This is a genomic window from Paenibacillus sp. NPDC056579, assembly GCF_042793215.1.
GTDB lineage: Bacteria > Bacillota > Bacilli > Paenibacillales > NBRC-103111 > Paenibacillus_S.
This window is the reverse complement of record NZ_JBHTVD010000001.1, coordinates 345025-402695: the sequence shown is the minus strand read 5'-3', so window position 1 is coordinate 402695 and position 57671 is coordinate 345025. Positions and strand designations below refer to the sequence as shown.

Annotated in this window: 47 protein-coding genes and 1 other annotated feature (2 of these 48 only partly in view); of the genes, 10 read left to right on the top strand and 37 right to left on the bottom strand. The window is 52.0% G+C overall.

Annotated elements, in window-relative coordinates; all coding sequences use genetic code 11:
- Nucleotides 1-764, bottom strand: partial view of a 2-isopropylmalate synthase gene (leuA, locus tag ACFQ88_RS02000; protein WP_379451461.1) — the beginning only. 916 nt of this gene lie to the left of the window's left edge; 764 of the gene's 1680 nt are visible here — the first part of the coding sequence; its start codon is at nt 762-764; its stop codon lies beyond the left edge, outside the window.
- A 79-nt stretch (nt 765-843) separates the two neighbouring features.
- Nucleotides 844-1105: a binding site (T-box leader), on the bottom strand.
- Between the two features lie 231 nt (nt 1106-1336).
- Between leuA and trhA the strand changes: the two genes are divergently transcribed.
- The gene (trhA, locus tag ACFQ88_RS01995) at nt 1337-1981 is read left to right on the top strand and encodes a PAQR family membrane homeostasis protein TrhA (protein WP_379451460.1); all 645 of its coding nucleotides are present in this window, start codon (nt 1337-1339) and stop codon (nt 1979-1981) included.
- Between the two features lie 119 nt (nt 1982-2100).
- Here the strand turns inward: trhA and ACFQ88_RS01990 are convergent, their stop codons facing one another.
- The 7 genes from ACFQ88_RS01990 to ACFQ88_RS01960 form a co-directional block, all read right to left on the bottom strand.
- Nucleotides 2101-2517: a DUF4395 domain-containing protein gene (locus tag ACFQ88_RS01990; RefSeq protein WP_379451459.1), complete on the bottom strand. Its 417-nt coding sequence runs from the start codon at nt 2515-2517 to the stop codon at nt 2101-2103.
- A 66-nt stretch (nt 2518-2583) separates the two neighbouring features.
- A complete protein-coding gene (locus tag ACFQ88_RS01985) occupies nt 2584-4998 on the bottom strand; it encodes a DNA topoisomerase 3 (protein WP_379451458.1) in 2415 nt (804 codons plus the stop codon).
- A 172-nt stretch (nt 4999-5170) separates the two neighbouring features.
- Nucleotides 5171-6988, bottom strand: coding sequence for a cache domain-containing sensor histidine kinase (locus ACFQ88_RS01980; RefSeq protein WP_239634754.1), 1818 nt, complete (start codon nt 6986-6988; stop codon nt 5171-5173).
- A complete protein-coding gene (locus tag ACFQ88_RS01975) occupies nt 6988-8007 on the bottom strand; it encodes a response regulator transcription factor (protein ID WP_239634752.1) in 1020 nt (339 codons plus the stop codon). The genes ACFQ88_RS01980 and ACFQ88_RS01975 overlap by 1 nt, the downstream gene beginning before the upstream one ends.
- 73 nt (nt 8008-8080) lie before the next feature.
- A complete protein-coding gene (locus ACFQ88_RS01970; RefSeq protein ID WP_379451457.1) occupies nt 8081-9655 on the bottom strand; it encodes a type 2 periplasmic-binding domain-containing protein in 1575 nt (524 codons plus the stop codon).
- 114 nt (nt 9656-9769) lie between these two features.
- Nucleotides 9770-10639 (bottom strand): carbohydrate ABC transporter permease, encoded by an 870-nt coding sequence (locus tag ACFQ88_RS01965; protein WP_239634749.1) that lies wholly within the window; start codon nt 10637-10639, stop codon nt 9770-9772.
- 30 nt (nt 10640-10669) lie between these two features.
- Nucleotides 10670-11626: an ABC transporter permease gene (locus tag ACFQ88_RS01960; RefSeq protein WP_379451456.1), complete on the bottom strand. Its 957-nt coding sequence runs from the start codon at nt 11624-11626 to the stop codon at nt 10670-10672.
- 194 nt (nt 11627-11820) lie between these two features.
- Between ACFQ88_RS01960 and ACFQ88_RS01955 the strand changes: the two genes are divergently transcribed.
- Nucleotides 11821-13977, top strand: coding sequence for a HelD family protein (locus tag ACFQ88_RS01955; RefSeq protein WP_379451455.1), 2157 nt, complete (start codon nt 11821-11823; stop codon nt 13975-13977).
- Nucleotides 13978-14086: 109 nt separating this feature from the next.
- Nucleotides 14087-14245, top strand: a complete 159-nt coding sequence (locus ACFQ88_RS01950) for a hypothetical protein (protein WP_239634742.1) — start codon at nt 14087-14089, stop codon at nt 14243-14245.
- A gap of 49 nt (nt 14246-14294) precedes the next feature.
- Here the strand turns inward: ACFQ88_RS01950 and ACFQ88_RS01945 are convergent, their stop codons facing one another.
- The 6 genes from ACFQ88_RS01945 to ACFQ88_RS01920 all read right to left on the bottom strand — a co-directional run bounded on the left by ACFQ88_RS01945 (nt 14295) and on the right by ACFQ88_RS01920 (nt 20179).
- On the bottom strand, nt 14295-14936 hold the full coding sequence (locus ACFQ88_RS01945; protein WP_379451454.1) for a DedA family protein: 642 nt from the start codon (nt 14934-14936) through the stop codon (nt 14295-14297).
- Between the two features lie 94 nt (nt 14937-15030).
- Nucleotides 15031-15672 (bottom strand): Type 1 glutamine amidotransferase-like domain-containing protein, encoded by a 642-nt coding sequence (locus ACFQ88_RS01940; protein WP_379451453.1) that lies wholly within the window; start codon nt 15670-15672, stop codon nt 15031-15033.
- 115 nt (nt 15673-15787) lie between these two features.
- The gene (locus tag ACFQ88_RS01935) at nt 15788-16762 is read right to left on the bottom strand and encodes a 2-hydroxyacid dehydrogenase (RefSeq protein WP_379453535.1); all 975 of its coding nucleotides are present in this window, start codon (nt 16760-16762) and stop codon (nt 15788-15790) included.
- 54 nt (nt 16763-16816) lie between these two features.
- Nucleotides 16817-17656, bottom strand: a complete 840-nt coding sequence (larE, locus tag ACFQ88_RS01930; protein ID WP_239634736.1) for an ATP-dependent sacrificial sulfur transferase LarE — start codon at nt 17654-17656, stop codon at nt 16817-16819.
- Nucleotides 17657-17830: 174 nt separating this feature from the next.
- Nucleotides 17831-19525 (bottom strand): putative bifunctional diguanylate cyclase/phosphodiesterase, encoded by a 1695-nt coding sequence (locus ACFQ88_RS01925; protein ID WP_379451452.1) that lies wholly within the window; start codon nt 19523-19525, stop codon nt 17831-17833.
- Nucleotides 19526-19702: 177 nt separating this feature from the next.
- A complete protein-coding gene (locus ACFQ88_RS01920) occupies nt 19703-20179 on the bottom strand; it encodes a glutathione peroxidase (RefSeq protein WP_379451451.1) in 477 nt (158 codons plus the stop codon).
- A 200-nt stretch (nt 20180-20379) separates the two neighbouring features.
- Here ACFQ88_RS01920 and ACFQ88_RS01915 point away from each other — a divergent pair, with 200 nt between their 5' ends.
- Together ACFQ88_RS01915 and ACFQ88_RS01910 are read left to right on the top strand one after the other, a co-directional pair.
- Complete coding sequence (locus ACFQ88_RS01915; RefSeq protein WP_379451450.1) at nt 20380-21681, top strand: AAA family ATPase; 1302 nt, start codon at nt 20380-20382, stop codon at nt 21679-21681.
- 25 nt (nt 21682-21706) lie between these two features.
- Complete coding sequence (locus tag ACFQ88_RS01910; protein ID WP_379451449.1) at nt 21707-23419, top strand: vWA domain-containing protein; 1713 nt, start codon at nt 21707-21709, stop codon at nt 23417-23419.
- Nucleotides 23420-23471: 52 nt separating this feature from the next.
- Here ACFQ88_RS01910 and ACFQ88_RS01905 read toward each other — a convergent pair whose 3' ends face one another.
- The 13 genes from ACFQ88_RS01905 to ACFQ88_RS01845 all read right to left on the bottom strand — a co-directional run bounded on the left by ACFQ88_RS01905 (nt 23472) and on the right by ACFQ88_RS01845 (nt 36957).
- A complete protein-coding gene (locus tag ACFQ88_RS01905) occupies nt 23472-24089 on the bottom strand; it encodes a pyridoxamine 5'-phosphate oxidase family protein (protein WP_379451448.1) in 618 nt (205 codons plus the stop codon).
- A gap of 20 nt (nt 24090-24109) precedes the next feature.
- On the bottom strand, nt 24110-24760 hold the full coding sequence (locus tag ACFQ88_RS01900; RefSeq protein ID WP_379451447.1) for an HAD family hydrolase: 651 nt from the start codon (nt 24758-24760) through the stop codon (nt 24110-24112).
- A gap of 44 nt (nt 24761-24804) precedes the next feature.
- Nucleotides 24805-25893, bottom strand: a complete 1089-nt coding sequence (locus tag ACFQ88_RS01895; protein WP_379451446.1) for a DUF3900 domain-containing protein — start codon at nt 25891-25893, stop codon at nt 24805-24807.
- 124 nt (nt 25894-26017) lie between these two features.
- A complete protein-coding gene (locus ACFQ88_RS01890) occupies nt 26018-26653 on the bottom strand; it encodes a superoxide dismutase family protein (protein WP_379451445.1) in 636 nt (211 codons plus the stop codon).
- 75 nt (nt 26654-26728) lie between these two features.
- Nucleotides 26729-27397: a GNAT family N-acetyltransferase gene (locus tag ACFQ88_RS01885; RefSeq protein WP_379451444.1), complete on the bottom strand. Its 669-nt coding sequence runs from the start codon at nt 27395-27397 to the stop codon at nt 26729-26731.
- A gap of 16 nt (nt 27398-27413) precedes the next feature.
- The gene (locus tag ACFQ88_RS01880; protein WP_239634717.1) at nt 27414-28277 is read right to left on the bottom strand and encodes a carbon-nitrogen hydrolase family protein; all 864 of its coding nucleotides are present in this window, start codon (nt 28275-28277) and stop codon (nt 27414-27416) included.
- 26 nt (nt 28278-28303) lie between these two features.
- Entirely contained in the window at nt 28304-28954 is a 651-nt protein-coding gene (locus tag ACFQ88_RS01875; RefSeq protein WP_379451443.1) for a class I SAM-dependent methyltransferase, read from the bottom strand.
- 215 nt (nt 28955-29169) lie between these two features.
- Entirely contained in the window at nt 29170-30000 is an 831-nt protein-coding gene (locus ACFQ88_RS01870) for a phytanoyl-CoA dioxygenase family protein (protein WP_379451442.1), read from the bottom strand.
- Nucleotides 30001-30048: 48 nt separating this feature from the next.
- Complete coding sequence (locus ACFQ88_RS01865; protein ID WP_379453533.1) at nt 30049-31539, bottom strand: extracellular solute-binding protein; 1491 nt, start codon at nt 31537-31539, stop codon at nt 30049-30051.
- 118 nt (nt 31540-31657) lie between these two features.
- Entirely contained in the window at nt 31658-32518 is an 861-nt protein-coding gene (locus ACFQ88_RS01860; RefSeq protein WP_379451441.1) for a carbohydrate ABC transporter permease, read from the bottom strand.
- Nucleotides 32512-33477: an ABC transporter permease gene (locus ACFQ88_RS01855; protein ID WP_379451440.1), complete on the bottom strand. Its 966-nt coding sequence runs from the start codon at nt 33475-33477 to the stop codon at nt 32512-32514. The genes ACFQ88_RS01860 and ACFQ88_RS01855 overlap by 7 nt, the downstream gene beginning before the upstream one ends.
- Before the next feature lie 100 nt (nt 33478-33577).
- On the bottom strand, nt 33578-35377 hold the full coding sequence (locus ACFQ88_RS01850) for a cache domain-containing sensor histidine kinase (protein WP_379451439.1): 1800 nt from the start codon (nt 35375-35377) through the stop codon (nt 33578-33580).
- Between the two features lie 5 nt (nt 35378-35382).
- A complete protein-coding gene (locus tag ACFQ88_RS01845) occupies nt 35383-36957 on the bottom strand; it encodes a response regulator transcription factor (RefSeq protein WP_379451438.1) in 1575 nt (524 codons plus the stop codon).
- Between the two features lie 239 nt (nt 36958-37196).
- On the opposite strand from ACFQ88_RS01845, the gene ACFQ88_RS01840 reads away from it, so the two are divergent.
- The gene (locus ACFQ88_RS01840; protein WP_239634705.1) at nt 37197-37343 is read left to right on the top strand and encodes a DUF4023 domain-containing protein; all 147 of its coding nucleotides are present in this window, start codon (nt 37197-37199) and stop codon (nt 37341-37343) included.
- A 127-nt stretch (nt 37344-37470) separates the two neighbouring features.
- Here the strand turns inward: ACFQ88_RS01840 and ACFQ88_RS01835 are convergent, their stop codons facing one another.
- Together ACFQ88_RS01835 and ACFQ88_RS01830 are read right to left on the bottom strand one after the other, a co-directional pair.
- Complete coding sequence (locus tag ACFQ88_RS01835; protein ID WP_239634704.1) at nt 37471-38397, bottom strand: aldo/keto reductase; 927 nt, start codon at nt 38395-38397, stop codon at nt 37471-37473.
- A 15-nt stretch (nt 38398-38412) separates the two neighbouring features.
- Nucleotides 38413-39417 carry a Gfo/Idh/MocA family protein gene (locus ACFQ88_RS01830; protein ID WP_379451437.1) on the bottom strand — a complete coding sequence of 335 codons (1005 nt, stop codon included), beginning with the start codon at nt 39415-39417 and terminating at the stop codon, nt 38413-38415.
- A gap of 134 nt (nt 39418-39551) precedes the next feature.
- Between ACFQ88_RS01830 and ACFQ88_RS01825 the strand changes: the two genes are divergently transcribed.
- Nucleotides 39552-40388, top strand: a complete 837-nt coding sequence (locus ACFQ88_RS01825) for an AraC family transcriptional regulator (RefSeq protein ID WP_379451436.1) — start codon at nt 39552-39554, stop codon at nt 40386-40388.
- A gap of 94 nt (nt 40389-40482) precedes the next feature.
- Here ACFQ88_RS01825 and ACFQ88_RS01820 read toward each other — a convergent pair whose 3' ends face one another.
- Nucleotides 40483-42054, bottom strand: coding sequence for a diguanylate cyclase (locus ACFQ88_RS01820; RefSeq protein ID WP_379451435.1), 1572 nt, complete (start codon nt 42052-42054; stop codon nt 40483-40485).
- Between the two features lie 104 nt (nt 42055-42158).
- Here ACFQ88_RS01820 and ACFQ88_RS01815 point away from each other — a divergent pair, with 104 nt between their 5' ends.
- Nucleotides 42159-44312: a DNA topoisomerase III gene (locus ACFQ88_RS01815; RefSeq protein ID WP_239634699.1), complete on the top strand. Its 2154-nt coding sequence runs from the start codon at nt 42159-42161 to the stop codon at nt 44310-44312.
- A 103-nt stretch (nt 44313-44415) separates the two neighbouring features.
- Here the strand turns inward: ACFQ88_RS01815 and ACFQ88_RS01810 are convergent, their stop codons facing one another.
- From ACFQ88_RS01810 to ACFQ88_RS01800, 3 genes are all read right to left on the bottom strand, one after another.
- Nucleotides 44416-44730 (bottom strand): hypothetical protein, encoded by a 315-nt coding sequence (locus tag ACFQ88_RS01810; RefSeq protein WP_379451434.1) that lies wholly within the window; start codon nt 44728-44730, stop codon nt 44416-44418.
- A 34-nt stretch (nt 44731-44764) separates the two neighbouring features.
- Nucleotides 44765-45673, bottom strand: a complete 909-nt coding sequence (locus ACFQ88_RS01805) for a TIGR01777 family oxidoreductase (protein WP_239634694.1) — start codon at nt 45671-45673, stop codon at nt 44765-44767.
- 164 nt (nt 45674-45837) lie between these two features.
- Nucleotides 45838-47973, bottom strand: a complete 2136-nt coding sequence (locus ACFQ88_RS01800) for an S-layer homology domain-containing protein (RefSeq protein ID WP_379451433.1) — start codon at nt 47971-47973, stop codon at nt 45838-45840.
- Nucleotides 47974-48170: 197 nt separating this feature from the next.
- Here ACFQ88_RS01800 and ACFQ88_RS01795 point away from each other — a divergent pair, with 197 nt between their 5' ends.
- Together ACFQ88_RS01795 and ACFQ88_RS01790 are read left to right on the top strand one after the other, a co-directional pair.
- Nucleotides 48171-48614, top strand: coding sequence for a MarR family winged helix-turn-helix transcriptional regulator (locus ACFQ88_RS01795; protein WP_239634689.1), 444 nt, complete (start codon nt 48171-48173; stop codon nt 48612-48614).
- Nucleotides 48615-48750: 136 nt separating this feature from the next.
- Nucleotides 48751-53901: an AAA family ATPase gene (locus ACFQ88_RS01790; protein ID WP_379451432.1), complete on the top strand. Its 5151-nt coding sequence runs from the start codon at nt 48751-48753 to the stop codon at nt 53899-53901.
- Here ACFQ88_RS01790 and ACFQ88_RS01785 read toward each other — a convergent pair.
- The 4 genes from ACFQ88_RS01785 to ACFQ88_RS01770 all read right to left on the bottom strand — a co-directional run.
- A complete protein-coding gene (locus ACFQ88_RS01785; protein WP_379451431.1) occupies nt 53898-54701 on the bottom strand; it encodes an alpha/beta hydrolase in 804 nt (267 codons plus the stop codon). The genes ACFQ88_RS01790 and ACFQ88_RS01785 overlap by 4 nt on opposite strands.
- Before the next feature lie 23 nt (nt 54702-54724).
- On the bottom strand, nt 54725-55066 hold the full coding sequence (gene ytxJ, locus ACFQ88_RS01780; protein ID WP_239634683.1) for a bacillithiol system redox-active protein YtxJ: 342 nt from the start codon (nt 55064-55066) through the stop codon (nt 54725-54727).
- 31 nt (nt 55067-55097) lie between these two features.
- The gene (locus tag ACFQ88_RS01775; protein WP_239635385.1) at nt 55098-55586 is read right to left on the bottom strand and encodes a metallophosphoesterase family protein; all 489 of its coding nucleotides are present in this window, start codon (nt 55584-55586) and stop codon (nt 55098-55100) included.
- Between the two features lie 98 nt (nt 55587-55684).
- On the bottom strand, nt 55685-57671 hold the 3' portion of the coding sequence (locus ACFQ88_RS01770) for a hypothetical protein (RefSeq protein WP_379451430.1). The gene runs 140 nt beyond the window's last position; 1987 of the gene's 2127 nt are visible here — the last part of the coding sequence; its start codon lies beyond the right edge, outside the window — the gene reads right to left on this strand; its stop codon occupies nt 55685-55687.

Genomic DNA, 57671 nt, shown 5'->3' with positions numbered 1-57671 from the left:
GCATCCGCCACGCCTGTTCCCCTGTCGTTATGCGGATGGAGTGACAATATAACATGTTCACGGAAATTCATGTGCTCGCTCATAAACTCGATCTGGCTGGCGTAGACGTGAGGCATCGACATGGATACCGTCGCAGGAAGATTAATGATGACTGGGTTTTCCGCCGTCGGTTGCCATACATCGAGTACGCTATTACAGATGTCTAGCGCAAAATCAATCTCCGTACCTGTGAAGCTTTCCGGCGAATACTGGAACTGAAAATTACCCTCGGTTTCCTCCGCACACTGCTTTAACAGCATCGCGCCGCTCACAGCGATTTCAATAATTTCTTCTTTGGATTTGCGGAATACCTGTTCCCGCTGTGCTACGGAAGTCGAGTTGTACAAATGGACTACGGCTTTTTTCGCGCCTTTCAGCGATTCAAAGGTTTTACGGATAATATGTTCTCTCGATTGGGTAAGCACTTGGATTGTTACATCATCAGGAATCAATTCCTGCTCAATCAATGTGCGTAAAAAGGTAAATTCCGTCTCCGACGCCGCTGGAAATCCGACTTCAATCTCCTTGAACCCGATATCTACAAGCAATTTGAAATATTCCAGCTTTTCCTCCAAATTCATCGGAACGATTAATGCCTGATTTCCGTCACGAAGGTCGACGCTGCACCAAATAGGCGCCTCCGTAATATATTCCTTCCGGGTCCACTTCAAGCTTGTTTCCGGCGGCGTAAAATATCCTCTTGCGTACTTTTCAACATTTTTCATGGTCATCTTTCCTCTCATCAATTTCTGCGCTGCTTTGCCGAAAATCGGACGGAACTAAAAAAAGCCCTTCATCTCCATAAACAGAGACGAAAGACTTTGATATCTTACGCGGTACCACTCCGAATTCACGCCCTATAGGCATGCACTCTACGGACACGGGTTATCAAACCGAGTAACCTCGTATCCTCCTGATGATAACGGTCAGGCTCCGGCTCCACCTACTTTACTGGTTCAGCGAGCAACTCCAAGGTGAGTTCCGATTTTCTCCGCGGCTGTTTCACACCGACCAACAGCTCTCTGTTCGCTTAAAAAACCGTACTATTCCTTCTCAATGTATTTATAAATATTAGATTTAATGTTAAATCACTTATTCTCCGGTGTCAAGTATTGTTTGAATATTCTACGTATCTAGCGAAGATGAGCGACCGCGTTCAGCGGTAGTTTTTATCGCCAAATAGAATTTAGATTCCGATGACATCGGAATCTAAAAGTTCTATTGTGGTAAAAAATCCGCTCCTTGGACACAATGGTAGAAGAGCCTGGATAAATGGACCAACAGGAGTGAAACTACCATGAACGCAGCATCCACATGGAACGAAGAACGAGCCAACGCCTTGAGCCATGGACTTGGAGCCATTCTCAGCGCCGCCGGGCTCATCCTATTGCTCATGCAGTCCGTGAAGACCGGAAGCTTGCTGCACGCATGCGGAAGCATAGCTTTCGGCGGCTCCCTCGTCGTACTGTACGTCTGCTCGACGCTGCTGCACAGCAGCTCGGACGAGAAGTCCATGATCCGCTACGAGATGCTGGACCATGCCGCCATTTATATCCTTATCGCAGGGACGTATACACCTTTCCTGCTTCTTCTGCGCAACCAGACATTAGGGCTAACAATGCTTGGCATCGTATGGCTGCTGGCTGTGGTCGGAGTGTCCATGAAGCTTGCTTTTCCAGGACGGTTCATGACCTTCTCCATCGGTCAATATTTGGCGATGGCCTGGCTGGTCGTCCTAATAATCCGGCCGCTGCAGCTGGTGCTGCCCCATAAAGGGATGTTCTGGCTTCTACTGGGAGTATTGCTGTACAGTATCGGGAGCATCTTTTACTTCTGGAGAACGGTCCGATATCACCATACGGTATGGCATCTGTTCGTCGTAGCAGGCAGCGTATGCCACTTTATTTGTGTCTATGGGTACGTACTCCCGCTTCTCGCTTAGCAGCGTATTCCGCTATTTAACCGACAAGAAAAAGACCGGCTGCACTTCGGGTAGAACCCGTGAAAGCCGGTCTTTTGAATATCAAGAAACGCTGCTGCCTCGAATGCAGCGTGTTTGGATTATTTTCTTCTTCTCGTATTTTTCTTGAATTGGTAATAAAGGAAGCAGCCGACGCAGTATCCGCAAAGCGCTGCCAGTGCGGCGACAGCTACCATCCCTGCAGCAACATATCCGCCGATGGACTCCGGACTCCAGAGGAACCATAGCGTCGAGACCGTAAGCAGCAGGACGGCTATGGAATTATTGAACCGCTGCAGCTCCCGCGATTCGGTAGGTGCGCCGGCTATTCGCGACTTCAGCATTGGAGCGGCCGCTGCGATGAACGCATTGCCGCGAGCCCCGCGCCACAATCCGACGACCTGAATCGCCCACAGCACTACGATCCATGCCGGCTGTTGAAGCACGATTCCCAATAGAACGAACAAGACGATACCTGCCTGATTCGCCCGCACGTAAGGCACCGGTATTTCCGGCATCTCACACACCCTCTTCCCCATTATGTCAATACGAAGAGGCTTACAGAGCCTCCACCGGGTATATAATCAGCTCTGCCTCAACCCGAGCTTCCCGGTGCTTGGGTCCAGCAGCACCAGACGTCCTTCTACGGGCATGCCGCTGTCGTCCGTCAAGCTCATCCAAGCCGTGCTTCCTTTCTCGATAAGGAAGCGTACGGCCGTTTCGGACAGCGAGGCGCCATAGCTGTCCTTCCATATGACAAAGCCGCAGCCGGCTTTGTATTCGGTGCAGCCGTAGCCGCGCTTGCCCATGATGATGCGCCCGCCGCATCCCGGGCGCGGACACGCGGCTATGCCCGGCCTAGCCGCCGCGGCGGCGGTAGCGCCGCCAGCATCGCCCGCGGCTCGCGGCGCACGGGCTTGCAGCGCGGCCCCGCTGCCGGCAGGCGCGGGCTGCGCTGCCGCAGCTACGCTCGCCGCCGTGCTGCGCCGCGTACGCGTGCTGCTGCCCGCCGGAGCAGGCGCCTCCGCGTCGGCGCTGCGCTTGGCGCGCGTGCGCTTCCCGGCAGGGGCCGCTGCGGCTTCGCCCGTGGCGGCAGCGCCGCGCTTGCGTGTCCGCTTGGCTGCGCCTGCGGACGGGGCGTCGCCTTCGAAGGCTTGCTTCGCTGCCTTCGACTGCACGCGAACCTTATCGATAATAAGGTTCGTGAACTTCTTCACGTTGGCCATGAACGCCTCGTCCGAGGCCAACCCGCGGGCGATCTCATTGAGACGGCGTTCCCAATGGCCGGTCATTTCGGGCGACGTCAGCAGATCGACGCCCGCGCCGCGGATCAGCTCGACCGCAGTGCGGCCTTTCTGGGCGATGACGATCTTCTTCCCCTGCATGACGATGTAGCCTACCTGCTTCAACCGCTCGATTACCGATGCTCGCGTCGCTGGTGTGCCGAGGCCTGAATCCTTCATCGCTTCCCGCAGCTCTTCATCCTCGACCTGCTTGCCCGCCCCTTCCATCGCTTTCAGGAGCGTTCCTTCCGTATAAGATTTCGGCGGCTGCGTCTCCTTTTCCTTAGCGGCAATTTTGGCGCACCGGACAGGGACGTTCGCTTCCAAGGTGAATGGAGTGCTGATTTCCTCCTCCTGTTCCTCCTCATCGGACTTGTCCGATTTCCCGCGCGATTTCGGCTTTTCTTTTTTCTGGTCCGCGTAAATGACTTTCCAGCCCTCGGACAACAGCTGCTTGATCGTGCTCCTGAACAGCTCCTGCTCCACTTCGGTCAGTATCGTATGCACCTTATATTCCGCCGGAGGGTAAAAATGGGACAAAAACCGCCGCACAATCAAATCGTAAATATGCTGCTCATCTGCCGATAAGCTGCTCGCTTTTTTGTGTGTCGGCAGGATGGCGTGATGGTCTTCCACTTTGGCCGGGTTACATACCGCTTTGTTGTTTTTGTGTACACGGCTTTTATCTGCATTCTCTACCAGCGTGCTATAAGCCGGGTTACTGCGGAGCTGATCCAGGGAACGGTGCATCTCCGCGATATTTTGCTCCGTCACATAGTTCGAATTCGTCCTTGGGTAGCTGATGACCTTGTGCTTCTCGTACAAGGCCTGGGCCAGGTCTAACGTTTTTTTGGCGGAAAAGCCGTACTTGGCGTTAGCTTCGCGTTGAAGCAGAGTCAGATCGTACAGCCTGAACGGATACTCCTTCGTATCCTTCACGTCGTAGCTGTTGATTCGGCCCTGTTTGCCCTTCAGCTTGGTAACCAGAGCATTCGCTTTGTCCGGATCGGTGATCCGCTCTCCCTGCCACATGCCTTTATATTCCGTCTCACCTTGCTTGAACTGAGCTTCCACATCGTAATACTTGCTGATCTGGAACGCTTCGATCTCCTTTTGCCGGTCATACAATATGGCTAGCACGGGGGTTTGTACACGGCCGACGGACAGCAGTTCATTATGCTTCGTCGTAAATGCGCGCGATCCGTTCATCCCGATCAGCCAATCCGCCTCGCTTCGCGCTCTGGCCGCTTTCGTCAAGTTGTCGTAATCCTTGCCGTCCTTCAGCTCTGCAAAGCCTCTTCGAATCGTCTCCGGCGTCAAGTCCGAAATCCACAGCCGCTTCACGGGATGACGCAGCTTCAAATGGCGTTGAATCAATGAGAAAATATGCTGCCCTTCCCGCCCCGCATCGCACGCGTTAACGAGGTTATCGCTTCGCTTGGCAAGATCCGCAATGACCTTTAACTGATCCTTGGTCTTGTAGTTAGGGACCAGCTTGAAGTTGTCCGGAATAATCGGCAGGTCATTAAAGTTCCATTTCTTATATTTATCGTCGTAAGCATCCGGCTCGGCCAACCCGATTAGATGTCCGATAGCCCACGTAATAATGTACTGCTCGCCTTCGATATAGGTGCGGTGATTTTTCGCTTTCGGATCGATCGCAGCCGCGATATTTCTTCCCATATCAGGCTTTTCGGCAATAATAAGCGTCTTCAAATGCAATTAGCTCCTCAATCATTAAAGAAGTTATTCCTTCATCGTAACGAAAAACAGCATCTTTGTAAACTACCATAGCTGCCTTCAGACATCGTTTTTCATAGTATGTAAGCGAAAAAAAACGGCTCCCGAATGAATCTGATCGGAGCCGTCCGCCTGAGTACAGATTGATTTATTTGGAATTGGAAACCGGCATATCCATGAACATCTTGGTGCCTTCGCCCTCTACGCTCTCTATGCGAAGACCGTACTTCTCACCGAATACCATTTGGATTCTCCGGTGAACGTTCATGATTCCGATTCCGCTTGTAATTTTTTCATTTTTGTCCATTTCGTCGGTCAGCCGGTACGTGGACAGCTTTTCATTTAATTCCGCCAGCTTGCTCTCGGGTATGCCGACACCATTGTCCTCTACGCTCACCCAAAATATATCGTCCTCAACGCCTGCGTCGATACGTATATAATGATGATCTTCCACGCCGTCCGGAAACGCGTGCTGGAATACGTTTTCCACCAGCGGCTGGAGCGTCAGCCGAACCATTTTATGAAGCAAATATTTCGGCGGGACCGCTGCCTCGATCTCGAACTCATGGTCGATCCGGTGGCGCAAAATAATCATATACGTCAGCACATGCTTCAACTCATTCGCTACCGTAATTTCCTCCAGATTCGTTTGCACCGAATAACGCAGCATGTAAGCCATCGATTTTACGATTTCCGATATCTCATCGGAATCCTTCAGCGCAGCATAGCAGGCTATCGTTTCCAGCGTATTGTACAAGAAATGCGGATTGATCTGCATTTGAAGCGATTGGAATTCGGCCTTTTGGCGCTCCAGCTGCGTTTCCCTGTTCTGCAGCTCGGCTTCGTACACCTGCTTGACCAGTTCCGACAATCGCTTGACCATCAGATTATAACTGAATGTCAGCTCGTCAATCTCATCCTTCGGCTCGGGGTGGCTCACCGGAATCGTCATCCAGTTCCCCTTCTCGGTTTGCCTCATTCCGTTCTTCAGGACACGGATCGGACGGGCAATCGACATGCCGAACCGCTGCGACAGCCAAATTGCCGCAACCAAGGTGATCAAACCGACGATAATCGTCGTCGTACGGATGCTGGCAATCGGTTTTTTCAATTCGTCGAGCGGCATCGAAACGACAAGCGTCCAGCCTGAATAAGCGGACTTGCGGCTGACGAACATACGCTTCTCGTTTCCTTCCCGCTTCTCGAACATTTGCGCATCGGATTTATTGATCTGCGACATCATATCCGCTTCCAGAACCGATCCTATTCGTTCCCATTGCGGATGGTACACGATCTCTCCCGATTCGTCGATTATGAAAAAGTAGCCGTCCTCACCTAAATCAATACCGCCCCACAGCGTGGACAGCTCCTTGGACTGTACTTCAAACGCCAGGACTCCATTGAAATTCGGTGATGCCAACCCTCTGATTTTTCGCGCCAAAGTAATGTAGCTGTTCTTCCGTTCCGTTTGAATGCTTGAGATGAGCGGACTTAGCTGACCGTTGTCCTTCGTTCGCTCTTTCAGAAAGGCCAGCCTGTCTGTAATTTCCGGTGGGCTCAACGTTTGATCGGGTCCGCTGCCGTTAAAACCGAAAATCGCATTTTCGTTATTGCTGATAATATAAATACTGGCCACTTCCGGATTCCGGATAAATATCGGCTTCATTCCGTAGTCCCGGATCGACGAATAGAAGCTGTAATATTCATAGCCTTCAATGCGCGGCATATCGACGAACTGCTTCACGTCCTGATTGGATAACAGCGACGACATGGAGCGCTCATAGTTTTGCAAGTACAAATCCGTCTGGTACATGGCATTATTGACAATCTGCGACATATGGCGGCTGCTCTGCCTATCCAGTTCCTCGGAGGAGCGTGTATACGTAAAGACGCCTACCGATGTCAACGACAGCACAATGACGACCAGGAAGTACGTAACCAGTTTGCGAGACAAATTTCCTTTCATTATTTAATCCCCAGTATGTTCCGATATTCGGACGGCGAATAGCCGGTCATTTTCTTGAACATTTTCGTAAAATGCGGGTAGTCCTCGTAGCCGACCTCTGCCGCAATGTCGCTCATCTTCAAATGAGGCACCGCCATTAATTTTTGCGCCAGCTCGATCCGTCTCTTAATGCGGTACTGCACGAACGTTTCGTTCGTCATTTTTTTGAACAGCGAGCTGAAATAGGTCGGAGTAAGTCCCACCATTTCGGCTACTTCCTCCAGCGTAATTTCTTCGGACAGATGGTTGTCGATATACGCTTTGGCCTCTTTCATCGGATCCTTGTAATTGCCGCTCCGCTTCATCATCAGCTCGGAGATCAGCTGCTGCAGCTGCTTGTCGAATGCCTGGAACGCCTCCTCACGGGTCATCATCCGGTCGTCGAACTTATCGGGAACGATTGCCATGGACTTTCGCTCCAGCCGTTTTACAAGCAGGTTGATGCATTCCTCAAGCAGCTCTTTGAGCTGAGCCGCATTCATATCCGACGACAGACAATATTTCTTCCATTCTTCCGTCAGCTGACTCACTTCATCCAGCTTGAGCAGCCAGATGGCCTGTTCCACCTTCTCGATCCATTCCTCGTACTTCGTTAAGGAAATAACGCCCTTCGGCTTGGCTTTTATCAAGGAATTCAGAACGTCGGCGACATCGGCTTTCGTCACGGGCTTTAATAAGTAGTGCTTCACTCCATATGACATGCACTTTTGAGCATACTCAAAATCCGAATAACCGGATATGACGACGACGGGAATATGGTCGTATCGTTCATGGAGCTGCTTGCAGAGCTCTACCCCGTCCATTTTCGGCATCCGAATGTCGGTAAAAATGATGTCGGGCATGTTCTCCTCGATCATTTCCAAAGCCTGAACACCGTTGGACGCCGTATGAATTTGAGATGACGGCAAGGGGTATTGTTCTGCCATTCGTGCCAATCCTTTGCGAATGATTGGTTCGTCATCTACGATAAGCAATTGCATGCTGTTATCCCCCTTTGGATGAAAAAACGGGAAAAGCATCTGCCCTGAACAGTCAAGGCAGATGCTCGATTCATTATTGTTTTTGGTTAGTAAACGTTACGAGACCGTCTTTGTTATTATATCTTTCTGTTGCTTCTTTGATAATCTCGTTACCGCCTTTTGCTTTGTACTCCTCAATAACCTTCGGCCAGTCGGAGATAGGCTCTTTACCATAGATCATTTTGACCATATGGTCAACGATCAGTTTAGGACCTACGTCGCCAAGCGGAGTCAAGTCAGGATATTTGGAGAATGCTTTCAGGTCAGGAGCGTAGCCGAAGCCGCCCAAGCCTTCGGTGGACAAGATAGTGTCAAATGCTTTCAAAGTATCTTGACCGTCTTGGTTCAATTGCAGGTGCAGCTTGTTGTACGTTGCGTCTTGACCTACCCACAGCGTACCTGCGCGCCAGCCTTCTTCTCCACTCTCATCTTTGTTTGTAGGAACTTTGTAGTTGATTTTGCCGTTATCTACCGTGTAGTTCTCGCCTTCAACGCCAAGGCTGAAGAATTTAGCCGCTTCGTCCGTTGTCATCCAGTCGAAGAATTTCAGGATGCCTGCCAATTTCGTTTGGTCTACGCTTTTGTTGATATAGAACGCACGAACCATTGGGGAGTACAAGAAGTATCCGCCTTTGCCTTCAGGCCCTTTAGGAGATGCGATAACGTCCACTTTTGCACTAGGATCTACAGCTTTAATGTTCGTTCTGAAGTTAGGCAAGCCGCCGCCAACGTTGGCTGACCACATACCGGATTTACCCGCGTTGATGTTCTTGCTGTAGTCCGTCGAAGAGATGGTAGCGAAATCTTTAGGGATCAAGCCTTCATCATACATCGTTTTGTAAGCTTGGAGCGCTTTTTGCATATTCTCTACATCGAAGAACTTAGGAACGATTTGGTCGCCTTGTTTCTCGAACTGGTCTTTATAAGGAAGCACGTCGTACGCACCCAGGATGACATCGGCATACTTGAAGTTTTCACGCATTTGATATGGATTTTCTACACCCAGCTTTTTAAATGCGCGCATTACGTTGATGAAATCATCAACGGTTTTCGGAACCGGAAGACCCGTTTTCTCCAGCAGGTCTGTACGAATGAACGTACCGCGGCGGGACGGGTTCGTCAAGTAATCCGGAATACCGTAAATTTTGCCTTTGTAGGAAACGGCATCCCATGCGGACTTAGGAACTTTCTTCAACAGGTTCGGAGCATATTGCTTCAGTGCTTCGTCCAGCGGCTGGAATACGCCTGCTTCGACGGATCCTGCCATGTCTTTACCTGTCGGAGTGTCAAGGCTTCCCAGAACGTCCGGAATGTCGTTACCGGCGAACAGAACGCTCATTTTCTCCCTTTGAACCAATCTAACATCCAATTCGGTATTGGTCAATTTATTTAACCGTTGAACCCACTTTTCATTTTTCAGATCCGGCTGCTTTTGACCGTATCCGTCGCCTGTTGTTGTAGGAAACGAAATGGAAAATTTCGTAGGACCGGTTGCTGCTGCTTGTCCGCCAGCTTTGTCGCCTTCCTTGGTTCCGCTGCCGCCTGCACAGCCTGCAAGAGAGCCAACAGCCAGTACGGATGCCATTACTACGCCTATTGTCTTTTTCATGTTACCCCTTCTCCCTTAATAATCTGTGTAATTTGTTTGGTTGCGTTTACATTGTTATCATAACCTAACCGCAAGCTTAGCAGAATTGTTAAACTTACGGAAGGTTGTGTTTATTTATGATTTTATCGAGCCTACTAGCATCCCTTTAATAAAATGCTTTTGCAGGAACGGATACACCAACATAATCGGGATTGTTGCAATAACGATAACAGCCATCTTCATGCCTTCCGGCGACAAGTTCACAATGGAATCCAACGCGGAATCCTGCCCGCCGAACTGGTCGGTAATGATCATTTCGCGAAGACGGACTTGCAGCGGAATCAACGCACGGTTGTTGATATAGTAAATTGCGGCGGAATACGTATTCCAGTTACTAACGGCGTACATAATACCCATGGTAGCCATAGCCGGTTTGGACAATGGAAGCACGATTCGCCATACCATGCCAACCTCGCTGCAGCCGTCAATACGGGCCGAATCGAACAGCTCGTTAGGAAGGTTCATGAAGAACGAGCGCATAACGAACAAGTTATAGGCGCTGATCGCAGTCGGAATCATCAATACCCACAAGGTGTTCAAAAGCTGTAATTGTTTGAGAACCAAATAGTTAGGAATCAGCGGAGCATGGAAGATTAGGGTAACCAAAACCATGATCAAAATCACTTTGCGTCCCAAATATTCTTGTCTGGATAGCGGATAAGCCAAGGACGCGGTAGCGATCAGGTTAATTAGCGTACCTCCGACCGTAATAATAATACTGTTACGGAACGCTGTCCAGATGGAAGCGTCGCTCAAGATACTCGCATAGTTGGCTGTTGTAAAATTGACGGGCCAGAAGAACACCTCGCCTTTATTGATGGCAACGCTGTTACTGAACGATTGAGCGATTACGTGCAGCAGCGGCAGCACCATGGTCAATCCTAACACCGTCAAAAATATAATATTGATTACATTAAATGTTTTGTAGCTTTTCGTCATGATCATATCGTTTCACCTCCATGTTGCTCTAATGTATTAGTAGAGACCTTCTCCAGTTGCTTTTTTACTGAAAGTATTACCTATCATAATAAGTGCCAAGCCGACAAGTGATTTGAACAAGCCGATCGCTGTCGTATAACTGTACTGTCGGTCCACCAAGCCCGCTCTATACACATAGGTGTCGAGTATTTCCCCGTTCTCGCTGTTCAGCGGGTTCAAGAAAATGTATACGCGTTCGAAGCCGAAGTCCAGGAAGTTACCCATATGAAGCAGCAGCAAGATCGTGATGGTAGGCATGATGGTTGGAATGGTAATCGAGAACGTCTGGCGAAGACGATTCGCACCGTCGATTTGAGCCGCCTCGTACAAATCCGGGTTAATGCCGGCAACGGCTGCCAAGTAAATAATCGTTCCCCAGCCGCTGTCCTTCCAAATGCCGGAGGAGATCAGAATCGTACGAATGTACGAATTTTCACCCAGGAAGTAGATCGGTTCAATACCGAACATACCAAGGATATGATTGACGAAGCCGCTGCTCGGAGAAAGCAATCCGGCTACAATCCCGCCTACGATAACCCAGGACAGGAAGTGCGGCATATAAATGACCGTTTGCACAATTCTTTTATATACTTGAATGCGCACCTCGTTCAGAAGAAGCGCCAGAATGATCGGAACCGGAAAAGCAAATACCAGATCGTATAAACCGATTAGCAACGTGTTCTTAAGTATAATTACAAATTCATCGTACTCGAACATCCGTTTAAAATGATCGAGACCAACCCATTCGCTTCCCGTTACCCCTTTAAAAATGTTGTAGTCTTGAAAGGCAATTACGGAACCGAGCAGCGGTACGTATTTAAACACCAAAAAATAGATAATGCCCGGAATGGAAATCAGATATAATGCAGCGTATTTTCTAATGAAGGCTCTCTTCGCTTTTTTCGAGCCGAATTGAACTTGCACGCTATCTGCAGCTTGAATCTTGCTTGCCATTCTACACCCCTCCTCTAGTCATGATTAATTTTGTACTTTGATTTTACTTGTCGAACCATGTATCCAACAATGGACTGGCTTGTAGTCAGTTGTGTTTTTTTACGTTTTGCTTTTGGTTGCATTTCCCAGAGCAAGTATGATATAGTATACGTCCCTGTCTTCATACCAGGATGGAACGAATGGAGGTTTATGTAGTGGAGTCCAGCATAAAGCAAGCATATGACGAAGAAATGAGCAGGCTTAAGGAAACGTTAGACGAAATTGACCGGCAGCTAATCGAGCTTCGCAGCATTCCGCCCTATACAGGGCAAGACCACACGGAGCAGGTTTTGGAGTCAATCCGCGATTCCAGACGGCGCAATCTGGCGGTAGCGCAGACGGAACCGTATTTCGGGAGACTGGACTTCCAGGAAACCGGACATTCCGCTCCATCACCCTTATACATTGGAAAGGTCGGCGTGGAGAAGGATCCCACGCTGGAATTAATGGTTGTCGATTGGCGCGCCCCGGTAGCCAGCTTGTTTTATTCCTTTACGGGCGGTACGGATGCCGTTTCCTATGATTCGCCTGAAGGCACCGTGGAGGGGCTCGTCTATTTGAAACGAAATTTAGTGATCCGCAAGCAAATATTGCAGCGGGTCGTCGATACGTACGATCGCTCGGAAGACTCTATGGCCGTTACCGACGAATTTCTGTTATACCGTTTGGGCGAAAATAAAGATAATAAGCTCCGGGACATTGTCTCTACGATTCAAGCCGAGCAGGACGCAATCATACGGGCGGTAAAAAACAGCGCTCTCATCATACAAGGGGTTGCAGGCAGCGGGAAGACGACCGTCGCCCTTCATCGGCTGGCCTTCTTGTTATATCAATATCGAGATCAAGTCAAGGCGGAACGGATGATCATATTGGCTCCGAATCGGATGTTCCTCGACTACATTTCCGGCGTTCTCCCCGAGTTGGGCGTAGGCCATATCCAACAGACGACTTTTACGGATTGGGCGCTGGAGCTGCTGGAGAACGAAGTGAAGCCGGCTGATCCGGCAGAGCGTCTTCGCTATTGGTTCCAGACCGGGCCGAAGCGCCCTGCCATGGATGACACGGCTCCGGGCCGTATCAAAGGCTCCATCGCTTATATGCAGTGGCTCGACAAGGCGCTGCTTCTATATGAACAAACCGCCGTTCCGGACGCAGATTACATGCCATGGCAAGGCGCCAAGCTTTCTTCAGCGACCATTCGCAAGTGGTATGATGTGGAGAACAAGCATGAACCGTTGATGAAACGGCGGGATCGGGTTATTGCCAGGATTAAGCGCTGGCAGGAGATGGAGCTTGAGAAGGTATGGGAAGTCCATCTAAAGAAGGATTACAAGAAGAAAGCGTCGCAAAAGCTTCGCGACTATACGAAGCATTGGACCGCTTACACCCCTTATACTTTTTATAAAGAACTGTTTGCGGCAGACAGCAAAGCTTCCTACCTGTCCGACGAGCTGCGCGGCGCATGGCCGGACGAAATGATGGCGGCGACCCAAGCACACTTGAAGAAAAAAATCGTCCAGCCCGAGGATCTGGCGCCTTTGTTGTATATTCGAGCCAAATTCCACGGCATACACGGCGATTTGACCTTCGATCATACAGTGATTGATGAAGCACAGGATTTCTCCCCGTTTCAGGTTGCACTGTTGAACATGCATACCAGAAACCAGTCCTTTACGATATTAGGTGATTTATCGCAAGGGATTCACGCTTATCAAGGTATTAGAGACTGGAACGAATTTTCCAGGCTGTTCGAGGAAGACAAATCGTCCTATTTTCAATTGAATCGAAGCTATCGCTCGACTATGGAAATTATATATTTCGCCAACGAAGTTCTGACCCGCGGACTCGATAACCCGGCGGCGCTGGCGGTTCCGGTATTTCGCAGCGGAGATCCGGTGCACGTAAGACAAGTCAAGGAGACGGAGCTGATTTCCCGGCTGCAGACCGAAATTCGCCGCCTCCAATCCGACGATATCGCTACCGTGGCCGTGCTGGCGAGAACGGAAGCCCACTGTGAGGCGCTTCACAAGCAGTTGACCCAGGCGGGCATGAAGGCCAACCTCATCGCGGCGGGCCAGCAGCATTATGAAGGAGGCGTCTCCATAGTGCCGTCGTTCATGGCCAAAGGCTTGGAGTTCGATGCGGTCATCGTTGCCGACGCAGATGAAGCCACTTATGAAGCAACCCCGCAGGACGCCAAGCTGCTGTATGTCAGCTGCACCCGCGCCCTCCACTCGCTGCAATTATGGTACAATGCCGCTCCTTCGCCGCTCCTCTCTCACATTCGGGGCGATTTCGCGATTTGGGATTAATCGCGCAGGCCGGCTGCTAATTTATACATGTCCGCTCTCAAGCATAATGTACTGCTTCCTATCGGATAATAAGCTTGTAACCATTATCCGTTACTGGAGAGAGAACGATATGCCGAAAGCAAAACGAAAAGGCCTTGTGGAGTTTCATCAGCCTGCTGCCAAGCTGGTTGCAGATATTCCCGAAGACGAGGCCGTACGCGAGCAATTGCAGAATCAAGTGCAAGATGACGGGTATCCCGGAAGTTGTACGGTATTGAACCCCAAATGAAAGAGGCTGCCGATGAGCAGCCTCTTCTTATTTGTATACGGCACGATGATTATTCCGTCTCCCGGTCCGGCTTGTTCGCTCTAACCCTGGCACCGGCCTTTCCGCGCCATCGAACCAGCAAGACTACGGCAGCGACAACCGCCGCTCCAATGAAGATATATTTGAAAAACCGTTCGATCCATGTAAAGGCAGCCTGCCATTGATCACCGAATATATACCCGATGCCAATGAACACGATGACCCAAAGAGCCGATCCCGTATAGGCGTACAAAGCGAAGGTCGAATAAGGAACCCGGATGATGCCAGCAAAATACCCTATAAATTGCCGCACTCCCGGCATAAAGTAGCTGATGAACAACAGCCTGTTACCGTATTTGCCATACGATTTGCGGGTTTTCTCCAGATGGTCCGGCTTCAAAAGCAGCCATCGTCCGTACCTTTCAACAAGCGGCACCCCGAGCTTATAGCCGATCCAATACGTTACGGTCATCCCTATGACCGCTCCTGCATACGCGGCCGCCACAGCTGGAAGCCATTTAAGGACACCTTTATAGGCCAAGTACCCGGTATACGTTAATGTCGTATTTCCAGGCGGAATGGGCGATGCGATCGCATCGAGAGGCAGCCCGATCAAAAGCACCCAGTAGCCGTACTGTGCAAATAGTTGTTCGATAACCTGCAGCAATTTCATACTAACGCTCCTCATTCAAACCAATTCAAACTATTGCCTATTTGGTATACGATTGGTGCCTCCTCGCGTTTCATCATCAAAGCGGCTGCTCGGATCAGGATGCATGGATCCGTTCTATCGCCAAACCATTGACGATGACGGCTTCACCGTCATTGACCCGTTCGAACGACATTTTCCATTTATCTTCAAGCTGCCCGAGCTTATTTTCAAAATCCGGATCCTTATCAATGAAACGATTATAGTGCGGAATGACCGTTATATCCGTCAAGCCGACGGCTTCATAATCCTTGTTCAGCTCTTCTATATCCATTGGACGGTATCCGGCAATGACATTGAGCTCATTCACATGGGCCAAGGAATGGGCGAGTACCATTGCTCCTGCGCTGGTTCCAACGATCACTGCTTGGACTGCAAGCTGACGAAGAATAGGAATGCATTCCCTGCTTCGAAGCTGGTTCAGCAAATAGAACGGATTGCCCCCATTCAAGTATATCAGACCGTAGTCTTTCAATTTTGCACTGTCTTCATACTCAATGTCCAAGAAATCGATAGCAGCAAAACCCATCCGTTCGAGAACGGCTTTGGTCTCGAGGGCCGTCTCGCTATGCTGCTTCTTCGATGAAGCGGTGGTGACAATGCAGCCACTGCAGGAAGATAAGGGCATGTCCACCATCTCGGCAAGCTTCCGTTGAGCGATCTCATTGCCGATGCCGTCAGAGGTCAATATTAGCTTCATAGTTCACCCGTCCCCATCCGATGGTAGAGTAAATATGCAAAAAGATCGGAAAACGTACCGTTCCTTGTTACACCTACGGTACTTTCACGATCTTTTTGTATCAACATCTTCAAGGTTAGCTTCGTACGGCCAGATCCTTGAGCTCTGGAACAATATGGGCTTGACCTCCGGTCAAGGCACCGACGAGGTTCCGTGCAGCCAGCATAGCCATGTCGAAGCGCGTTCTAGACGTCGCCGAGCCGATATGAGGCAGTGTCACCACATTCGGCATTTGGAGCAGCGGGTTGTCCGGCGAAACGGGCTCCACTTCAAATACGTCCAGACCCGCACCGCGGATCGTCCCGCTGCGCAGCGCTTCGATCAGCGCCTGCTCGTCTACGGTTTGACCTCGAGAAGCATTAATGAAGAACGCCGAAGGCTTCATCATCTCGAAATGCTCCTTGCGAATATATCGCGTCGTCTCCGGTGTCAACGGCGTCATCAGCACGACAAAATCGGATTGGCGCAGCAGCTCCTCCACCGAGCAATAGGTCGCTCCGAAGCGTTCTTCCGTCTCCGGTTTGCGGCTGCGGTTATAATACAGCAGGTTCATATCAAACCCGTGTACGGCTCTCTTCGCAATGGCTTCACCGATCCGTCCCATTCCGATAATGCCTAGCGTTGCATGGTGAACGTCCATCCCGAACAGCTCTTCTTCCTTTACCGAGCCGCGCTGCCACTTGCCCTGCTTCACGAACAAATCCAGCTCCGCAATTCTTCTGGAGGAGGACAGCATCAGAGCCAGCACCAAATCGGCTACCGTATCGTCCAGCACATAAGGAGTATGGGTCCCGATAACACCTCTGGCCCTCATCTCGGGAATATCAAAATGGTTATATCCTACGGAAACGGAGCTGACGACTTTCAGCGAGGGAGCATGCTCCAGCAGCTCCGCATTGACCGGCCCTGCCGACAGCAGCAGCCCTTCGTAATCCCGGATCGTCCGCAGCAGCTCTTCCCTCGGTATCGAGCCCTTCCCTTCCCATACGGTACAGTCGAGATGCTCGTTCAAATAGGACAGAACGGGATCCGGCAGCTTGCGGGTAATCATAACCTTCGGTTTATGCGCCACTTCTCATTGCTCCCTTCCTCTTCCAAGCGTAGTTTATACGGATTCGGCATGTACCGCCTGTTGTTCGGGACTCAACACCTCGTTTAAGCTTCCCGAGCGATACCCTTTTAGATCCAGCGTTACGTAAGCATATCCGATTTCTTTCAGCTTGGCATGAACCGTATCGGCAACGGCGATCATCTCCGCCAGTTCTGTAGCCGGCACTTCGATTCTGGCCAAATTCTCGTGCTGTCTCACCCGTACTTGTCTGAAGCCGAGCTGGATTAAAAAGTCTTCCGCCTGATCGATCATGGATAGCTTCAAGGCCGTAATGGCTTCGCCGTACGGAATTCTTGAAGACAGACAGGCGAACGACGGCTTATCCCATGTGCGCAAGCCGAACTGCCGCGACATATGGCGGATCTCGGACTTCTTGATGCCGGCTTCCAAGAGCGGCGCTCTTACTCCTTGCTCGTGGGCTGCCTGCAATCCGGGCCGATGCTCTCCGAGATCATCCGCGATAGCGCCGAAGATAACGTGATCGTAGCCGCGCTCCTTAGCGATCGGAATCAAATGATCGAACAGCGAGTTTTTGCAGAAATAGCAGCGGTTCGTCGGGTTCTCCGCATATCCCGGAATATTCAGCTCGCTCGTATGAATAACGACGTGGGGCGCAGCCAGCTCCTTGGCCAGTGCGATCGCTTCTTCCTTCTCTCTCACCGGATACGTTTCCGAATCCGCCGTGATGGCCAATACACGTTCCGGACCGAGAAATTCCAAAGCGGCTTTTAATAAAAATGCGCTGTCAACGCCGCCGGAAAAGGCTACGACGACCTTGCCCATGGATCGCAAAATGTCCCCCAGCTTCTCGTACTTCTGTTCCATGCTCTCCATCGTATATCCCTCCTGAAGGTTTCTCGCAAGAAACCGAATCATCTAGTCCCGGCAATTTTCCGCAAGCTATGCAATCGTGTGCATGAGAAAAAATAATGACTACCTGGATTCATCCATTATAGACTTTTTTCACGAATTGAAAAAGAGGTTACCTTTTGTATAGCGGGACAGAGCTCAGAGCTTCTCAAGAGAGGCATGCCGCAGCAGGTTCTCGAAATCCGCCTGAGATAAGGGCTTGCTGAAAAAATACCCCTGTGCGTGCGCACAGTTTTGACGAAGCAGAAACTGCAAATCCTCCGCCGTTTCCACTCCTTCGGCGACCACTTCAAGCTTCAAATGATTCGCCATAGCGATAATTGTAGCGACAATCGCCGCGCTGTCCGTATCCGTAGTTATGTCCTTAATAAACGATTGATCGATTTTGAGCTTATGTATCGGAATCTTTTTCAAATAATGCAGCGAGCTGTAGCCGGTTCCGAAATCGTCCATGGAAATGCGAATGCCGAACAATTTCAGCTGATTCAGCTTTTGGATGACGCGGTCTACATTGTCCATCGCCATGCTCTCCGTAATTTCCAGCTCCAAGAACCGCGGATCGAGGCCGCTTTCCTGGATCATCGCCATCATCTCTCCGACCAGATTATGCTTCTGAAACTGCCGGATGGATAAATTGACGGACACCGTCAACGGGAGCAACCCGGCTTGCTGCCAGCTTTTATTTTGCGCGCAGGCGGTGCGGATCACCCAATCCCCTATCGGCACGATCAGTCCGGTTTCCTCCGCCAACGGAATAAATTGCGACGGCGGGATCATACCATGTCTCGGATGATTCCATCGCAACAGCGCCTCCATGCCGATAAGCCGGTTATCCCGTATATCGTATTGCGGCTGATAGTAGAGCTCGAACTCATTGCGCTCCAGCGCCTTGCGCAAATCGTGCTCCAGCTCCAGCCGTTGGAGCGGATTGGTGACCAATTCCTCTGGGGACAGCCGGAACAGCCCCTGTCCTTTTTCCTTCTCCTCGGTCTGCACCTTGGCTGCATGACGCATCAGGCTGTTCATATCGGTTCCATCCTGGGGATAGAACGCCACTCCGATGCTTCCCGGAATAACAAGCTCTCGGTCATAGACCGTGAAAGACGCCATCAGCTTCTGCTGAATCATTCTGGCATCCTCCACAACCTGCTGTTGATCGTCAAGCCGCTTGTACAGCAGGGCGAATTCGTGATTGCCCAGCCGGCAGATCAAGTCCACCTGCCCGCTGAAGCGCATCAGACGCTCGCTGACTTGCTTTAACAGCAAATCGCCCCAGTTCAGACCCAGAGATTCGTTGATAATTTGGAATCGCTCAAGATTAACAAGCATGATGGCAAAAGGCTTCGGGGGCTTCTCGCTGCCCGCGCTCGCGAGAGTCTGGGTCAGCTGTATCTGGAACAAAGTGCGGTTCGGCAGCCCTGTCAGAGTATCGTGATAGGCCATATGCTCGATTAGCTGTGCTGCCAGCTTTTGTTCCGTAATATCTTTTATTACGACATACCAGAGCCCCTCGTTCTCCACGCGCATCGGAATCATCCTCAGATGAATTTTGAGCATATGTCCGGAGCGGTGCCGAAGCTCGGTCTCATGCTCCAGCGCTTCTTTACCGGGCTGGCTGCGTAGATGTTCGACCAAAGGAGAGGAAACAACGGATTCAACCAATGAGGCCAATGGCGTATGAGGATGATTCACCGGATCATAGCCGGTCAGCTGGCTAAATCGGGCATTTGTAAAACGGATAAAACCATCAGAGTCGAGGATCAGCATAGCATCTGCGCTGAATTTGAATAACGGATGCAGAGCCAAAGCGCTCATCGTTTCCGGATTGGTCATGGTGTGTTCACTCCCCAACTAGCCGTGCAATGAATGTTTGGTTTATTATACCATAGGTTGCGTCTTTAGTGGTCTACCTTATGGAAAGTTGTTCCGGGAAAACCCATTAACGGCGTGCCCAGGATGAGCGGCCAAAAAAGAAAAGACCGCAGGACTAAAGTCCCGCGATCCGTATTATTACAACAGCTTCTCTATCGCTTGCTGCAGCTCTTCATCTTCCGGCGCCACTTTGCTCGAAAACCGCCCGGCAATATCCCCGTCACGGGAGATAAGGAATTTCTCAAAATTCCATTTCACATCCCCTTGCGGCTCGGAGTGCTCCGTCAAATAACGGTACAAAGGATGCTTGTCCTCGCCCAAAATGGCGACCTTATCCATCACTTCAAAGGTTACTCCGTAATTCAAGCTGCAGAACTGCTGAATCTCCTCCAGCGTCCCCGGCTCCTGCCCGCCGAAATCGTTGCACGGAAAGCCGAGAATGACGAGCCCGCGGTCCTTCCACTGCTGGTTCAGCTTCTCAAGTCCGGCATATTGCGGAGTGAAGCCGCACTTGGAGGCCACATTGACTATCAGCAGCACCTTCCCCTTGTATTCGCTCACCGAGCGGCTTGCTCCATCCGCTGTTTGTACCGATAGCTCATAAATGGATGACATATTAGCTCCTCCTTAAATGGTTTACTGTCATCTTATCATGAACAAAGTTGGAATAAAAACCCTTCTTTCATTCGAATATCCGATGTAATTTTGTTACAATAAAAAGGTTCACCTTTTGAATCGATTCGGTGAATGACAGGAACGAAGCTATGGGGATGCAAGAGCTAATCCATGCATCAACGGTAGGAGGACTTGACGCGATGAACGATATGCAAACGATTCAAAATAAAATGGAGCAGGCAATCCGGCTGCTGGAGAGCCGGTTTCTGGAACGCGAAGAGCTGATAAGGCTTTTGCTACTCGGTTTAATGAGCAACGAGAATGTGCTGCTCATCGGCCCTCCAGGAACGGCCAAATCGCAATTGGCGAGGGCGATCTCCCAATTGTTCGGCACAAGCGAATGGTTCGATTATTTGCTGACCCGCTTTACAACGCCTGATGAAATGTTTGGTCCCGTCTCTCTTCAGCAGCTCAAGCAGGATCTATATGTCCGGCAAACCGCGGGATATTTGCCGTCTTCAAGCTTTGCTTTTCTCGATGAAATTTTTAAAGCGAACAGCGCGATTTTAAACGCGCTGCTATCGATATTAAATGAAAGGATTTTCTTTAACGGCCGGGAAAAGGAAAACGTTCCTCTCGTCTTCCTGATGGCCGCGTCCAACGAGCTGCCCGAGGAGAACGATCAGCTCACGGCGCTGTATGATCGGTTCCTCATCCGTTACGAGGTCGGCTTCCTGAAGCATATGTCGAGCTATGAGCAAATGTTTCAGCTCCCTGTCGAGCCGCTGCCCGCCCTTCTGTCTCTGAAGGATGTCCATACCGTCCGCCAGGCGGTTGAGCAAGTTAAAATTCCGGAGAGCATGATCTACCTGCTATACCGCCTCAAAACCGAAATGGAAGCGCACGAGTTCACCATTTCGGACCGCAGATGGCGCAAGATCGGCCAAGTGTGGAAGACGTCGGCCGCACTGAACGGCCGAAGCGAGGTCAACGTATGGGATACCGTCTATACTCCGCATATGCTTTGGGATGTGCCGGAGGATCTGGCCGTGCTGCAGGAGCTGTTCCAGAAGGAATTCCAGGAGGCGCTCAAGCAGGAATCCGAACGCGAGCTCCCCTTGCGCACCTACGATCAGACAGCCAAGCATTGGCTCGGGATGGAGGATGAGCTGCATGCCTTCCAGTTCAAAAAAGAAGTCGGCGGCGGCATGAGCAAGGAAGCTCAGGAGCAAATGCGAGACAAGCTCGAAAGCTGCCGCATCGAGCTGGAGGAAACCGCCCGGACGCTCCGGGGCAAGCTGGTGCAATGGCAGCAGCGCGAGAAGGATTTGCCGGGCTATATCCGCAACCAGAACTACTTATTGACGCAAACGGACCGGTTCGCGGTCAAATATACCCATCTGCGTATCCAGGGCGAGCGCATTCTGCAGACCGTTCAAGGGCTGTACCGGACGCTGTTCGATCGGGAAATCCCGGGAGTCCAGTACGATTACACGTTGTAATTTCATACATCGGCGGTGAACTTAAATGATCATTCAATGCGCCCGAATCGACAGGTACGTCTTTGACGGGTACGTTCATTCCTCCCGTACCGCGCAGGAGTGGATACGGGAGGCGCAAGCGACGACGTCGTGGTTTTCCATCGAGCTGTTTGCCGATTTTTTCATGTGCTTTTATTTGCCCAAGCCGGAGGTCGACCGCTCCCAAGACGCTACGCCCTTCCAGCGCTGGCTCATCGGCGAGCTTCGCAAGCAGTATTTTTACCGGTCGATCCACCCCCGGACGATCGGCGAAGTGAATGCCGCGTTCAAGACGGCGCTCAAGAGCCTGATGTGGCTGACGACCAGCTATGCGGAGGAAGTGAAGCAGCGGAAGCAGAACGAGAAGGTGCTCGCCGCCGTCGGCCTGAATGAGCGGAAACCGCAGCAAGGGCAGGACCAGACGCAGATCAATGAGCATTTGTCGGAGAAGCAGATTGAGAAGCTGAAGCTGGTCGGCTACACGCTGCAGCAGGGCAAGCGGAACGTCGAGGACAAACAGTCGGCCCTGGATACCCGGCCGCTGGTGGAGAGCGAGATTGCGCAGCTGAAGCAGCGCATCGTCGAATTGCAGGAACAAATGCGGACCGATTTTACGCGGCGGGAGAAAGCGCGGCAGAAGCTCAAGAAGACCGAAGCGGAGCTGGAGCAGCGGGAGAGACAGCTGGAGCGGTTTACGAAGCGGGACCGGGAAATGATCCAGCAATTGGAGGAGCAATTGGGGCAATGGCTGAACCGCTCGCTCAAGGAGACGCTCGGCCAGCAGGAGGCGGAAAGCCTGGACCTGCATGAGCTGATCAAGGCGAGCCAGCGCGTCGCCAACCGGCGCTGGGGCAGCGATCTCGGCCGGCTGCACCGCCAGCAGTTCGCCAATTACATGCAATGGCTCGAGAAGCTGAAGCGCCATCCGGATTTGCTTGCCTTCTTGCAGCAAATCGGCCGCAACCTGCAGCATTTGAAGGTACAGCGTAAGCAAATGCGCTCCCCGCACATTCCGGAAGCCTTCGACGACCTGCGGCAATCGGGAGACATCACCCACATGCTGCCGAGCGAAGCCAGCTTGCTTGCGGACGAAGATTACGAGATGTATTTCACGGTCAAATGGCTCGACCGCAAGCTGCTGACCTACAATGTATCCGGGCATACCGACGAGCCCCAGAAGGGGCCGGTCATCTGCATGCTGGATACGTCGCATTCGATGCGCGGCAGCAAGCTGCGGCTCGCGCAGGTGTTTGTCGCCACCTTCGCCGCCTTCAGCCTGCTCGAACGCCGCGACTTCACGCTGCTGCTGTTCGGCGCGCGCGGCGAGCTCGTAGAGCGGCAGCTCTACTGGCGCAAGCCGGACTGGCCGGCGTTCTACGCGCTGTCGCAGCTCGCCTTCGGCGGCGGCACCCATTTCGATGCGCCGATCAAACGCGGCATCGACATCGTGAACGGGCATCCGCAGTTCAAGGATGCCGACTTCGTAATGGTCACCGACGGCATCGGGACCATTGGAGCGCCCGTTCGGCAGCAGCTGGCCGAGCTCGGCAAGAGCAAGCAAGTGCGGCTGCACACGCTGATCATCGGGAACGTGCGCCAGCACTTGGCGAATCAATACGAGATCCTGGGCGTGTCCCACCAAGTGCGCTTTGCGACGACTTGGGAGACGCAGGATCCCGTCAAAAACGAGCTGCTGCTTGACGTATTCCGCAAGCGCTAACTAATAAAGGTGTCCCGGCACAGACCGGGACACCTTTTTCCTGCACTTCTCATCAATATAATCGCTTCGTGTAGCTTTCCTCCAAACCCCGGACGATCTGCGACTCGTCCAAAGACGTATGCGCCGCAATAATCCGAGCTGCGGAAGGAAGCTCCTCCTTGGCCGGCCAGCTGCCGGCATTCCATAAGCCGGAACGCTTGAAGGCTTTGGCGCAGTGCATATAGCATTCCTCCACCACAACGCCTATGGCCAGTTGGGGTGTTTTGCCCATGGCCTGCATTTTCTGCAGCAGCTCTTCATCCCTAGTTACATAGGCACGGCCGTTGATGCGGAGCGTTTCCTCCATACCGGGGATCAGAAAGATCAGCCCGATATGCGGATTCGATATAATATTGCGTAAGGAGTCGATTCTGCGGTTGCCCGGCCGCTCCGGGATGACAAGACGGTGATCGTCGAGAACAAGCACAAAGCCGGGTGCATCGCCTCGAGGAGATACATCGCAGGAGCCGTCCTGATTGGAAGTGGCCACCATCACAAACGGTGATTGGGCTATGTAATCCTTGCAATGCGCATCCATAGCGCCTATTACCTTGCGCGTTACGACGTCGCTGGGATAGCCAAGCAGCTCCCTCAGCTCCTCCTCGCTAGTGAACACATCATGAAAAGCCATTTCCATCCCTCCTGATCCTGTTACAGCGCTTCGAGAACCGGCAGCGTAATCTCACGCATCGAATGAACGATCTTGTCGGCTGCAGACAGGTCCTGTTCTCCCGAATTGACGTTTTGAAATCCGATACATTTCATCCCCGCCGATTTGGCCGCCCGGGTCCCGTTGCGCGAATCCTCAATAACCACACAGCTATGTGGCGGCTTGTTCAGAAGCTCGGCCGCTTTCAGAAACACATCCGGCTCCGGTTTGCCCTTCGGCACCTCCTCGCCGCTGACCACACAATCGAAATATTCCGAAATGCCCAGCTTCTCCAGCACGGCCATTATAAACACCTTCGGCGATGAGGAGGCTAACCCTACGGCTATGCGGCCCGCCTTCAGCTGCTCCAGCAGCCCGGTAACGCCGTCGATAGCTTGTTCTTCGCTTTTCTTAAGCGCAGACAGCTTCATCTCCACCTGCCATTCGATCAGCTCGGACAAAGGGAGCTCCACACCATGCCTCTCTTTTACCTTGGCCCACATGTCGGGATTGGTCATCCCTACATACAGATCAAGCTCCTCCTTGGTTGCCGGCAGTCCCAGCTTCGCGAATGCCTGCTGCTCCACCAGGAAATGCAGCGGTTCACTGTCGATCAGCACTCCGTCCATATCAAAAATTACGGCTTCCAGCATGCTCCTCTCCCCCTTTAGTCATATATGTTCAAAACTGCTTGCTTTTACCAAACTTCAACCGCTTCTTCCTCTTCGGCCTTGCGTTGGATCCGTTCAACAATTTGCTCCAACGGCTCGGGATCCAGCAGTTCCACCGGAGATATGCCTTTATCGAACAGCAAGCCGTCGCCTTCCATCACGATGACGTACCGGCTGCCCATTTTGGCGATATGAAGGCGATCCCCGAAATCGGCCAGCAGCGCTTTGACGGTCATATTTCCGAGCTTCAGCTTCATTTCGATATCCGGCTTCTGCTCGATCAATATATTGGATGCCTCCACGACCTGCTCCGGCGTCCATTTCTGCTGGAGCTCGCGCTGCTCGCTGCACGCCCACAGCTCCATTTCCTGGGTCTCCCGTTCCTTCGCCTCCTCGTTATCCTCGAATACTTGATCGATATATTGATGGACGAAGCCGAGCACCTGCTCGTTCATCATTTCCGGCATCGATTTTTCATATTCGACGTATTTCAGGAAGTCCTCGAAATACCGGGCATGCGACGACTGATGAATTTTCAGCTCCCACAGCTCCAGCATCCCTTCCTCCGGCATGTGCGGGTACATGATCGATTTCATGTTCTTGGCGTTTATCGCCATTTCCACTTTGTTCAGAAGGCTTCGCTCATCCGTAATGCGCGCGATTTTTTGCTCGAAATCGCATTTCAGTACGAAAATAAACGGCTCGTCGAACAGCTTGTTATACTTGGCGCGGACGATGAATACCGCTCCTCCGCGTATAGCGCTCGTGTCCATATAGGCTTGTACCATTGCCTCGGCATGCTCCTGAAACAAATCCATCGTTTCCGCTGTACGCAGCCTCGCAAACATATTGTAGTTCGGGTTGCTGTCCAGATCGTAGCCCGGCTCGGCGCCAAAACGGCCGATCTTCGTCGGAACCTGCTCCGCCTTCGGATTCCGTTCCGCGTTCCGCTTGGCGATTTTCGTAAACTCGCTGCCCAGAAACGAGCTTAGCTCGCTTTCCGCATAGTCGTCTCCATCCAGCGTTTGATAATGCTTGCACCGTTTGTTTCCCTGATTGTCCTCCCCATCCACCTGGATGACAAAGAAAGATATATATTCGACGTCAAATTTCATCTTCAGACTCCCCCATGACAAATAAAAACCCACCCCATTGGCTTTATCAGCCCCTAAGGCGGGTTCTTTTCATCGTATCACAGGTTCCGTCTGCCGACAATGCTCATCTTCAAGCAAATAACGTCTACTTGATGACGCCGCATGCAATGCGGTTGCCGGAATTGCCGGACGGATCCGTCTTATAGTCGTCCACCTTCTCGTGAATGACCAGCGCGGTGCCATTCGGCTGCAGCAGCGAGTTCGCCTTGCCGCTCTCCAAGGTCAGCTTGGGAGCAACGAATTCCGCCACCGCCGTACCGTCGGAGCCAACTTCCAGATTCGGCAAATCACCGGCATGATAGCCTTTCGGATTATCAAAGCCATGCTGCTTGCCTTCCGGGTTAAAATGCTCGCCTGCGGTTTTGAAATCAGGAGGCGTACATACTCCGGTTTGATGGATGTGAATGCCATGCTTGCCGGCGGTCAAGCCGGATACATCCACCTGGAACTTCACTCCCTCCGCAACTTGAGAGAGCTTGGCGGTTCCGATTTTGACTCCCTTGCTGTTAATCATGTCGATCGTTTTCTCTACGGCGGAAGGCTCGTGTCTTCCCTCGTCCGCGGATCCGGAAGGGGTCCCTTCTGCTGCAGTCTCCTCCTGATGCCCCGGGTGGCTATGGCCGGCCATCACATTCGTAGCGACGGTTCTCCATTCGCAGCCAGAGGTCAGCAAGAGCGTGAAGCTAAGAAGAACAGCTCCGCGATTCATCAATTTTCTCATGGTGTGCACTCCTTCAATAGTCTGAATGTACCCCATTCAGTTTTTCCTATTGAAGTAGAATTAAACATCGTTTCCTTAATGTTCCATAAAAGGGTTCCGCCACTCCATCAGCATCGCATAATTCAGCGATTCCTCATCCTCCAGGTAATCGGCGACGAGCTTAACAGGGGTGCGCCCGCAGCGCAGCAGAAAGGTCATGACCGGATCTTTCAGTTCGCCTTTGACAACCGCTTGGGCATACTGATCTGCAGTCATGGTAGAAGCATGCCGATGATAGCCCGGTATCCGGCCTCCGCCGAGCAATCTTGTCCGCTTTAGCTCAACAACAACCTCGTACATGGATTGCATGAGCAGCTTCCCAAGGCCCAGCTTTCTGTATTCCGGCAGCGCGCAAATATCGACGATATATAACGAGTTCCCGTCCGGATTATGATTGCGTATGTAGCCGTGATCGGTCACCTGCTCCCAAGTATGATCCGCTTGCTGCGGGTCGAAATCGACGAGCAGACCGGTAATGGAGGCGACGGCACGCCCTCCGATCTCGACGCACATAGCCCCTTGCGGGAAAAGCGTAGTGTGATTGGTCAGCTGTTCTTCATTCCACCATAGTTCCGAGGGGAACGGCGGCGGGAAGCTCTCCTGCTGAATATGAATCAGATCGGCGAAATCCGCTTCGGTATAAGAACGCACAACGGCTTGGACAGGACGCTCCTCATCAAAAACATACAGCTGTTTGCGATACACCGGACTCCCCCCCTTGTCAGCTCCAATCAGTATACAGGTCGGTTCTGCGGTCGCGCCATGTGGTCACAGACCCTTTCTCGCGCACCTGATGCAGGAGGCTTAAATCCAAATCCGCCGTAATAACCATGTCATGGTTAATCTCGCCTGCAGCCATTAAGCCTGCAGGAGGAAACGGTACATCATTCGGCGTTATGACCGCAGCCTGCCCGTAGTTCCCCCGCATAAAATCGACCGTCGGCAAAGAGCCGATCGTTCCGGTAGTTACTACGTAGATTTGGTTCTCGATTGTTCTGGCATGGCATGTATACCGGACGCGGTGGAAGCCATGGCGGTCATCCGTGCAGGATGGACAAAAGATTACGTCGGCTCCGCGGGCACGCGCCATTCTAACGATTTCCGGAAACTCCATGTCGTAGCATATCAGCACGGCAATGCGCCCCTTCTCCGTATCGAACAGGTGCAGCGCATCCCCTTTCTCCATATTCCATTCCTTTACTTCCGTAGGCGTAATGTGCAGTTTGCGCTGTTCTCCGATTCGACCGTCAGGATAGAACAGAAAGGCGGTATTGTACAGCTTCCCATTTTCCTCCACAATATGGGTGCCGCCGATAATATGCATGCCTGTGCTTCGTGCCAAAGAAACGAACAGCTCCTTATACTGCTCCGTATATTGAGGCAGCTCTTCGATCGTCAGCGCTTCCGGATGCCGCTTGCCGCCGCCTATGGACATCAGCTGGGTAGTGAACAGCTCGGGAAATAACACGAAATCGGCTTCGAATTCTTCAGCCGTCTTCACATAATGAGTTACCTGGGCGGCGAATTGTTCGAAGCTTGCGATCGTATGCAGATGATATTGTACAGCGGAAACTCTTAATTTCATCGGTTTCTCTCTCCTATCTTATGTCTCTATTTGTCCGCAGGACCTTCCTCAATCGGGTCAAAAAACAGGATGTGCGGCTTCTTCACGCACCAGGTTGTCATGCACCGTTCATTAGCGACGTTGACCGTCTTGATAGGCTCCAGCATCATGCCTTGCAGCTTCTCGGTCATCTTGACGAGCCGCTCTTCGTCGATAAGAAAGCGGGTCGTTCCGTCCGGCAGCTTGTATCGGTAATCTCCTAGCGGCACAAGGAGCTTCTCCAAGCCAATTGATGACGCCAGTCGCGCAAACAGCAGCCCGCCCGGACGAAGCACGCGCCACAGCTCCATCACCATTTGTTGAAAGTGCGCTTCGTTCGCAGCAAAATGAAGGACGGCGTTGCATATGACGACCTCGAAGCTGTCGTTGGCAAAGCTCATCTTCTCAACCGTTTCCACTCTCGCCTGATCGTCCGACCAGTCCGCGGCCAAAGCACGCCCTTGCTTACGGACCGCTTCGATGGCTTCCTCCGACCGGTCCACCGCATACACTTCATAGCCGCTGCGCAAAAAATAAGTCAAATTCCGGCCGGTGCCGCAGCCGGCATCCAATATTCTCATGTCTTCGGCAATCCGGCCTTTCAACAGCTGGTCGAATAAATAAATATCGATTTCGCCGAATAGTTCGCGAGGGTTCATTCCCCGTATCAGCTCGCTTCCAAAACATTCTATTTTTTTTTGTCATTATACCATCTACAGGGATAGAACACCACGACACGAGCGGGTTTCGGCGCGGTTTACCGCCAGTTATTCCCCGAAATGACAAAAAACCGGCCGGCTGGGTAAGCCGGTCGGCAAGCTTGTTTAGAAATGTATATTTTGAAAATTAACCCCTCATTCACGCCCGCCATCGCTTAATGAGCGTACCCGCCTTTTCCGGCATCGCCTTTGAAATACGATTTCAACGGGACCATGGAGTCATTCGGGACGTAATATTTGAACGGATTGTCGTCAATGACGCCGAGCAGCTGCTTGCGCTCCGGGCTGGCGCCTTGAAGCAGCTTATCCGAAGCCGTTCTGTAATCGATTGGGCGTACCCAGATCGGGCTGTATCCCAGGAACAGCTGCCTGCGCGTAAACGAGGAACGGTTCGGGGCTCCGGCGTGCCACAAGTTTTGTGCAAATAGGAACACATCCCCCGGCTCGCCGCAAATTTGGATTTCCCCCGGCAGCTTATCGTTCACGTTGTGGTGATCAGGCTGAAACGGACGGTTGTGCGAGCCGGGAACAATTTTCGTATTGCCCCGGTCCGGCTGCGACATATCGCTCAAAATGTAGCAGCTCTTGATGTAATATGTGGACGTAATGCCGTTAATACGCGGGAATTGCGGGTGCGGGCCGTCCTGATGCCAGTTGATGAAGCTCTGAGAGGTCGTCTGCTCATCGTTAGGATTCGGCTTGCGGATCGTCAAATGCGATATGTGCAGCTGAATGTTATAACCGAGCAGCTGGACCATCAGCGGGAGTATGGTCGGCTCGTCGATGAGGGAGGCGATCTCCTCGTGACGCTCTACACTGTTATAAATGTTGTAGGCAAGCGCCTCCGGCTCCTCTGCAATGATGCTGTCGATGGCTGCATTCAGAAGTTTGACCTTCTCAGGCGACAGCACGCCGCGCAGCAGCAAATAGCCCTGCTCTTGAAACTGCTCCGTTAATTGATCCATTGAAAGCGATGACGAACTCATTGGAATTTCCCCTCTCTACTCTTATTGTTTCTTTGCCGGAACACCTGGTTATTTCAAATACCCCAGATCCTTCAGCTGCTTTTGGGCCGCATCCAAGTAAGCTTTATAATTCATAGACCCCTCCAGCGTTTTTAGGAAAGCGTCATATTCGCTAAGCGGTCTTTTGCCGTACACGAACTTGGCAAGCTCTTCTTCGATATATCGTCCTGCGTCCGCTGCGTTGTATCCCGTCGGATAATCGACAAACCCTACGAGCGATTGAATTCGCGGCTGTTTGTTGGAAAATTCGATGGATGAAGCCTGCTTGGCGAATTTCACCTGCAAGTAATCCATTTCGGGCCGCCCTGTGAATTGATACAGCCAGAAATATCCGCCTTCTTTGCCCATAAGATCGGTAGGTACAATTTTGCCGCCTTCCACATTGTAATGCTTGCCTTTGACGCCGTACTGAACCAGATTGGAGCCGTCTTTGCCGGAGACGTAGTTGATCAAGTCGAATACCTTTTGCAGCTTCTCCGGATTTTTCTCCAGTGCTTTCGGAATCGCATACAAGCCCGCGGTTTTCCCGATGTCCCATGCGCTCGCGAACTGGCCTCCCGGTCCTTTCAGCGCCCCGATTTGCACCCATTCCGCATTGGGGTTCACAGCTTTGATCTGCTCGACGAATTGATCCTTGGTCATGTTCGGCCAATCGATATAGATGATGCCTGCCTGCCCTTTAATCGCCTTTTGCTGGTGCTGTAAGCCTGAGTTCGCCATGATCTCGGGATCGACCGCTCCGGCGTCCGTCAGCTTCTTAATAAAGCCGAGCGCATCCTTCATTCCCGGATCGTATAACGCGTTCACCAGCTTGCCGTCCTTGAGGTACATGCTGGGACTACCGCCCTCGAATCCGACCCCGAATGCACCGAATACGGTACTGAACGTATCCAGCTTTTGGCCCGTAATCCCCATCGTATCCTTCTTCCCGTTGCCATCCGGGTCTTTCTCGCTGAATGCCTTCGCCACCTCCAGCAGCTCCTCGATCGTCGTCGGCAGCTTCATCCCTAATTTATCGAGCCAATCCTTGCGGATAAAATACGTATTGTACGGAATCGTCGGCGATTTGGCGATGGCGAATACTTTGCCGTTCATCGTTCCTTTCTTCAGGCTTTCCTCGCCGATGAAATCTTTGGCCGGCTTCAGCTTATCCATATAAGGCGTCAGATCGAGAAGCAGACCCTGCTCGGAAAACTGCTTGAGCTGCTGCCGGTCCACTCCGAACAAGTCGGGAAAATTGGCCGACGCCATGCGCACATTCAGCTGGTTCTTGTAATCGTCGCCGGAAGCGTAGACGGTCAGGTTCAAATCCGTGCCCAGCGCTTTGTCCAACTCCTGCTTGATAATGTCCTGATCCGGCGAAGGCAGGCCGTTGCCGGTTTCGATAATGTCGATTTTGACCGGCTTGCCCGGTGTACTCGTCCCGGTATTGCCGCCAGAAGCGGTAGTTGACTCCGGCTTGCCGCCGGAGCATCCCGCCAATGTAGCGCCCCCCAGCATCAACAATGCAAGCAGCCCTGCGAATTGGCTTCTTTTGTTCACTGAAATCCCCTTCTTTCTTGTTATATTGAAGCGGTCGCCCGGGTCCGGCTGCAGTCCGTCTCAGGCTGACCGTCATTCAACCTTTGACTGAACCAAGCAGCATCCCTTTGGTAAAGTGCTTTTGAATAAAAGGATAAATCACAATGATGGGCAAGCTCGCCGTCACGACCGAAGCCATCTGCATCGTCTCGGTAGGCAGCATGTTCTCTGCATTTTCCAGCGGCTGCTGGGTCAGCATCAACAGCTCCCGGATGACTACCTGCAGCGGAAACAGCGTGCGGTCGGTCACGTACATGATCGCCTGAAAAAACTCGTTCCAGTGACCTACCATATAAAACAAGCCGATAGTGAGCAGCGAAGGAACCGATAAAGGGACGACCAGCTGAAGCAAGATGCGAAACTCTCTGGCTCCGTCCATTCGGGCCGATTCGAACAGCTCCTCGGGCAAATTTTCAAAAAAGCTTTTCATCACAAGCACATTGAAGCTCCACACTGCATTAGGCAAAATCATCGCCCACACGGAATCGATCAATCCGAGCGATTTGACGATAAGATACGTCGGAATAATGCCTCCGCTGAACAGCATCGTGAAGACGACCAGCATCAGAAACATGGATCGTCCCGGCAATGCTTTCCGGCTCAACGGATAGGCCATCAGAGCGGTCAATACGAGATTGATAGCGGTTCCAACTATCGTAATGAAGATCGTCACCCAAAAGGCCTGCGGAATGGCGGATTCGGTAAACAGCTTGTGATAGGCGGTAAAGGTGACGGATTGGGGGATCAGGATGAAGCCGCCGTTTTTCAATACTTCAGAGAAAGGGGTGATCGATACGGACACGACGTACATGAGCGGGAATACCGCCGCCAAGCCGGCGAGGCCGAGGATGATGTAAACTACCGTGTCGACCAAACGCTCCTCGAAGCTTTTTACCATATGCCTTCACCCCACTTTCTAGACAAATGGTTCGAACCGATCACGAGCGCCATGCCGATCAGCGATTTGAACAGCCCTACAGCCGCGCCCAGGCTGAAGTTTAACTGCTGCAGGCCGGTACGGAATACCCAGGTGTCCAAGATATCGGCGACCTGATAGACCTGAATGTTGTATAAAATGTAGATTTGATCGAAGCCGGCATCCATTATGTGACCCAGCTTCAGGATCAGGAGCAGCACGATCACGTGCCGGATACCCGGCAGCGTAATGTGCCATATCATCCGTAACCGGCCGGCCCCGTCCACTCGCGCCGCCTCATATAACGTAGGGTCGATCGAGGTCATCGCCGCCAAATAGATGATCGCGCCCCACCCCAGATCCTTCCATATTTCCGAGCCGACGAGGATGATCCGGAAATAATCGAGGGAGGTCATGAATCCGATTGATTGCCCTCCCGCTTCTTCGATCCACCGGTTGAGCAGACCGGAGTTTTGCGACAACAGCGCTATCAGGATACCGTAAATGATGACCCACGATAAGAAATGGGGCATATACGTCAGCGTCTGCACGACTGTCTTGAACCAGCGGACACGGCATTCGTTAAGCAGCAGCGCCATCAGGATCGGCGGTATCGTCCCGAAGACAAGCTTGTATACACTGATAAGGATGGTGTTCACCATCAGCTGCGAAGCATACGGCGAGTTAAAAAACAGCTCAAAATGCTTGTACCATGGATCTGCCCACGGGCTCCCCATAATGCCCTCGAGCATTTGAAAATCTTTGAACGCAATAATGACGCCGTACATCGGGATATACTTGAAAATTACGTAATATAGCACCCCTGGCAGTAGCATGGCGTAGAAGGCCCGAAAGGCCCAAATCTGCTTTCCCGGCCACTTCGACTTTGCCACTCCCGATTGGGACGCCGGCAAGTCTTGAGCGGTCCATTGCTGCTCCACATTGATCACCTCTTCTCCATTGTCAGCGGCTAGCATTTCTATATTTGTAGTATAGCAAGCGCTTACAACGAGAGATATGCAGTGATCCTGCGAAAGTGTTTCAATTGTTGCTAACCTTCATTTCCTCGACGCTTTGCACCGGAAGGACGATGCGTATCAACGTGCCCGACTGAGGGATGCTCGAAATTCGAAGGCCGTATTCCACCCCGTAATGCAGCTGAATCCGCTCCTGGACATTCATGATTCCGATACCGGTAAACCGGTGCTTGCTGGGCGCTTTTCTGCGTTCGGCGAATACGCCGTCGAGCTGCTCTCCGCTCATCCCCACGCCGTTATCGCGCAGATAAATGTACAATCTTCCCCGGCGAACCACGGTTCGAATGCTGATGAGTCCTTCCGTTTTTTTCGGTACAATGCCATGAAATATCGCGTTTTCCACCAAAGGCTGCAGCGTCAGCTTCAGTACCTTGCAAGAAAGAGATAATGGGTCGATGCTACGCTCAATCGTAAACTTATTGCCGTAGCGGACCGTTTGAATATGAGCATACATTCGTAAGCCCTCCAGCTCCTCCTCCAGGCTGACGAACTCATCGCTCTTGTCGAAGCTGAACGAGAGCAAGCCGACCAAGGAACGGATCGTTTCCCTCACCTCGTCAATTTTTCGCTGCTTGGCTAGACTGCTGATGCATGCGAGTGTGTTGTACAAGAAGTGCGGCGCGATTTGGCTTTGCAGCATTTTGAGCTCATACTGCTTCTTTCGCTGCTCCATCTCTCTTGTCTCGGTCAGCAGGTGATGAATCCGTTCCATCATCGCGTTGTAGCTTTTGGCCAGCCGGCCTATTTCATCGTCCTGCTGAACGGATATCGTGGGAAGCACCTCCATATCGTGCACCCGGTCCATTTTGGCTACCAGCTTCCGCACCGGATACGTAACAAAGCGGCTCATCATATACGAGCTCACCAGCAAAATCAACAGCCAAACGAGCGCCGCCGTCTTATAGTTGTTGTACAAAATGATCACGTTTTGATAAAAGAAGCTGTCTTCTATGAACGCGATAAAATACCAGCCAAGCCGGTTCATTCCCGATTTGACGGCGATGAGCTTATCCTTGGCTCCATCCATTTCGGTAATCCCGATAGGCAAATCACTAATTTCCGTTACGAAGTCCTCCTTCAATTCAGGAGGGAACATCGTCGTATCGTAAGGCAGCAGCGTGTAATAAAACAGCGGCCAGCTGGAATCGTACGTATTGACGACGTTGCTCTTGTTCGTAATGATCGTAAACGTCTGATCCTTGGAATTCATGAACTGCGCCAACGTATTCGTCAGCTTCACCAGGTCGATTTCGATGACAGCCATGCCTTTCATGGCTCCCCCCGATTTGGAAATAATAGGAAGAACAAAGGCTACCGTTCTGCCTGACAAGGGGGATTCGTAGGGCTCGCTGATGAAGACGCCGTAGCTTCTTTGCGCCTGCGAATACAGCTTGGTCAAATACGGATTTCCGATAATATCCAAATAGACCTGCGTATTGGACAGCGCTTTGCCGTCGGAGCGGACAAGGTACAACGTTCGGTACAGCGTGCTGTTCTTCTCCGCATATTGGCGAAGCACACGGACCGCCTCCTCCTCGTGCCCTTCGTCCAGCAGGTCGTCTCTTGTAGACAACAGGAGCAAGATGTTCTGTACATTGTCCAAATAGGCGTTCAAATACAAATTGGTCCGGTCGATAATAATCTGTGCGTCCGAAAGCACCTGCTTGCGGAACAGCTGCTCCGCATCCTGCAAATTGTTCCATGCAAGCAGACCAAAAAGCACTGACGTTCCCATAAACAGAAACAGAAAGTGCTTCATCGCCATGCTCCAGCCGTTAATCCATCGAAGTCCCCGTTGTATCATCACATTCAACCTTTCTTGTACTCCGTCGGAGAAACCCCGGTCCGGTTGCGGAATAGAACCGAAAAATATCGGTAGCTTGGAATTCCAACCTGCTCGGCTACTTCATATACTTTCAATGTCGTTGATTTCAGCAAGTGCACCGCTTTGTCCATCCGAAGCCGCGTCACATACTCGTTGAACGACTCCCCCACTTCCTCCCGAAACAGACGGCTGAAGTAAAACGAGCTCAGTCCGACATCCTCCGCAATTTGCGTAAGTGTGATCGGCTCCGCAAGCCGATCGGCTATCCGCTGCTTCGCCAGGACAATCTCCTTGCGGCATTTGCCTTGTGAGACCGGAACGCTCTCCAGCTCTCTCGATATATGCGCTGTTAATTCTTCGAGCGTTGGAGACAGCAATATGCTGTGCATCGAAGCCGCATCATCGGCTCCGCCTTCTTCCTCCTCCGGCTTGGACCACTCCGTGCGGAGCTTTAGTATCCACCGTTTAAGCTGCTCCGGCTCCGGGCGGCATTGCTCCGCCCATGTAGGGAACGATTGGCGGAAAAATTGCGCCAGCTGTCCGGAGGAAGCCGCCGCTTTACGGATCGATGTCGTCAGCTTCTCTTTATCCGCTGCATCCCGGTTGCCGCTCTGAAAGCCCCGCTCGATGTCGTAGACTGTTCCCGAACGGTCGTAAAATAAGACGCCACCCGGAATTTGGGTTCCGGCTGCTGAACGCAGCAAGCTGTCTGAACCGTCGATCTCGGGCCCCAGCAGAGCATAATAGCGGATTGCGTCGCTGATATAAGACAGCCTGCGCTCCATTTCCTCGTGAAGCTTGGCTAGAAACTCCTTTACTTTTGACAAAAGCTCCGTTCGGGACGGTGACTCTTCACGCTCCGCCAAAAGTAAATAGTTCATGCTCTCCAATGGAATCCAGTGGCGGATGAATCCCTCTGTGCCTCTCCATTCTCCCAGTAAGGACTGCAGCTCACGCTGGACATACAGCTCATCGGCCTCCCGGACACATACGCAAAGCCGCACAATAGTCGCCGGCCACTTTACGCCCCACTGCTGCAGGGGACCGGTAACCTCACGCTCGATGCCGCCATCCAGCACCTCCATGCCTGAATAATGCGTGAGCCATTTGGAGATGTCCCATCGCAGGCGGTCCGACTCATTGTGGCGGTGATTGCGCTCTCGCGCTATCGCGAGCCGGGCTTTATCCAGCACTTGAACCATGTCGGAATCAAGCAGCGACACTTTGATTAAATACTCCAATGCGCCCCACTTCAATGCCTCCCGAGCATATTCAAAATCGCTGTGGCATGTCAGTACGACAACTTGCGTATAAGGAAATTGCTGTTTGATGCTGCGGAACAAGTCCAGTCCGTTCATGACCGGCATTGTAATGTCGGTTATAACCAGATCCGGCGTCAGCTTGCGGCACAGGTCCAGCGCTTCTTCACCGTTCTCGGCTTCACCTACAAGCTCGGCGTGATGCTGCCGCCATGGAAACGATCGAAGCTCCTCACGAAGCGGCAGCTCGTCATCTACAACCAATACGTTCAATGGCAGCGAACCGGATTGACCCATCATCTGCTTTGCCCCCATTCCATTACATTTAAGCGCTTTCAACGATCTACACTATAATGATAACACACCCTGAAGGGATAACTTATACAGGAATTTTGCGAAAATGTATAAAAAACAGCGGCTCATGGCAGATAGAACACAGACCGAAGCAAGCGGCAGCAGGCATTTCGCGAACCCATGCGTTGAAATAATTACCGTTTTGGTCGGGCATACTACGAACCGTGAAAGGAGGTTCTTTCCCTATGAATGACAACTTAACCGGAGATACGACCAGTTGGGTTAACAAGCTTCACGACACCCAGCAAAAAGACGAAAAAAACCGCAAGCAGCAAGGAAGCGGCCATCCCGAAAAGGCGCTGCCGACCGAGCAGCACCGCAAGGGCAACTAGCCGCTTGCGAAATCGTGATTCCACGAATTACACGTGGAGCGATCGGTTCCGCTCGGGAAGCCGCCTAGGCCGCCATTCCCGCACGAACAAGCAAAGAAGCACCCCGAACGCGGGGTGCTTCTTCTATTTATACATGCTCGAGCCAGTGAAGCTCCTCCGGAGTGAGCCGGATCAGCGCGCCGTCACGGCAGGATTCCAGCTCGGAGCGGTCTCTCGCTCCGATCAGCGCCCCCGTCGGGAACGGCTGATTGATCACATAAGCCAGAGCAATCTGGATCATGGAGACTCCCTTTTGCGCCGCCAACTCTTGGGCGCGGCGAAGTCGTTCCCAGTTCGCGTCGCTGTAATAGACGCGCACGATCTCTTTGTTGTCCAGCACTTCCGGCGAGAATCGGCCGGTGAAGAAGCCTCTTGCCTGCGAGGACCAGGACAACAGCGGCATCTGTGTCCGCTCATGCCAGGCGCAGGTTTCCGTGTCGGCCGATACGCAGCCTTTCCAATGCGGCTCGTTCGGCTTGGCAAGACTCAGGTTAGGGCTGCTGAAGGTGAAGCCCTGCAGGCCGTTGGCGGCGGCGTAATCGTTCGCCTCCTGCATTCTTTCGTGCGTCCAGTTGGAGGCGCCGATCGCGTGAAGGCGTCCCGCTTGAATATGCTCGTTCAAGCAGTCGATAATCACCTTCACCGGTACTTCCACATCGTCCCGGTGAAGGGCGTACAAATCGATGTAATCGGTTCCGAGCCGTTTCAAGCTTGTAGCCAGATCGCTTGCGATGGCTTCGGGATTCACGCGCGGCCCATCCGCATTATGGTGAGCCCCTTTGGTCAAGATGACGACCTGATCCCGGTTGCCCCGCTCTTTCATCCATTTGCCGATCGTCTCTTCGCTTTGCCCGCCGCAATATATATGCGCCGTATCGATCGTGTTGCCGCCGATCTCGAAATAATTGTCCAACACATTGCAGACGGTATCGTATACGTCATGAGTGAAAAAATCAGTACCTTGAATCAGGTTGGATACGGGCTTACGCGAACCTTGAATTTGAATGGTTTCCATGGATACGGCTCCTCCTTAGGACAATACAACGCGTACGCGTTCTTGTGCGGATTTCAAGCAAGCATCAATGACTTTCATATTCAGAACGGCATCGGACGGCTCAAACCGCTGAGGCTTTCCTTCCAGAACACTACGGCCCAAATCGTCAGCCTGCAGCGCATACTGATTCACGTATGGAACGGCTACCTCTCTGCGCTCACCCTTGGCGATGACAAAGAAGTGATCGTCGGCATTTTGACGGGAAACATAGGCGCTAGGCACTTCGATGCGTCCGTCGGTCCCGATAACCTCCAACACATTGCGTCCTGCCGCCCACATCCCGCAATCGAAGGTCAGCGCTACGCTGTCAGGGAATTCCAGCAAGCCGGCTGCCATCATATCGACGTGATCATGATCCGGCGAGAAGAATGCATGAACGGTAGCGGCTTGCGGCTCTTGCTCAAGCAGGAAGCGCGCTGCGCTGATCGGATACACGCCGACATCGTACAAGGATCCGCCGCCCATAAACTGCTTGTAGCGGACATTGTTCGCGTCCTTCGCGTTGTTGAAGGTGAAAGCTCCGTGAATGCCCCGAATCGTCCCGATCTCCCCGGAACGGATAATCTCTTTAATCATCTCGTAACGCGGATGATGACGGTACATGAACGCTTCCGCCAGCTTCACGCCTGCTTTGGCGCATGCAGCAACCATCTCTTCGGTTTCTTCCGCATTCAAAGCAATCGGCTTCTCGCACAGCACATGCTTGCCTGCTTCCGCCGCACGGATTGTCCACTCCTTATGCAAATGGTTCGGAAGCGGAATGTAAACGGCATCAATTGTGTCATCAGCCAAAATCGCCTCGTAGCTTCCATACGATTTCGGAATGTTAAGCTGCGCTGCAGTCTCTCTCGCTTTCTGCTCGTCACGGCTGGCAATTGCCGTAACCTCACCCGTTTGCGATTGTTGAATGCCTGGAATGACCGCCCTTTTTGCAATTCCGGCGCATCCCAGAACGCCCCAACGCAATTTCCCTTGACTCATTACGATTCCAGCTCCTTTTTTGAAGAAAGAATATGTAGTACTTTATTGCTATTATATTGAACTATAATTAAAATGAAAATAGTAGCTTTTTGCACATCGATATAACAATATTGTCATCACTGGAGCTGAAAATAATGAGAAGACAACGGCTGCTCCCCACCTTGACGGAGCATGCATACTTTTGCCTGCCCGAATCCGTCGGCTGGTACATAGACGAGCCCGGACACACGGTTTCCCGCCAGGAAGGAGCCTTGAATAATTTCAGCATCCATCTGATTGTCGGAGGCAAAGGCTATTTGGAGACGGACAACGAGGTATATACATTGCAGACGGGCGACGCCTTCTTGTATTTCCCCCTGCAGGAGCAATCGTACTATTCCTGCCCGGATGATCCGTGGGACGTCCGCTGGGTTCATTTTTACGGCTCCAAGGTGAAGGATTATTTGTTGGAAAGCGGCCTGCACCGCTCTCATCTATGGACCCTCCGCCAATGGAAGCCTCTGGAGCAGGCATTGCACGATCTGCTGCTGGAAGCGGAGGAAAACACCTTTTTCCAGCTCACCAGGCTGTCCACTTTGACTTATTCCGTTATCGCCGAGTTCGTCAATCAAGCCGCTCCGCTTACTTCGAATAAAAGCATGGAGACGACCGACCGGATTGTTCAGCTACTCCCTCTGCTCCAGCAGGAGGCATGCAAGCCGTTCGAGCTTGATTATTGGGCCCAGCAGGCCGGGATCAGCACTTATTACTTTTGCAAGCTGTTTAAGAAGGTTACGCAAATGACCCCCATGACGTTCGTCACGTTATGCAGGCTGCAGATCAGCAAGCAGTGGCTATTGGAAAAAAGCGACCTGCCGATTCGGCAGATCGCTCTGGATGCCGGCTATCCCAGCACAAGCTATTTTAACAAAAGGTTTCTTGAACAAGAAGGCATGACGCCGACGGAGTACCGGGAGCTGTATTGGAAATGATCATGACCTGGCACACTCCCTGCTGCCGAAACGAAGCAGGATAAAGCTAAGGTGGCGGTACATCTCCACGCGTTCCGAATGACTTATGGATAACTTAAGGATGATAGCGGCACGCACGGTTCCTTCCTTCTTGCTTTGCGCGGTACAGCGCTTTGTCCGCCATCGACACGATATCCTGCGGCTCCGCTCCCGGGTACGGAATGATCGAGGCCACTCCCAGGCTGACCGTGAGATGCTGCCCCGCCTTGGAGCCGATATGCTGAATGCGCAAGGCTGCGACAGCCTCCCTGATGTTCTCTGCAGCCTGCATCGCTTGCTCCAGCTTGGTCGCAGGCAGGATAACCGCGAATTCTTCGCCTCCATACCGGGCCGGATAATCGTTCTCCTGCCGGACGGACGCTGCAATGGCCGCAGCCACCTGCTTTAGGCATTGGTCTCCTCCCAAATGACTGTACGTGTCGTTGTATCGTTTGAAATAATCGATATCCAGCAAAATGAAGGATAACGCCTGCGAATGGCTAACGGCATGATCCCAGCACTCCCTCAGCGATTCGTCCAGGGAGCGACGATTCGGAATTTGCGTCAGTCCGTCCAATCTTGACAATTGGCACAGCATCCGGTTGGCCTCCATCAGCTTCGCTTCTGCGAGCTTTTTCTGGGTCACATCCGCGATAACGAATAAGTAGCTGTTCATGCTGCTGCCATTTTCTCTGACCTGGCTGATCATCACGCTCACATCGATCGACTGGCCGCCCTGCTTCGTGAACGTCCATTCCTTCTCCGCTGCTTCCCCTTGTATCTCCGCCTCCATCAATGGATCAGCATGAACGATACTCCTATACTTCGGCCGTTCCCCATACCCGGCTTCGTCTTCGGGCACCAGCGCGATCTCCCGATCCTGCGCAAGCAGCACGACAGTCAGCTTGTCCACCGTCTCCTGTGCCCGATAGCCCAGCATCTTCTCCGCTCCGCTGTTGAACATCGTGACCTTCCCGCGTTCATCCGTAACAAGGAATGCCAAATCCGAAGGGGCATGAAAAATCGCTTCATGCAAAGACGCGAGCCGCCGGTACCTTGCTTCGCTTCGCTCCAGCTGAACGACCAGCTCGTCGGCATTGTGCAAATGTCGGATCAACCCGGCGACAAAGAGTCCGCCGAGCGTTATTAACGTCGTGAAGGACACGATAATATGGCTGGCCGGATTCATGTCGAACAGCCAGAATAGGCTTCCCGATATGACCAAAGCACTCATGAAAATGGACATCATCCATCTTTTCCAGTAATGTTGTATGTAATGGGCAATCATTCCGCTGCCCGCTCCGACGATCAAGGCCGTTGCCGCAGCGGTGAGGGACGACTTGTTCATCCCGCCGAACAACGTGATTCGGCCTAACCCGATAATGATGCCTGACAGCAGGGAAGCGTGAATGCCGCCGAATTGCGCCGCCGCCAAAATAATGATTTGCCTCAAATCCAATATGGTTACGTTGTCAATGTGGACGCTGAAATACATGAGCACGATGCCGAATAGGCCATGCAGCGCTCCTACCTTCCATCGGTACGCCTTGTCGTTCAGGCCAAGCGGTGCCGCCGGTTTAAGCAGTCTGCTTGACAAAAAAATAAATGCGGTTAATAATGCCAAATTGACAATCAAATCTTTGGTCATACGGCTCACCTCTCAGCAACTTTCATTTCATCGTATCACCGATTTTTTAGGAAAGTATTAGATACATTTCAACAATATTTGACAAAGGAGTCCCTAATCCCGTTATGAAATCACTTGTACTTGCCGAAAAGCCGAGCGTTGCTAAAGAAATAGCGCGGGTCCTAGGCTGCAACCAAAAGCAAAAGCATTACATGGAAGGTCCCAAGCACGTAGTTACCTGGGCGCTGGGCCATCTGGTCACGTTAGCCGAGCCCGAGGATTACGACGCCAAATATAAAGCGTGGAATCTCGAAGATCTCCCTCTTCTCCCCGAGCGGATGAAGCTGAAGGTCATCAAGGAAACGACGCCTCAATTCCGGGCAATTCAACAGCTGGCTCAGCGCAGCGATCTGGAGCAGCTCATTATCGCCACGGATGCCGGACGCGAGGGCGAGCTCGTAGCCCGGTGGATTATGGAGCTCATTCGCTGGCGCAAGCCGTTTGTGCGCTTGTGGATTTCGTCCCAAACCGATAAAGCGATCCGCGACGGCTTCGCCAGCCTGAAGCCGGGACGCAATTACGATGCGTTGTTCCAATCCGCCGTTTGCCGCGCAGAAGCGGATTGGCTGATCGGACTCAATTTGACGCGGGCGCTGACGTGCAAATATAATGCACAGCTGGCTGCAGGGCGCGTACAAACGCCTACGCTGGCGATGCTGATGAATCGAGAGAAGGAAATTCGAAGCTTCCAGTCCAAAGATTACTGGCTGCTGAAGGCCCAGCTTCCGGGCTTCCAGGCGTGGTGGCGCAGCAAGCAGCAACCGGACGGACGCTGGTACGATAAAGAAGCGGCAGACGCCATGGTGCAGCGTCTTCAGAAGAGCAAGGCTGTCGTAGCGGAATTGAAAGTATCCGAGAAGACCGAGCCGCAGCCGCTGGCCTATGATTTGACGGAGCTGCAGCGGGACGCCAACAAGAAGTACGGCTTCTCTGCCAAGCAGACGTCGAACGTGCTGCAGAAGCTGTATGAGCAGCATAAGCTGGTTACTTATCCGCGGACGGATTCGCGTTACCTGACTTCGGACATGGTATCGACCCTGCCGGCGCGTCTAGAAAGTCTTACGGTGCAGCCGTATGCACCGCTCGTCAAGCCGCTGCTCCGCAAGCCGCTGCCGGTTACCAAGCGGATTGTCGATGACAGCAAAGTGTCCGATCACCATGCCATCATCCCGACGGAGCAAGCGCCTCTTCTTCATACGCTGAGTGCGGATGAGCGCAAACTGTACGATTTGATCGTGCGCCGCTTCATCGCATTGTTTTATCCCGTATTCCGCTATGACGAGACTTCTGTGACAGTAGAGCTGGGCGGAGAGCGTTTTTATGCCAAAGGCAGGGTTACGAAGGATGCCGGCTGGAAAGCTCTCTACGGTCAGGACACGGCATCAACGTCCTCCGATAACGATCAGGATGAGGACAATGAGCTCGATTCGCAGCGGCAATCGCTGCCGGCGCTGAAGCTCGGCGAAACGCTTCGTGAAGCCCAGTGCAGCTTGGAAAAGCGCCAGACTCAGCCTCCCGCCCGATATACGGAAGCCGCCTTGTTATCGGTAATGGAAAAGAATAACCTCGGTACGCCGGCCACCCGCGCCGACATCATCGAGAAGCTGCTTCAGACGGATACGATCGAGCGCAAGATGAACACGCTCCAGCCTACCGGCAAAGGCGCCCAGCTTATTGAGCTTGTGGCTCCAACGCTCCGTTCGCCGGAATTGACGGCCCGCTGGGAACAGGAGCTGGAGAGAATTGCCAAAGGAAACGGCAATATGAAGACTTTCCTTCAAGGGATACGCGAGCAGGCGACATCGATGGTTCGCGAGGTTAAGAACAGCACGACCGAGTACAAGCCTCATAACCTCACTCATTCCAAATGTCCGGAATGCGGCAAAGCACTTCAGGAAATCAAGGGCAAGCGAGGGAAAATGCTCGTCTGCATCGACCGGGAATGCGGGTACAAACGGGCGGGCGAGCCGATGCTCTCCAATAAGAGATGTGCGCAATGCCATAAAAAGATGGAAATCCATACCGGCAAAGCCGGGAAATACGCGCAATGCCGATCCTGCAACGTGATCGAGATGCTGAATGACGAATCGCGCGCGGGCGGGAAAGCCGCCAAACGGAACAGCAAGCAAATGATTCAACAATTCAGCGATAATGTGAATATCGGGTCCAGCCTTGGGGATGCTCTCAAAGCTGCGCTCAATAAACAAAAAGAAGATTGAGGCTCCCATGCCCAATCTTCTTTTTCCTTTTCTATAGGCGCCTTTGCGGCAAGGCAAAACAAGATAAATCAAGCCCTGCACTCCACCGCGCTATCATCCTGAGCTAAATTCCCGCAGCGCTCAGCAGCTTCTGCTTCGCTTGTAGCTCGTAGTAATCGCGCAGCTGGTTTTTCTCCGCTTCCGTGAATTGATACTCGCAATCACGTCCTTCGTCCTGAGGAACGATCTGGACGATATCGCCGGAGTACGTACAGATAAGCAGCGCGCTCAAGTCACTAATATCTTCGGGCAATTCGCCCCGATCCGGCAGATCAAACCGGACCTCCACATCGATCCATTGCTCGTCGCGCAAATCGATGGTCGAGCGCATATTCATAAATCTCAGCTCTCGAATATCTACGGAGCCGTACGCTATCATGCAATCCACCTCTTCCTACAAGCCAAGCCTGCGCTCATTTCAACGCCTTTTTTTTGCCTACAAGATCTTGCAACGCCATATCGATATATGGAAATTGATAATGGAACTCGTATTCGGTCGCCAAATAAGGGAATACTTTTTGCCCTTCCAATATCAGTGTCGACAGTTCTCCGAACAGCAGCTTCATGACAAACCCCGGCACCGGAAACAAATGCGGTCTATGCAGCACTTTGCCTAATGTCCGGCCGAACTCGTCGTTAGTCACCGGATGCGGAGCCGTCGCGTTCACTTGCTCTATGATATCGTCGTTCTGTATACAGAACTCGATCAAACGGCATAGATCATGAATATGGATCCAGGACATCACCTGCTTGCCGCTGCCTATTCTTCCTCCTACGCCCAGCTTATACGGCAGCAGCATCCGCGGGAATGCGCCTCCGTCGTTCCCCAGAACGAGACCGAGCCGCAGCTTCACGAGACGGGTACCCCGAATCTGCTTCATTGCTTCCTCCCACTGTTGAACCACTCCGGACAGGAAGTCCATGACACGCGGCTCGCTGTGCTCTACGAACGATTCGGTTTCCGATGTTCCGTAGATGGAAATGCCGGATGCGTTCACAACGACTTCGGGCTTCTTCTCCATTCGTGATACGATATCGGCTATTTGTGCTACGGATTCGAGTCTCGACTGCAGAATCCGTTCTTTCGCTGCATTCGTCCATCGCTGGTTAATGGTCTCCCCGGCCAAATTCACGATAACGTCGGTTCCCTCCATCACCTTAACGTCGGATTTCAGGTCCGACCAGGTTACATTGCGGATTAACGCATGATTGGACGCACGACGCTGACGCGATATGAGGATCAGGGATATTTTCCGTTCCAAAAAATATCGAATCAAATGCTGTCCGATAAACCCGGAACCGCCTGCAATGGCAATCTTCATGTAGGATTACTCACCTTCACCAATAAATTTGAATAAGTTACCATCATTATATACCAAACCCGCCCATAAGCAAAAAAAAAAAGCACAAACCGAATCGCTTCGGCTTGTGCCTTTTGTCGTTACATTTCGTCAGTCCATCTAATACCCTTTAATGATGGATTTCCTTAAGGTTTATCGTTCGGGTCTGTCGGGAGGCTCTTCATGTGCTTGAACATCTTCACGGATTTGCCTACAAGATCACTGCCTTGAGGAACCATCTCCGCCGTGATCAGCACCTCTTCAGGCTGTCCCATTTCTTCCCCGTCCGTAAATCCGTCTCCATCCGTATCTCTTCCAGTCACCGGATCGATGCTTGTTTTGACCAGCATCCCGTTGGCAAGGAGCATACCTGTTACTTCGTAATAATCATCGAGACCGTCGTTGTCCGTATCTACGGGCTCATTGTGGCGGGTTGTTTCCACAACGGTACGGAACGAGTTTTCCAGCTCTTCGGCCGTCAGAACCTGGAAGTATTGGCCGCCGCCCAAGTACGCCATTTTTTGCAAATACGCCTGGTCGACTTCCCTGCTTAAGCCCATCGTGACAAGCGTCACTCCGCTTCCGTACGCCGTTTGTATCATGTTCCAGTCTTTCTCCATCTGATCGGAATCCTGACCGTCCGTCAGAACCACGGCAACATAACGGTGATTCGGATCGCCGTTGCTGGCGAACTGCTCGAATGCAAGCTTCAAGCCCGAGAAAATATTGGTTCCGCCGGAGCTGTCGATGTTATATACAGCTCTGGCAACCGTAGCCCCGTCCGCCGAGAAGGTGGCGAAAACCCGGGCGGCATTGTCAAAATCGATGATAGCCGCGCGGTCCGACTCGGAATGAACGGTATTCGTATATACGCTGCCCAATACCGTTACGGTCTCCGTACGGAGTGGAGACGAAGGGTTATAATTGAGGCTGTATACAAGATCCGTTACCGCCTTCTTCCGCAAATCGTCGGGATCGTTCCACGTCATGCTTCCCGAGCTGTCGATAATGAAGGCATAGTCAACATAGGGCTTGTACACGCCCTCGGAGACGGAAAGGCTGTTTTTCCACGCTTGCTCCCAAGCCAGCTTGTCGATCAACACATATTTGCTGTTATGATTCGTCGTGAAGCTGATCGATCCGGTAGCATTGTCGTAGGAGGTTTGCAGGAACTCGAAGGAATGCGTCGTTTCATTAAAATACGCTGCAACCAGATTCGCTTTGTTCACGCTGGAATCTACATTTACACTCAATGTAGCGCTGGAGAACGTCTTGCCGTTCGTTGTAAACTCGAGAACCGGGCCTGTAATCCCCGGCACGACGATCCCCGCGGTGCGGAACGTAGTTTCCTGCGGCTCGGCCGTAACGGAGATATCGGCAGCATTCCCCGTGAAGCCGGTCAGATTCAAACCGGTCAATTCGACTTTGTTGCCTTGACCGTCCGTACCCGCTATCGGGCTGCCTTTGCCCACGGAAGCAATAAGATCGGCTCCGCTCAAGCTGATCGTTACGCCGCTGTCGCCGCGTCTCCCGCTTCCGCCGCCCGAGCCGGATCCAGCGCCGGCAGCCGGCGGTTCAGGCGTCACTACAGGGTCAGTCTTGCCGGCTTCCTCTTTGGGAGCTTCAGCCGACCCTTCCTGACTTTTCATATATCTGGCAATAACCGTCATCGATTCGGCGCGTGTAGCCGAAGCCGCCGGCTTGAACCAAGTCTTCCCTTGCTCCTGAACGCCTTCCACCAGCTTCAGGGAAGCCGCTGTCTTAATAGTAGGGTACGCCCAATAATCCGACGCTACATCGGCGAAGGACAAGGTCTCTCCCTGCTTCTCCTGAAGCTTGTAGGCACGAACCAGCATAGTTGCAAGCTCGGCACGGCTAATAGGGGAATCCGGCCTGAAATTGCCGTCCTCGTAGCCGTCGACCCATCCTTCTTTTTTAGCCGTTTCCACATACTTGTAAGCCCAATGGCTTGCGCCTACATCTTGGAATGAAGCCGTTTGACCGGCTGCACCGTCTTTCTTGAGCGCACCGACCAGAATTTTCATATACTCCGCTCTCGTAATGGTCTGGTCGGGCAAGATCCATCGTTTCCCGTCCTTCTCCACCCCGTCGACAATGCCTTTCGCCGATAAATAATCGACGTATTCCTTGGCCCAATGGCCTTCCGCATCGGCAAAAGCCGCCTTAGACGCTTCGGCGCCCAGCGCCCCCGACCAGCCTGAACCGATCGTAATACAGCATGCAATTGCGGAAACCAACGCTTTTCTTAGTCTTGGCTGCATCCCTTCATCCATCCTTATGTGTTTATGTAGTCAATGCATCGACATTATATTACAGGATTTTTCAAGCTATCAATCGGTTTCGTTCATTTTGTGGTAAAGTTAACATTATGACCGCTCATTCGACTGCCGGGCAGGGCAAACGCAGTTGTCATATTATTTCGCCTACCTATATAATAGGACTAAACGGAGGGTAGTCTATGAATAAAAACAATGAATCGCTGGAGCAGTTCATTTCCCATATGCAAACGATAAATCGCCATTTGCGGTCCAAGGTGTTCGATCAGCAGCCGGATGCCCTCACGCGCGTCCAATGGATGCTGCTGAAGCATCTTGACCGGCATGGCACACGCACGATCGGCCAGCTTGCCGTTCATCTCGACGTAAGACCGAGTACCATGTCGCAAATGATCGACCGGCTGGAAAAAGCAACGCTTGTCTATCGCGAGAGCAGCCAACCGGATGCCAGGGTAAAGAATGTCGCCTTGACCGATGAAGGCAAACAAATGATCCGAAGCAAGGAAGCTCTTTGGATGGAAGCCCTGAACGATTCGTTCAACCAGTTCACGGAGCAGGAAAAAGCAGATTTGATCGGGTATATGGAGCGGCTGACAGGACAATTGTGCAAAAACATGCGGAACTAACGATTCTCCTTTTGAAACGGTTACTGCATTACGTGCGAAACGGGTCGAATAGTGTCCTTTTTTACATTTTCCTGTTGCTACCTTTTCGCGTAATCGGTAAAATATAATTAATTGGAAGTAATCGGAGGATACCCGCTTGTTATTGACCATAAACAATATTCAAATGCAAAAATGGTACGATCACGAGCCGTTCACTATCTACCGCGGCCTCAACCTTTCCACGGGTCAGAAGTATTGGATCAAGATGCTTACTGATGAGTATCCGTCGCAGCATGAGATCGAATGGATTACAAACGAATACGAGAACGGAAAGCGCATCCGACTGGAGGAGCTGCTCCAGCCGCTCCGGCTTGATTCTTATCATAGTACGATGATGCTGGTAATGGAGCACTCGGAAGGACAACCGCTTTCTCAGCTTACAGCTTCGGGTCCGATGGAATTGAAGCTCTTTTTGTTTTTGTCCGTTTCGATGACTGAAATCATCCGCAAGCTGCATCAGCTCAAATACGTTCATTTGAATGTATCGTCGAACGCCTTTATCGTCCAGCCTGCCTACCATAAAGTACAGTTGACCGATCTGAATGCAGCATATTCTCTCGATTCAGCGGCCGGTCTCAAGCCTACGGCCGAGCTGAGAGGCATCCGCTTGCCGTTTATGGCACCCGAGCAATTCGGACGCATGGACCGGAATATCGACTATAGAACCGACGTGTATTCTCTCGGCGTCGTTTTCTATGAAATGCTCACAGGAGAACGGCCCTTTTCTGCAAACGATACCACGGAATGGATCCATCACCATATGGCGAAACAGCCCGTCGCGCCTCATAAAGCCATTCCTTCCATTCCGAAGCCCGTATCGGATATCGTGATGAAATGTCTCGCCAAGCACCCAGAGCACCGGTATCAAAGCGCGTTCGCCTTGAAAAGCGATCTCGAGGCGTGCCTGACGATACTGCTTCAGGAAGGAAAGCTTGACCAGTCACCTATTGAAGTCGGTCAGGCGGCAGATATTTTCAAAATTTCCGATTCGCTGTACGGACGGGAGCAGGAGCTGCAGGACCTGCGCAACGCTTATCACCGCGCACTGCTCGGAAGCAACGAGATGGTGTTCGTATCCGGCTTGTCCGGAGTCGGCAAGTCGTACCTGATTCAGGAATTCCAAAAGTCCATTCTCAAGGAAGAGGGACTGTTTATTTCCGGCAAGTTCGAGCAGTTCAAACGCGATACTCCTTTTCAGGCGATTGCTCAAGCAGGCTTGCAATTAATTCAATATTTGCTGTCGCTAAGCGATGAGCCTTTTCAAATATGGAAACGAAAAATATTGGATGCCGTCGGCCCGAACGGACACATCTTGATCGATGTAATTCCGGAAATGGAAAAGGTGATCGGCCCGCAGCCGCTTCTATCGAAGCTCCCTCCGGCCGAGATGCATAATCGTTTTCTGATTACGGTACAGCAGTTCATCTCCGTGTTTGCGACGAAAGAGAACCCTCTCATCGTCTTTATCGACGATTTGCAGTGGGCGGACCCAGCCTCCCTTCAACTGCTGCAGGACTTGTCTTCACAGCCCAGCACCAATTGCTGCTTATTTATCGGCACCTATCGCAGCAACGATGTGACGGAGGCTCATCCGCTGCGCTGGCTGATCGACAAGCTGGATCGCATGCATCATATCCAGCTGGTGAACATCGAGCTGGAGCCGCTGGACATCCTCGATGTGAGGCACCTGCTGCACGATACGCTGCGCAAAGTGTCCGACGACCAGGTTAACGAGCTCGCAGACATCATCATCGAGAAAACGAAAGGGAACCCGTTTTTTACGAAGCAGTTCCTCCGCTCGCTGTACGACCACCAGCTGGTGCAGTTCAACTATGAAATCGGCATGTGGCAGTGGGATCTCGGCAAAATCCAGGAGCTCCACATTACCGACAACGTCGTCGATTTCATGATTAACAAAATTCGCCGGCTGCCGGATCAAGTACAGCAGCTGTTAATGCAGGCCGCCTGTATCGGCCACATATTCAATACCGACCTGCTTGCGCTGGCTGCCTCACAGGAAGCTTCGGCCGTCGACGCCGCATTACAGCAGGCGGTAAAGGAAGGCTTGCTGATGCCCGTCAAAGCCGATGAGGCCAAAGGGTCGGCGGGCAAGTATAGCTTCCTGCACGACCGGGTGCATCAAGCCGTCTATTCCATGGTGCCCAAGCTCCAGAAGAAGGAGCTCCATTACCATGTCGGCAAGCTGCTGTACACTACTCTCTCCCCCGAAGAGCTGGAAGAGCATCTGTTCGATGTAGCCAATCAGTTTAACCAGGGGAAGGAGCTGTTGACGACAACCAGGGACCGGGAACGTCTTGCGGAGTTCAACGTTCGCGCGAGCCGGAAGGCCAAAGCGAATACCGCTTATGAGACCGCCTTGAAGTATGTCACCCATAGTGTCCAATTACTGGATACGAATAGCTGGAACCATCAATATGATCTGACGTTCTCGATCTATTTGGAGCTTGCCGAGCTGGAATATTTGTGCGGTCATTTCGAAGAGGCGAAACGTTCGTTCCAGCTCATTTTGAGCCATGCCAGCACAAGAATGGAAAAAGCCGACGCCTACAACCTGATGATGGTACTCTATACGAATCTCGGGCTGCATGAGCAAGCTCTGGAGATGGGCCTCGAAGGGCTGCGCCTGTTCGGCATCCCGCTTCAGTCGACCATTAGCCGCTCCTCCATCCTGCTTGAGCTGGCCAAGACCAAATGGAACATGATCGCCAAGCAGCCGGAGGATTTGTTCGATCTGCCCAAAATGATCGATCCCGATCATAAAGCGGTGGTCAGGCTGATGATCAATCTGATCGCGCCGTCGTATTTCTTGAACTCGGATTTATACGTGTTTCTGATGATGAAGCTGTTTAACTTCTCGCTCAGATACGGGAACTCCGAGGGCTCGTCGCTGGCCTACTCTACCTACGGTGTTATCATCAGCTCTCTATTCGGCGATGTGAAGGGCGGCGCCAAATTCGGCAAAGCAGGCTTGCTGCTGTGCGACAGCTTCGACCATTTGCCTATCAAATGCAAGGTGTACTTCGGCTTCGGCGCCTTTACGAACAACGTGACGCAGCACATCGAATCCAATGTGCTCTATTTGAAAAAGGCGTATCAGTTCGGCGTCGAATCGGGGGATTTCGTGTACGGAGGGTACTCCATTACGTTCAGCTTTTTCCTTCGGCTGTATAAGGGCGACCATCTGGGAGAGGTATATACCGAGACGGAGCTGTATCATTCGTTCGTTGACCGGTCCCAGGACAAAGATACGATTTATATCCTGCTTGTCCTGCAGCGGTTCATGCTGTTTATGAAGGACGAACCGGCTCCTCAGAGCCAAATGAACCAGGACGCGCTCCTCGAGCCGTTTATGAACGAGGACGAGCGGCTGCAGCTCGGCAGCTTTTCGAATAAAGCGGTCGTTCATACGTATTATGCGCTTCAGCTCCAAACGTTCTATATGCTCGACCGGATCCAGGAAGCCAAACAATTGCTCGAGCAAATGGAAGAAAGCATCCATTCGGTGTTCGGTCTGATTCATGTGCAAATGTATCATTTTACGAGCTCTCTCGTCCTTTGCGCCCTCTATCCCGATGCAAGCAAGGCGGAGCAGAGCGTGTACTGGAGGAAGCTCCGAAAGAACTTGAAGGTGTTAAAAAAATGGAGCGCCCATGCCCCTGAGACGTTCTTGCATCAGCAGCTGCTCATAGAGGCGGAAATGAACCGGATTGCCGGTAACAGCAGCCTGGCGGCTGAACAGTATGAGCAGGCGATCCTGCACGCCGGCAAGCAGCATTTCGTTCATATCGAAGCGATGGCCAACGAATGCACCGCCAAATTTTATATGCAAACCGGCAAGATGAAAATTGCCCGCTCGTATTGGATGGAAGCCAAACAGCTGTATACCAAATGGGGAGCGCAGCGCAAAGTCGCCCAGTTGGAGGATAAGCATCCTTATCTGATCAGCAGAACGCCGTCCGCCCAATCCGTGATTGATGTATCTACCTTTATGAAAGCATCGCAGGCGCTGTCGAATGAAGCCGTATTCCATAAACTGCTGGAAAGCTTCATGCATATCGTAATGGAAAATGCCGGCGCGGAAAAAGGATTGCTCGTCCTCGTAAGGGATCACCGGCTGTATGTGGAAGTGGAGAAGCTGCCGGACCAGCCGTTCAAGGCTCAGCATGCCATTCCTATGGAAGATTACGGCCATGCCGCCATCTCGGCCATCCAATACGCCGTCCGCAAGGAAGAGCCCTTGCTGCTTCACGACGCGGCAAGCTCGGATATGTTTCCGAAGGACGTATACATCCGGACGCAGCTGCCGAAATCGGTCCTGGTCCTGCCTATTATCAAGCTGGGCAAAATGATCGGAGCGTTGTATCTGGAAAACAATCTTGCGACGCACGTCTTCCAAGAGCAGCGCCTGGATACGCTGAAGCTGTTGACCTCGGAAATAGCAAGCACCATCGAAAATGCGAAGCTGTATACGAATCTCGAATACAAGGATTATAAGCTTCAGCTGCTGGAGGAACGGGAGAAAAACATTCAGCTGCAGCTGGACGAGAAGGAACGCTGGGTTCAATCATCCGAGGCTACCATGCTCAATATTCGTAAAGCGCAGCACGAGCTGATCAATAATGTTCAGACGGTGCACGCCCTGCTGATGATGAACAAATACGATATGGCCAAAGAATACATCTCGGTCTGGTGTAAGGAAATCGTCCAGCAGTCGGTAGTCAACTCGGTCAAATTCCCTGTACTCGGCGTCGTGCTGAACAACATCAGCCTACCCTGTATCTCGAATAAAATCGAGCTCCAGGTTACAGGCAAGCTCGATTGTACGTTCGAAGGGATAACGCTGCCGATCAGCTATTTCTCGAGTATCGTGCACAACCTGCTCAAGAACGCTATCGAAGCGATTCCGGACGATGACCCGCTGAGAACCTTGCGGCTTACGATTGAAGAGGACGACGACCAGTACAAGCTGATCGTATTCAATACCGGCTCCTTCATTCCGGAAGCTAACCGGCTGAAAATCTTCGACAAAGGCTTCTCCACCAAATCGGACACGACCAATTCCGGCTTGGGCTTGAATATTGTTCACACCTACCTGCAGCATTACAACGGCTCTATAGAGTGCAGCTCTGTTGAGGGGGAGGGAACGACGTTTACCGTCTCCTTACTGAAGCAGAACGCAGCCCCTCTCCCTCCTTCCCATTCAAAAACCCTTAAGACGATGTCTTAAGGGTTTTTTGGTGCCGCAAAGAAGGAATCCATGAACGAGAGCGATCTGGCCAGATGCCCCGTCCAGTAATCCCAATTATGCTCTCCGCTATAGGTCTCATATCGGTGGGTATAGCCGATTCGATTCAAATGCGCATGGAATGCCTCATTCATCGAATACAGGTAATCCTCGGTTCCGCAGTGGAAATATAGTGCGGGAGGATGGGCATCGTGCAGCCTGTGCTCCGCAAGCTTTTGCAAATCGAGGCTTTGCGCATACGGTCCATTCAGCGGGCCTATCATGCGGCTGATATCCGAACGTGCATATTGAGGCCCTATCAGCTCCGTTGAAGTCAGCGCGCCGGACAGGCTCACCGCTGCACCGAACACCTCCGGATTCCGCAGCGCTAGCGAGAACGCTCCGAAGCCTCCCATCGATAAGCCGCAAACAGCACGGTGTTCTCGATCCGGAATCGTCCGAAACGCCTTGTCGATCTCGCCAACCAGATCATACAGCATGTAATCCTCGAAATTGCCGGTTCCGTCATACCAGTTCACATAAAACGTACCCGTTCCATATCCCCCGTCATTGGGCATAACGACGATACATTTGCGAAGCGTCCCTTCATCCATCATGCGATCCAGCGTCTGCTCGGCGTTTCCTTTAAGCAGCCAATTGGATTCGCTCTGATACATCCCGTGAAGCAAATAAATGACCGGATACCGCTCTTCTCCCTGATCATAGCCTTCCGGGACATAAACGAAGCACGATTTGCGGGCATATAAAGCCCCGGAAAAAAATGGATGCGGCCGAACGCTCATATAGAGTTCCTCCTACCGCCTTCTTAGTTAAGAACCGCCGTTATGTGCTCCTCGGTAATAGCCCAGTGGGACGTATTCCAGATCGTCTCTTTGTTTTTGATGTACAAAATTTGCGGCGATGCGTGCTTGACTCCTGTATCTTCCGCAATTTGATTGGATACAGGCCGCGATTCGATCACTTTCACCAATAAATAATCGACGTCGGCAGCCGATTCGTTTTGCAAATAAGCCTCATACTCCTTCAAAGCGTTAAAGCTTACCGGACATGCCGTGCTGTGCTTTAAAATCACTTTGGATTTATTCGCAGACCCTTCAAATTGCTCGTTCCATTGATCCTGTGTTGTAATTTCTTTCCATTGTGCCATTAGTAATCCCTCCACATAAAGTGCTTTATCGTTAATCGTAGTAATATATTGCGGCTTCTACGGTAGAACCCAACTCCATAATGCCATATGAATAGCGGGGCTGGCGGCGTTTATCGGTAGGAGAACCCGGATTCAACAGCAGAACGCCGTTATGCATTCCTTGATACGGAATATGGGAATGACCAAACACAATAACATCGACGTTCAAATCGCGAAAAACATCGATAGCCTTTTCCAGCGTCGACTTGCGGCCGCCGTCTCCATGGACCAGTCCTATCCGGAACCCGGCTAGGTTCAGCACTTTATGGCTCCCGAAGCGTTCGATAATGTCGGTCCCGTCATTGTTGCCGGCGACTCCGTCGGTAGGAGCTATCTGCTCGAATAAGCCGACAACCGCTTCGTCCACCCAATCGCCTGCGTGAAGGATCATGTCCACCCCTTGCAGCCCTTCCAGCAATGCATCCGGAAGCTTTTTGGCACGGCCGAACATGTGTGTATCGGAGACTACGCCAATCCGAATAGGATTCCCCTCCTCTCTCGTATACCGCTCATTCCTCCATTTTACCATAAAAAACAATAAAGAAAAAAGCACCGGCTCAGGGTGCTTTTCATCTCCATTTACTCGGTAACGCCAAACCAATCCATCGTTTGGGTCGCCAGCTGTTTTCTCATGCCTTGGAATTCGTGATAGATGTTAATTCGGTATTGCTTCAGCGATTGGATCTTGCCAAGCAGATCGGTATCCTTGACGGTCATTTTGTAGCTATGCTCGCCAAGCTCCAGACGCAGGTCGTCTTTATCCGACGCCGTTTCCAGGAAAAACTTCTGCTCATAGGTCATATTGCCGCTGATGTCCTGGAACTGAATAACGAGCTTGCTGCCTTCGTTGTTCGTTTCATAATTGCTGTCTTTTTCCAGGTTGTACAGGAAATTTACCCGCAGCTCTTTGCTGTCCAGCCAAGTGCTGATATTGCTCAATGATATGGTATAAGGATAAAAGTTCACCTGCTTCACCGTCGGATTCGGGCCGTCGATTTCTCTCGGCAGCTCCATCTCGACAGCGTTAATGTAAGCATCGGCTTTCTCATCCCCCACGCTCAAATGCTGGTCCGTAATGGATTCGCCGATAACCAGTCTCAGCCCCTCCGTGTCCACCCCTTTGGGAAGCTTGCCTGTGAAGGAAATCAGGGCTTTTCCTTGCGGATTCAGCTTCTGCTTCACTTCCCGGATTTTGGTCGGATATAGCGATTGATCGGCTGTCTTGAAGTAAGCCGTCAGCTTAGGAATCGTACTGGAGCGCTTCTCCAGATTGGACGTTTCCAGCTGCACCTCGAGCAGGTTGCTCTTGCCGTCTGTAAACATATTGATCCAACGCGGAGCAAATTGCGTGTTACGGCCTATTCCGGAGATCGATTGCGTCTTGCCGTACGGGATGACAGGCATATTGATTTCAAACGGCGGCAGCGTGAACTGGGCCATCTCCTCCGTTGCGTTCTCGCTGACCTTCTCTACAAGGAACAGCTTGGTCGATGCAAAAGAATACGTATACGGGATTTTCCCGATCAGCTGGAAATGAACGTCGGTACCCGACGGGACACCGACGGATTGGTCGGTTTTGATAAGCTTGGCGTCGACTCTTACGCCGCCGTCAAGCTCGTAATAGGCTTGGATGTTCGGAAAAGGCAGTGCATCGGCCTCCTTATGAGAGATCGATAAATTCGTGCTGAGGACGTCCTGGTCCTCCCAAGGCATCCGATCCAGCTTATCTACTTTCAGCTCGTACACGCCATTCTCGTTGGCGTAGTCCACTGTAGCGCCAACGAGCGCTGCATCCTGCTGCTCAGCGATGACCTTTAACGCTGTGACCGGCGCATTCAGCTTCAATTCGTTCGAAATGGTCAACGTTTGGGTAAGCACCAGGTCCCAGCCGTCCGCACCGGCCGTTGCAGGCAGCTTCACCGCCTTCAGCTGCAGCTCGACCGGAACTTCGGGCTGCAGCGTTTGCTTATCGCCGTTCACAGCGATTTCCAACGGATACATGGCGCCGTTAGCAGCGCGCAGGGCGTATTGATAGCCCGGCAGCTTGATGCTCGCATACCCTTTGTTCGTCATCTTTAGCGTCAGCTTGGGCGAGATGTAGTTGTCGTTTGCCTGCGCCGTCCATCTCGTAATTTCCAATTGAACGGGCACTCCGCCCATTTGCACCGTCTTGAGATTAGTTTCCGGCGCCCAGACGTCGGCAGCCTCCTGCGGGAATTGAATGTTGCCTATCGGCTTCTCGAGCTCGGCGCTGGTGTAATCCCAGCGGGTGATTTGAAACCACAGATCCTGGAGTACGGTCGCATCATTCACAGGAGCATAAAAGGTGTAGTCGACTTGCTGGCCGGCTGGAATTTCTTTCTTCAGCTTGTCTTGCGGAATCAGCTCGGGCTTGAACTCCGCACCCGATTTATTGTAAACCTTAACCCAGTAATCGAGGAAGGACAGCGTGCCGCCGGTTCCGTTCGTTACGGTTAGAGTGAAATACAGCATATTCCCGTTATCGCCGGGCATGACTGTTGCGCTCTTCAGATCGATGTAGCTCCGGTTGGCGATAGTGACGGAT

What these genes read in the sequence shown, in the direction of transcription:
- trhA (WP_379451460.1), top strand. Translation starts at nt 1,337, where the DNA reads ATGAACGCAGCATCCACATGGAACGAAGAACGAGCCAACGCCTTGAGC.
- ACFQ88_RS01990 (WP_379451459.1), bottom strand. Translation starts at nt 2,517, where the DNA reads ATGCCGGAAATACCGGTGCCTTACGTGCGGGCGAATCAGGCAGGTATC.
- ACFQ88_RS01980 (WP_239634754.1), bottom strand. Translation starts at nt 6,988, where the DNA reads ATGAAAGGAAATTTGTCTCGCAAACTGGTTACGTACTTCCTGGTCGTC.
- ACFQ88_RS01975 (WP_239634752.1), bottom strand. Translation starts at nt 8,007, where the DNA reads ATGCAATTGCTTATCGTAGATGACGAACCAATCATTCGCAAAGGATTG.
- ACFQ88_RS01970 (WP_379451457.1), bottom strand. Translation starts at nt 9,655, where the DNA reads ATGAAAAAGACAATAGGCGTAGTAATGGCATCCGTACTGGCTGTTGGC.
- ACFQ88_RS01965 (WP_239634749.1), bottom strand. Translation starts at nt 10,639, where the DNA reads ATGATCATGACGAAAAGCTACAAAACATTTAATGTAATCAATATTATA.
- ACFQ88_RS01960 (WP_379451456.1), bottom strand. Translation starts at nt 11,626, where the DNA reads ATGGCAAGCAAGATTCAAGCTGCAGATAGCGTGCAAGTTCAATTCGGC.
- ACFQ88_RS01950 (WP_239634742.1), top strand. Translation starts at nt 14,087, where the DNA reads ATGCCGAAAGCAAAACGAAAAGGCCTTGTGGAGTTTCATCAGCCTGCT.
- ACFQ88_RS01945 (WP_379451454.1), bottom strand. Translation starts at nt 14,936, where the DNA reads ATGAAATTGCTGCAGGTTATCGAACAACTATTTGCACAGTACGGCTAC.
- ACFQ88_RS01940 (WP_379451453.1), bottom strand. Translation starts at nt 15,672, where the DNA reads ATGAAGCTAATATTGACCTCTGACGGCATCGGCAATGAGATCGCTCAA.
- ACFQ88_RS01935 (WP_379453535.1), bottom strand. Translation starts at nt 16,762, where the DNA reads ATGATTACCCGCAAGCTGCCGGATCCCGTTCTGTCCTATTTGAACGAG.
- larE (WP_239634736.1), bottom strand. Translation starts at nt 17,656, where the DNA reads ATGGAGAGCATGGAACAGAAGTACGAGAAGCTGGGGGACATTTTGCGA.
- ACFQ88_RS01925 (WP_379451452.1), bottom strand. Translation starts at nt 19,525, where the DNA reads ATGACCAATCCGGAAACGATGAGCGCTTTGGCTCTGCATCCGTTATTC.
- ACFQ88_RS01920 (WP_379451451.1), bottom strand. Translation starts at nt 20,179, where the DNA reads ATGTCATCCATTTATGAGCTATCGGTACAAACAGCGGATGGAGCAAGC.
- ACFQ88_RS01915 (WP_379451450.1), top strand. Translation starts at nt 20,380, where the DNA reads ATGAACGATATGCAAACGATTCAAAATAAAATGGAGCAGGCAATCCGG.
- ACFQ88_RS01910 (WP_379451449.1), top strand. Translation starts at nt 21,707, where the DNA reads ATGATCATTCAATGCGCCCGAATCGACAGGTACGTCTTTGACGGGTAC.
- ACFQ88_RS01905 (WP_379451448.1), bottom strand. Translation starts at nt 24,089, where the DNA reads ATGGCTTTTCATGATGTGTTCACTAGCGAGGAGGAGCTGAGGGAGCTG.
- ACFQ88_RS01900 (WP_379451447.1), bottom strand. Translation starts at nt 24,760, where the DNA reads ATGCTGGAAGCCGTAATTTTTGATATGGACGGAGTGCTGATCGACAGT.
- ACFQ88_RS01895 (WP_379451446.1), bottom strand. Translation starts at nt 25,893, where the DNA reads ATGAAATTTGACGTCGAATATATATCTTTCTTTGTCATCCAGGTGGAT.
- ACFQ88_RS01890 (WP_379451445.1), bottom strand. Translation starts at nt 26,653, where the DNA reads ATGAGAAAATTGATGAATCGCGGAGCTGTTCTTCTTAGCTTCACGCTC.
- ACFQ88_RS01880 (WP_239634717.1), bottom strand. Translation starts at nt 28,277, where the DNA reads ATGAAATTAAGAGTTTCCGCTGTACAATATCATCTGCATACGATCGCA.
- ACFQ88_RS01875 (WP_379451443.1), bottom strand. Translation starts at nt 28,954, where the DNA reads ATGAACCCTCGCGAACTATTCGGCGAAATCGATATTTATTTATTCGAC.
- ACFQ88_RS01870 (WP_379451442.1), bottom strand. Translation starts at nt 30,000, where the DNA reads ATGAGTTCGTCATCGCTTTCAATGGATCAATTAACGGAGCAGTTTCAA.
- ACFQ88_RS01865 (WP_379453533.1), bottom strand. Translation starts at nt 31,539, where the DNA reads ATGCTGGGGGGCGCTACATTGGCGGGATGCTCCGGCGGCAAGCCGGAG.
- ACFQ88_RS01860 (WP_379451441.1), bottom strand. Translation starts at nt 32,518, where the DNA reads ATGGTAAAAAGCTTCGAGGAGCGTTTGGTCGACACGGTAGTTTACATC.
- ACFQ88_RS01850 (WP_379451439.1), bottom strand. Translation starts at nt 35,377, where the DNA reads ATGATACAACGGGGACTTCGATGGATTAACGGCTGGAGCATGGCGATG.
- ACFQ88_RS01845 (WP_379451438.1), bottom strand. Translation starts at nt 36,957, where the DNA reads ATGATGGGTCAATCCGGTTCGCTGCCATTGAACGTATTGGTTGTAGAT.
- ACFQ88_RS01840 (WP_239634705.1), top strand. Translation starts at nt 37,197, where the DNA reads ATGAATGACAACTTAACCGGAGATACGACCAGTTGGGTTAACAAGCTT.
- ACFQ88_RS01835 (WP_239634704.1), bottom strand. Translation starts at nt 38,397, where the DNA reads ATGGAAACCATTCAAATTCAAGGTTCGCGTAAGCCCGTATCCAACCTG.
- ACFQ88_RS01830 (WP_379451437.1), bottom strand. Translation starts at nt 39,417, where the DNA reads ATGAGTCAAGGGAAATTGCGTTGGGGCGTTCTGGGATGCGCCGGAATT.
- ACFQ88_RS01825 (WP_379451436.1), top strand. Translation starts at nt 39,552, where the DNA reads ATGAGAAGACAACGGCTGCTCCCCACCTTGACGGAGCATGCATACTTT.
- ACFQ88_RS01820 (WP_379451435.1), bottom strand. Translation starts at nt 42,054, where the DNA reads ATGACCAAAGATTTGATTGTCAATTTGGCATTATTAACCGCATTTATT.
- ACFQ88_RS01815 (WP_239634699.1), top strand. Translation starts at nt 42,159, where the DNA reads ATGAAATCACTTGTACTTGCCGAAAAGCCGAGCGTTGCTAAAGAAATA.
- ACFQ88_RS01810 (WP_379451434.1), bottom strand. Translation starts at nt 44,730, where the DNA reads ATGATAGCGTACGGCTCCGTAGATATTCGAGAGCTGAGATTTATGAAT.
- ACFQ88_RS01805 (WP_239634694.1), bottom strand. Translation starts at nt 45,673, where the DNA reads ATGAAGATTGCCATTGCAGGCGGTTCCGGGTTTATCGGACAGCATTTG.
- ACFQ88_RS01800 (WP_379451433.1), bottom strand. Translation starts at nt 47,973, where the DNA reads ATGCAGCCAAGACTAAGAAAAGCGTTGGTTTCCGCAATTGCATGCTGT.
- ACFQ88_RS01795 (WP_239634689.1), top strand. Translation starts at nt 48,171, where the DNA reads ATGAATAAAAACAATGAATCGCTGGAGCAGTTCATTTCCCATATGCAA.
- ACFQ88_RS01785 (WP_379451431.1), bottom strand. Translation starts at nt 54,701, where the DNA reads ATGAGCGTTCGGCCGCATCCATTTTTTTCCGGGGCTTTATATGCCCGC.
- ytxJ (WP_239634683.1), bottom strand. Translation starts at nt 55,066, where the DNA reads ATGGCACAATGGAAAGAAATTACAACACAGGATCAATGGAACGAGCAA.